This window comes from Crenothrix sp., assembly GCF_043729335.1.
GTDB lineage: Bacteria > Pseudomonadota > Gammaproteobacteria > Methylococcales > Methylomonadaceae > Crenothrix.
The window spans coordinates 1-57671 of sequence record NZ_JAYTLQ010000060.1 but is presented as its reverse complement, the minus strand read 5'-3'; the positions used below and the strand labels follow the sequence as shown (position 1 = coordinate 57671).

Genomic DNA, 57671 nt, shown 5'->3' with positions numbered 1-57671 from the left:
TATGCGTCTTTTGTAGACATAATCTTCCTCTAATTCTTATCTGTTATATCGAAAAATGTGTATAAGAGCGTAATTTTTTTATATTCTGGGGCTAAACTCGGCTTAACGACGAAACGTATAGGCATGATTTTAGTTTCTCCAGGTTTAAAAGTTTGCTCAATAAAACAAAAACATTGGGTTTTCTGAAAAAAATCGGTGACCGCAACCGGCGACAAACTAGGTTTGGCTTGTGCCAACAACGTTTTATCACCGGTGTTTTGTGCAATAAAATTCATAGTGTAGTATTGGCCAGGATGCACTTTGATCTGCTGGGTTTGCGCACGAAATGTCATCGGAATAGCACCATTCAGTATGGTTTCAAACTCAACCACAACTTCCCTGTCTTTATTGACTGTGTAGACCGTCTCTTTACCGACTGCACGTTTGTCAGCTTCAGATTGAACCACATCAGCACGATCTTTAAGGCCAAGTAAATCAACACACACCCAGTTGTATAGGGGCACTAAAGCATAACCAAAACCAAACATAGCAACGGCAACCAATACCAGAATGCGCAGCAGCTTAGTGTTCTTTTTAGTCAAATTTTCAGTCATAATCAGTGCAAATCCAGTAAGGCGTTTATCTATTGATTAATAGAGCCAGCACACGGACGGACTATTGTGTATTCACAATAATCCGTCCAATAGGTGCTAATGCGGCAAGCTTGATTTAATGACAGGTGGCTCAGTGAAAGTATGGTAAGGCGGGGGGGAGGGTAATGTCCATTCCAAGCCTTCCACGATACCGCCGCCATATTGAAGCGCACCTTCCCAAACTTCATTAGTGGCTTTTTCGCCAGTACCACCGCGCATGCAATCAATAACCACATACAAAAACAGCAATTGGCTAACACCAAAAATAAACGCACCGATACTTGAAATCATATTCCAATCAGCAAATTGCACGGCGTAATCTGGAATTCTGCGCGGCATACCGGCTAACCCCAAGAAATGTTGCGGGAAAAACAAGATATTGACCGATATAGCTGATAACCAAAAATGCAACCTGCCAATCTTCTCGTTGTACATATAGCCGGTCCACTTAGGCAACCAAAAGTACACTGCGGCAATAATCATAAAGATAGAGCCAGGCACTAATACATAATGAAAATGCGCCACGATAAAATAAGTGTCGTGATATTGAAAATCCAGTGGCGCTAACGCCATCATCACACCGGTAAAGCCGCCAATAGTAAACAACACCACAAAAGCTATGGAAAACAGCATGGGCGTTTCAAAGGTCATCGCACCTTCCCACATGGTGGCAATCCAGTTAAATACCTTCACAGCGGTCGGAATAGCAATGGCAATGGTCGCCCACATAAAGAACAGCTCACCCGCAAGCGGCATACCCACCGAAAACATGTGGTGCGCCCAGACTACAAACGACAAAATAGCGATAAAAATAGTCGCACCTACCATAGACAGGTAGCCAAACAAGGGTTTACGTGAGAATACCGGAATAATAGTGGATGCAATACCAAACGTAGGCAGAATCAAAATATACACTTCTGGGTGACCAAAAAACCAGAAAATATGTTGATACAGGACAGGATCACCACCACCGGCCGCACTAAAAAAGCTGGTACCAAAAAACTTATCAGTTAATAACATGGTGACCGCGCCGGCAAACACTGGCATAACGGCAATCAACAAAAAGGCGGTAATCAACCAAGTCCATACAAAAATGGGCATTTGCCACAATGACATGCCGGGAGCGCGCATGTTAGTAATGGTAGCAATAATATTAATGGCGCCCATAATTGAAGAAATACCCAGCAAATGGATAGAAAAAATACCAAAAGGCAGTGCGTCACCGGTTTGCAATATTAAAGGCGGATACATCGTCCAGCCACCACCGAGCCCGCCCATAAACAGAGTGCTAAATAATAAGCAAATCCCTGCAACCAGCATCCAGAAACTCATGTTATTCATGCGCGGCAACGCCATATCCGGCGCACCGATCATCATAGGAATCAACCAGTTGGCCAAGCCAACGAAAGCTGGCATCACCGCCCCGAAGATCATCACCAACGCATGCATGGTGGTCATCGTGTTAAAAAAGGCAGGCTCTACCAGCTGTAAACCCGGCTGAAATAATTCAGCGCGAATAATCATTGCCATACCACCGCCGACAAAAAACATCACCAGTGAAAACAGCAGATATAACGTACCGATATCTTTATGGTTGGTGGTAAATACCCACCTCATAATACCCTTGGCTGGACCATGATGATGGTCATCTTCATGATGAGGATCGTGATGATCGTTCTCATGAGGAGTAATATTATGGTCATCAACTTGATAACCTTTTGCTGAAAAAGCAGACATAATTTATACCTTTAGAATTTTGGATTGAGTCGCTAGCAAGGAGATCATCACTCTGCGCCTGCAGGCAGTGCTATTATCAGCGACTGTATTTCTGACGGCTGTTTAAAATCACCCATTGAATTACCTAAGTTATTACGCGTGTAGGCTAATACTGCCGCAAAATCAAGCGCATTTAAGGTTTTTCCAAAAGCCGGCATAGAGTTTTTGCCATTTAACATTAAATTAATTTGCGCATCAATATCACCATTAACTACAGAACTGCCCGCTAAAGCTGGGAACATAGGCGGCATGCCTTCGCCATGAGCTTGATGACAACCCAGGCAGTTGCTGGCATAAACACCTTCGCCTTTGGCTACTAATTCATCCAACGTTAATTTTGCACTCACATCTACGTTTTCTTTGATATTAGCTTTTTCTTCTGCGTTACTGTCCACACTTTTTTGCGTCGCTTCAGAACTTGGCGCTACAGTTAAAGTGTTTTTATGTTCGCCCACTAACATTTCTTTAATAGCACTCGGTTGAATTTCATCATCCTTTTTATTGCCAAAGCGATCTCTAACGTAGGTAATGACTTCAGCTAATTCATGCGCTGCTAAACGAGGTTGTTTAGCAAATGCCGGCATAATGGGGCCTTTGCCGTTTAAGACAATGTTTGCCAAATCATTAATATCACCCTTAACAATAGTACTCGTCATTAAGGAAGGGCCAACACCGCCGCCGCCATCACGGCCATGGCAACTTTCGCATTTAGCAGAATAAACTAAGCTTCCTTTATAGATTAATTCTTCATGGGTCATATCCGCTACTTCGGCATTACCAGATTTGCAGAATTTTTCTGGATTCAGCTTGGTTTCGCTCCATTTGTCGTAATCCGCTTGCTTCATAGCTATCACCACAACCGGCATAAAACCATGGCCTGCCCCACAAAGTTCGGTACATTGTCCGCGATAAACTGCTGCGACTTTGATTGAATCCCACACCTCATGACAAACGGAGTTTTTATTACTCGACCAAGATTTTTTATCGGTATTCCGCCATGCTTTTAATGTTGCACACATTTCTTTATCGGCTTCAGACCATCGTTCTTTAGGCACTGATTCACAGGTTTCGATGTCACCGGTCATCCATGATTCATTTTCTATATTGGCCCACGCTTCGTTAGTAAAACCTGGATTAGCATCTTTTTTCCAGCCTAAATCAGGCACCCACCAGGAGTGAATAACATCGGCGGCTGTCAGCACAAAACGTATTTTTTTATGGATAGGGATGACTAAAGGTTCGTTAACATTCAGCAAGTAATTGGGGACGGTTAAGGGGTCAATATCCTCATCATCCCGGGCATTTTTACTAGCAACGTCTAACTCGCTATCAAAATGTATATCTTTGGCAGCATCGCCATCTTTACCCAGAATTTTATATTCCCAGTAAAACTGATGCCCGGTCACAATGACCGTCATATCACTGTCTTCAACGTGATACATTTCGCGCATAAGACCGGTTGCAAGCCATCCCATAACAACAATAATTATTGCAGGAATGGTGACCCAAATAACCTCAACTTTGGTATTGTGATAAAACTGTGCGGGTTTATGTCCTTTCGATTTACGATGATGAAAAATCGAATAAAACATAACACCAAATACAGCCACGCCTACGGCGACACAGATCCATAGGATCTGCATGTGCAAGTCATAGACAGCTCGACTGAGCCATGTCACTCCTTTTGGCAAATTAGTGTCGTAATCGTATGCTTGCGCTGTTCCTAGACTTAAAAACGTCAAGATCAGACTTGCAAACAGTTGCTTGGTTTTGTTCACGGAGCAAACTCCTGGTTTAGTAGTTAGAAACTTTAGTGATGGCTATGATATGTTGTTGGGCTGCATAAAAGTACAGCGAAACAGGAGGAAGGGGGCAGGTCTCTCAACAATTATCGCAAATTAAATTTTATATTTTAACTCATTAAGACTGTCTATACCAGTTGGCATCCTCGCTAGTTTAACGCGCAAAAGGCGTATGGCAACTTTAAACAGATGTTTTACAAGGCGTGAGCGTACCTAAAATATTAAACTATCTGTGAGTAGCTTGTTGAAGGCCTTACAATTAATCCAATCAAAAGACAAGTTGCTTAGATAAGTGTTCAAAGTTTTTTTTACTAAAAATCAGGTCACTTTGATTTTTGAATGTTTATCTATCCTTAAATTACTTAAGAAGCTTATCTAACATCACACTTCCCGTATAACAAATGCCATTAGGACGACGTAAAAACTTCGCGTTAGATATGCGCGAACAACCGCAGACGCGAATGAATTCCGCATTATACGCACACGGTATAAATGCGGATAAATCCGCACCTACCCCATTCAGTCAATAATGATTTTTTGAGCAAGCTTAAAAACCGTTCATGGTTAGCATGTCGAACCATGAACTACTCACCCTCCAACAGACTTAGGGCAAACGGGTAATTTACTCTACCTAATCAGAACAAATCATACGACCCCCGTCCTAAAAACTATTTTTTATTTAACAATCAGACTGTTATTAACCATTTTAACGCCTCGCACACGCCTGGCTAACTCTACAGCTCTATTTGCCGCATCAGTCGTATCAACAAAGCCACTTAACTGTACAACACCCTTGTAAGTTTCAACGTCAATCTGCAAAACTTTAAGCCTAGAATCGCCTAAAATTGACGCTTTTACTTTAGTAGTCAATACGGCATCATCAAAAAACTCTCCGGTGCTTTCATGTTTTTTACCACTTGCACAGCCTGTAAGAGACACGCTGATGACTAATACGAAGCTTAATAAAAAAATTGTGATCAATCTTAGTTTATTCATAATATCCCTGCTCTAAAGTCGTCATGAAGACAATGCTGACCCAAAACGTTTTAAAATTTTTACTGCAATAAAATCAATGAAGTGTTTCTTATATTATTGTATTACAACTTCTCTAACACACACTCATCCATAAAAAATAAAGTCTACATCTAAAGTACATTCGCCGTTCGCTGGACGCAGGCGAACAAGCGCACCGCAAGCTTTGACTCCACTCAGTCCGCAACTATCTTGAGAGGATGCGGATATTGATTTTTTGCGAACTAGCTAATATGGCTGCTATCCGTTTTTATTGAACACTCAAAAAACAAAAACACGCGCCTACTATAAAAAATCTGTAGGTACTATATCAACATAGGACAAATGTAATCAACACTGCCGTAACGCAAAAGTTTGTTACATCTTGTAAAAAAATTGTTTGTTTACCCTGTATTTTTTTTGTCTTCATCTATACTTTAAACAAAATCAAATTCAGCAACCTACACTGATAAAAAATACCCGCACTACCTACCCGCAAGCATAAGCGTTGATAAGCTTAATGGGATAATTGATTTTTGTAAACGCTAACCGCTACTCTGTCGCCCTTTAAAAACTAAAAACGGAAAAGTCATGACTCAACTGACGACAAAAAAAGACAACTTGCCCTCTGCTATCGCTGAAAAAAGTTTGCAGAACAACCTCAACCCCTTCTTTTTTGAAAACCTGATTGATGATCTTATTCAAAATACCCAAGACGCAGCCAATTTAGCAGACTTTTACACGCTCAGTAGCCCACTGCCGCAAGCCGTATCAATTATTGATGAGCCGCTTATTTTAAAAATTAACGATGCCGTCGACACATCGGTTTTAAACACTAACCCAGACACGCTGCATTTTTCTTCTGGTTTCAAAGCCACTTACTGTACTAAACAGGTGCCGGAAAAAGATATTTTCCACAAACTCCCCGCGAGTACACCTGGCGAAGAACCTTCCGGCGCCGCTATAGGCGACAAAGGCTTACCCGAAGCGTCTAAAGCGATCATTTTTTTACCGGTTTCTGATACTATCCCCGCAGTCGAAAATGATTTATCGGCTTATACCCCCGACTCAGACAGCAACTACATTCCCGTGCAATACATCGGGTTACCTTCTCAACTTGCACAGATAAGCTAGCTTGCTTAAGACCTTCTGGGTAAAATAAAGCCTCAGCAAGCCCCGTTTCAGGGGCTTGCTTTTTTATCACTATAAGGCAACACCATCATGCGTTTACCCGCCTCAGAACTCGCTCAGGCCATTCGTCACTGCCGTCAATCATTCCAATCGGCAGCACTTTTCAGCTTTTTTATCAATGTATTAATGTTGATGCCCTCCCTGTACATGATGCAAGTGTATGATCGCGTACTGGGCAGCAACAGCATTCCTACGTTAATAATGCTGACATTATTAGCCGTGGTATTGTTTATCACGTTAGGTGCGCTGGAATGGATACGCTCACAAATACTCATCCGCGTCAGCGCGCGCTTTGATTTACTGCTTAACGAACGGCTTTATAGAGTACTGTTTCGACAAGCACTGGTTTCAGGCGGCAAATCCAGCGCCCAACCGTTAAGTGATTTATTGGCATTGCGGCAATTCTTAACCGGCCAAGGCTTGTTTGCCTTCTTTGATGCACCGTGGATACCTGTCTATATCGGCTTACTGTTTTTGTTCCATAACAGTTTTGGCATGGTGGCGATTGGATCGGCCATACTATTAATTTTATTAGCGATCTGGAATGAAAAAGCCACGCATGATGATTTGGAACAGGCCAACCGCGTTTCTGTAGAAAGCGCCAACATTACCTCGCGTAACCTGCGTAATGCAGAAATTGTTCATGCTTTGGGTATGTTACCTGCCCTGTTGTCGCGCTGGAAAGAAAAACAACAAAACCTGATTATTCTACAAGCGCAAGCCAGTAACAAAGCCGGATTAATTTCCGCACTGTCAAAAACCTACCGGCTCACCATACAATCGTTAATTTTGGGCTTGGGCGCTTGGTTAGCGATTGATCGGGAAATCACACCGGGCTTGATGATCGGCGGTTCAATTCTGTTGGGACGTGCGTTAGCGCCTATCGATTTAATGATCGGCAGCTGGAAACAGTTTTTAAGTGCCCGCACCGCTTACGAACGCTTAAATACCTTGCTGGCACAATTTCCACCCGAAACCGAACGTATGCCATTGCCACCGCCCAAAGGCGCATTACGTGCCGAACAAGCAGTTATCGTACCGCCCGGCTCCAGAACGGCTGTCGTTAAAGGCATTAGTTTTGCTATTGATCCGGGCGTATTTGTAGCTTTAATTGGCCCGAGTGCTTCTGGAAAATCCACACTGGCACGGGCACTGCTCGGAATATGGCCGACAGCAAATGGTGCAATACGCTTTGACGGTGCCGAAGTTGCACAGTGGGATCGCGCATTACTGGGGCCTTTTGTGGGTTATTTACCGCAAGATATCGAATTGTTTGATGGCACTATTGCCGACAACATTGCCCGCTTTGGCGATCTGGATTCCGAAAAAGTAGTTGCTGCCGCCAAAGCCACCGGCGTACATGACATGATTTTGCATCTCCCCCAAGGCTATGACACCGAAATTGGCAGCACAGGCGGCGTACTGTCCGCAGGCCAACGGCAACGTATTGGTTTGGCACGGGCACTTTATGGCGACCCCGTGCTGGTGGTTCTGGACGAACCCAATTCCAATTTGGATGAACAAGGCGAAATTGCACTGGGTCAGGCCTTAGCCGGTCTAAAAAAGCGCGGTTGCACCGTCATTGTTATCACCCATCGTATGGGTGTTTTAGGCTTAACCGATCGTATTATGATTTTAAACGACGGTTTATTAGTCATGGACGGCCCTCGCGATGAGGTGCTGGAAAAACTCCAACAACGAGCCCCGCAACAAGTCGCGCAAAGTTAATACAAATGAACCGCCAACCAAATACTGTCAACATCGGGTAATGTCCATTCAACACGGTGTTTGGTATGCGCGGGGATTAATACGTAATCCCCGCTATCCAAATTAATGCGTCTATCATCGGCGTGGTAATGCAGCCGCGCCTGCCCTTGCAATAAAATCACCCATTCATCCCACGCTTGGTCATACCACTGATCCACAGGCGTTATATGCCCTCTGGAAACAATGCGCTCGATACGAACATGCTCGCTACGCAACAGGGTTTCAAACCCTTCTTCAGTTAATTGTTGCGGTATGGCATTAAAAATATTGCTTGCGTTATCCATTATTTGAGCGCCTTCACTAGAATTTTTGTAATTATTCATACCCCTGCCACTATATACCCCTCATCCTAGCCTTCTCCCGAAGGAGAAGGAATTTTAAGGTGGGAGTCTGAATAATTACGAATTTTTTTATACGGTATTTCGGTATGATAAACTTTGCAAAACTTAATTGCATTTTCCATTATTTCTTGATAGATAGGTGATCAAAATGTCCCCATGGTTTAGACGATTTTTAGGGTTGATACTGTTAATTGCTACTGTAGGACTTGCTACATGTCAATCTATGGTTAAGGCCGATACACTGCCACCTCGTTCACCGCTGATAGCTTTTAGTCAGTAATAATATCTTGCAGCGCCATTATTTTACCGAGGTTTAACCGTGCCCGACTTAAATTCGCTACGCAGAAACCCTAAACGGTTTATCAAACAAAGCAAAACCTGGTTTAGCAGCAGCGGGTTACTGCTTTATGTGCTACCTTTCTTATTGATACCAGGAACCCTTAAAGCCTTTGCCAATGGCAATTTATTAGCGATTATTATCAATGTAGGGGGTTACGCTGCGTTTATATTAGCCGCAAAAATGTTGCGAAGAGGCCTGCAAGCTGAAGCGGTTTATCAGGAAAAGCGTGTCACTCGCGCACCTAAGTGGCCGTTAAAAACCTCGGCAGCCGGTATCGTTGCCTTAACCACATTTGTAGTAGCGTGGCTTGGCGCACACCATACGTTTGCGGTCTCGGTTGCGTTTGGCCTGGGGGCTTTATTAGGCATGTATCTACGTTATGGCTTTGATCCACGGACACAAAAAACAGTATTAGGTGATCATGGTTATACCATAGAAGAAATCAGCACGACGATTGAAGCGGCCGAAAATGCCATCTTAAGTATCGAAAATGCTAATAATAAAATCAATAACCGTGAGTTTAATAACCGCATAGATCGTATCTGCGCTACGGCAAGAAACATTATTAATGAACTGGAAGCCAATCCTGCGGCTATTCGGCGTACCCGGAAATTTTTACTGGTGTATTTGGAAGGCGCTAATAAAGTGACTAACGGTTATGCCAATACCCATTTGCAAGCGGATACCATTGAATTGGAGCAAAATTTTCGTAATGTGCTAGATAGCATAGAAACTGTGTTCAAAGAACAAAAAGACAAGTTGTTGCAAGAAGATTTATTTGATCTGGACGTTCAGATTGAAGTTCTTGCCAAACAACTCAAACATGAAGGCATTGTTTAATACATCCTCCCAAAGGCACTGATAATGAATGAAGAACAAGTAGAAACGCCTGCGGCTACAGCCGAAACAACTGCAAAAGTCGCAGAAGCTGTGCAAGCAAAAGTAATTAGCGGCAATCTTTTTGAAAAAATGACGCCACCTCTGCAAACTGACACAGCCAATCCTACGGCTGTGCCAAGCGCAGAAGTGGATAAGTTAATGAGCGAAATCGATATTGAAGACAGCCAAACTATTTTGCATTTTGGTAGCAAAGCACAGGAACAACTCACTTCCATTTCAGACAAGATGCTGGATGGCGTCAAAAACAAAGATTTAGGCAAGGCGGGTATAGATTTAAACGCCATGGTTGCAGTCATTAGAGGCTTTGATATTGATGAACTGGACCCTAATAAAAAACCGGGCTTTTTTGATCGTATGCTAGGCAAAGCCAAGCCGGTTGCCAAATTTATCCAGCGTTATGAAGAAGTCCGTAAACAGATAGACAGCATTACCGATAAGCTGGAAATCCATAAAACTACGTTACTTACCGACATTGCCAGCCTGGACAGGCTTTACAATGCCAACCTGGATTTTTTTCATTCGCTTGAAAACTATATTAAAGCAGGCGAGGAAAAGCTTACCGAACTGGATGAAAAAACTATTCCGGACAAAAACAAACAAGCCCAAGCCAGCGATCAAACCCTTTTATCTCAAGAATTACGGGATTTAAGGGCAGCGCGTGACGAGCTTGACCGACGCGTACATGATCTGCGCTTAACCCGACAAGTGGCCATGCAAAGTTTACCCGGCATTAGGTTGATTCAGGATAATGACAAAGGTTTAGTCAGTAAAATTAATTCTACCTTGGTGAATACCGTACCTTTATGGCGTCAACAACTGGCGACCGCCGTGACCATTTATCGTTCTGCCCAAGCAGCTGACACCGTAAAAGCCGCCACGGATTTAACCAATGATTTACTAAAAAGCAACGCCGAAAATCTTAAACAAGCCAACGCACAAACTCGCCAACAACTGGAACGCGGAGTATTTGATATTGAGACGATAAAACAGGCTAATACTTTACTGATTGAAACATTGGAAGAAAGTCTGCAAATTGCCGAAGCAGGCAAAAAAGCCCGTGCCGTGGCAGTAGTAGAATTGCAAGCCTGTGAAGCAGCGTTACGCAAAACCTTGGCTTCTGCCAAAGTTATCCGGCCTGCAACCACCGAAGAGCAACCACAACCAGGAAATTAACATGGGCTTGTTTGGTAAGATTTTAGGGGAATTTGTCGATGTTATCGAATGGACAGATAACTCTGCCGATACCATGGTGTACCGCTTTGAACGTTACGGCAATGAAATTAAATACGGTGCCATGTTAACGGTGCGTGAGTCGCAAACCGCCATATTGGTGAATGAAGGCCGTATTGCTGATGTGTACCCACCGGGTTTATATAAGCTGGAAACCAATAACATGCCGATTATGACCACGCTGCAAAGCTGGCCACATGGCTTCAAAAGTCCGTTTAAAGCCGAGGTGTATTTTTTTAATATGCGCCGATTTACCGACCTGAAATGGGGCACTAAAAATCCCATTATGTTACGTGATAAGGAATTTGGTGCGGTCAGGTTACGGGCTTTTGGCACCTATGCGGTTAGAATTAAAGATCCTGAAGTGTTCAGCAAAGAAATTGTCGGCACGAATGGCCATTTTATAACCGATGAAATCAGCGACCAATTGCGTAATCTTATTACCTCACGGTTCAGTTCGATATTGGGTGAGTCTAATATTCCTGTGTTGGATTTGGCGGGCAATTATGATGACTTAAGCAACTTCATTAGCACCCGTATTACCCCCGAATTTCTAGAATATGGCTTGGAAGTTAGTAATCTGCTGATTGAAAATATTTCTCTGCCGGAAGAGGTTGAAAAAGCCTTGGATAAGCGTACCAGTATGGGTATTGTTGGTAATTTAAATGACTATACGCGCTATCAGGCGGCAGAAGCTATGCAGACTGCGGCGGCTAATCCTGGTGGCGCGGCATCGGCTGGCGTGGGTATGGGCGTAGGGTTTGGTATGGCGAATGAGTTGAGCAGGGCTTATTCTGAAGCCGGTAAAAGTCAGGCGACACCGCCGCCGTTACCGAATGCTCCGATGGTCTATGTGGCTATTAATGGCGAACGGACTGGGCCTTTTGATGTGGCAACGATTAAGCAAAAAATCCAAAGTGGCGAGATTACGCGCAGTACTTTGGTTTGGCATGATCCACTGCCGGAATGGTTAGCCGCCGAAAAGATGGATAGTTTGGCTACGAGCTTTCCTAATTTGCCGCCGCCTATTCCTGGGTCTTAATTGATTTGCTAAGGTGTTATGTACCGGAAAATCAATATACATCTAAAACGGTATCAGTATGAAAACATTTAGGTGTCGGATATGTGAGGGATTATTTCGCGTAGACCCATGCGTTTATACTTTAATCCATCTCCTTATACAAAAGTCATTGACACTATAAATATCAATAACTTACAAACAAGGTGATTTTTCGAATACATTTTTTGAAAATATTAAAAATCAATCACTTAGATGATGTGCCATAAAAACACGATCAATCGTAAGTCATTGATTTATAAATATCGCCATACTTGTGTATAAGGAGATGACTTTAATCTGGTTCTAAATTATTTCAATCGCAGGGCACATACTGCTGCTGTTTCTGTTATAGTCATAAAATCAAGGCTGCTATCATCACCGGCAACACCCGATATACATATACACAAATCTGATGCAGTTAAATTTGGTTGGCTAAGTCGGTCAACCAAATGTTCACATATCTGTGCTTGGTTTGGGTATGATGCATTACGCCAAGCGCCAAGATTTTCTAAGGGAGATACCTGATTCTTCCCCCAGATTACGTGACCTTCGTCATCCCATACTGTCCACTCGCCCGACTCACCATTTTTGAATGTCATTTCATATAGTTTTTGCCCATTTTCCCACCATGCTGTTGTCAAACCAATTCCTTTACCTTCCTTAAAAATTTTTAGCTGCTTTATCTGTCCATTTGGATGAAATTCTTCTAATCTTCCTGTAAAAGGTTTATCACTCTTGGGTAAATAAGCAACTTCATTTCTTATTTCAATTGTGTTAGTAACTATTTCTTTAAATCTTATTTCTCCATTCTTATACTCCATTTCGCCGTTATAGACTTGAAGTCCAAGAATAATCCCAAAGAAAATTAAAAAAACATAGCCATATTTTTTCGCTATGTCTACTTTATTACGAGTTTCTAGTGGTTGCGCGTTATTGTCTATAACTTGTTGATCTCGAATTTCTTTAGCTAACCCAATATCTCTAACTAGTTTTGCTTCATATTTCGTATAAACAACATCACAGGCCGGGCAAGCGTAATCCGGTGACTTATCTGCTTGCCTCCTCTGATATCCACATTTTAAACAAGTTTTATTCATTACTAATACCTTAAAAAATATCGCATAGTGTTATTCACAGTATTGGGAATTTTAAATGCCAATTAGGTTTGGTTTGCATAGCGTTTGCGTAGTGATCAATTATTGCTTTTGCAGCTTGATGTGGTGCGGGGTAAATTAATACTGCCTTCCAAACTGTGTCCTGCTTAGACGATGAATAATTACGGTCTTCCGTCTTCATATGAATCAAGCGATCCCTGGTTGTTTTTAGTTTTTTGTAATTGCCCCAACAGTGGAAAGTCTTGGGTGATTTGCAATTTAGTATTTTTGGAAGTATTGTCGCGAGCTTTTCGTCAATTGGTATATAGCGTTCAATACTAGTTTTATCGAATTTTTTTTCTTTTTCACCTTTTACATCGCACACATAAATAAAGTCTTCTGGAATAGTTTCATTGACAAACGCTTCCAATGCTGTAAAAGCCAGTACGATTGCTCCAATCATGTTTTCGATAAAATCAAATGCGTCTTTGTCCGATGAAAAGAATATTAAATTTTTCTGATTCAATTTATCAATACCACTTGATTCTCTTATATCTCTAGCTGTTGAAAATGCCTTTGATGATGAGTTTAGTAACAGCGCTGTGGCATTTGGTATTGGAATAATTAGTTGCTTCTTTTTTTTAAGTTGGATTTTTGCTGAAACAACAACTCTGGAACCCTTGGGAACTAATTGACCTGATGCATCCGCCCAATCCTTCGTAAGCTGCGTACTAGTTTGAAGTCGCCAATCTTCATCGATAACGTTAGGTAGTGGTGTGGGTGGTTTCATATTTCATGATATAGTTCAATGAAGCGTATACGAATATTATGTGTCTAATAATTTTATTAATGAGCAACAAAATTCTGGTTAACACAAGGCAGTATAGTCCAAGTACTGGAAACATTTATTGTGGCAATAAAACGATAAGTTGCAATCAATAGGACAACATTAGCGATAGCTTAAAACGCTGAACGTTTTGCAATATTCAAATTAATCAGGGATTTACATCAGTCATCACGCAAAACATAAAACATACCGTTATTTCTTAGAATTTGTTCATAAAATGATTAAGTCTTAAACAGCACGCGAGGAATATTTCATGCAAATTACCATTAACGTTCCCGATACCTTACCGCAAGAACGTTTAAAACAACGCATTAAAGAATTAGAGCAAAGCTTGATAACCGAAGCAAAGTTTTTCGCGGTTTTTGCAAAACAGCAAATCACTGTAGATGACCCCTGGACCAATCCTAATGTCGGCTTACCTGCTACGGATACAGGAATTCAAGATTTTGCCATTAATCACGACCATTATCTTTATGGTACTGATAAACAATGAACAGCGTTTTTGTCGATACCGCAGCCCTCATTGCAATAGGAAACAAACAAGATTCTTTTCACCATGCCGCTTATCAAGAACAACACGCGCTGGTGAAAGCCCAAACTCATTTTATTAGCAGTGATTTTGTGATTGCTGAATTTTGTAACGCTTTTAGTCGAGTTAAATTGAGAGCGACTGCGGTGCAAATGGTAAACAGCATTTATCAATCAAAGGCGTGGACAGTTATTTCAATAAATGAAGGCCTGATGACAAAAAGTCTTGCCTTGTTTACCCAGATGCAAGACAAAGAATGGGGGTTAGTTGATTGCAGTAGCATTATTCTCGCTAGAGAAAACCAACTTGATAGAATTTTTACGACAGATAAGCACTTTGAACAAGCAGGTTTTGAAATCTTATTAAAACAACATTGAGAAAATAATGACTACTTCCGAAACGATAGCCAAAACCCATCATAACTCCTAAAACTCTATTAGCCCCATTACAACTTATAGCGTGGAAAAGGAACATTACTATTTGTTGCTGACAATAAAATTTAATTGCCTTGACGCTGGGATTGGCTATCAGTTAGTCTGAGACTTGATAGCGATGCGTATTATGCAAGGTTTCACAAACTTGAATACGCCGATTGTGCCTATTGTCACCCTACAGATTACGCCTTGCAGCGTTACCTGTCACTTTTGCCATACAAAACCATCCAGGAAATATCATGCACAATAAACACAACTCAGCGATAGGCATTTTCCCTACTCACCAGGATGCCGAAAGTGCAGTTAAGGAGTTGCAGCAAGCTGGCTACGACATGAAAAAACTGTCCGTTGTCGGCAAAGATTACCATACCGAAGAGCACGTTGTCGGCTATTACAATATTGGCGACCGTATGGCGACCTGGGGCAAGTACGGTGTATTTTGGGGTTGGATCTGGGGTTTATTGTTCGGTTCGGCATTTTTCTTTGTGCCGGGTATCGGGCCTATTGTCATGGGTGGTCCATTGGTAGGCATGGTCATCACTGCTCTGGAAGCCGCTGTGGTTACTGGAGGACTGACTGCTCTTGGCGGCGCACTGGCCAGCATCGGTATTCCTGAAGACAGCATCGTTCAGTACGAAACAGCGCTTAAGGCCGACAAGTTCCTACTCATTGTCCACGGCGACGACCAGGAAGTTGAAAAAGCCAAAACTATTTTGCTACAACACAATGCAGAAGAAGCGTTGGTGCATAACTAAGCCTAACTGAAAAAATACGTACCTTTAAATAGCTCGGTTTAATATTTCTTTCGTTCGACAAGAAAATAACTTTCTATTTTTCTTGTCGAACAATGCAACACCTAAGCGCGATAGAATGGGTAGAGGCGATAGCCGAACCCCACCATAATAAAATGATGGGGTTCGCGCTCCTCCCTTACTTTCAAAGTCTCGATAGCGTATTGCACCGCATGTGGCATTTAAAACTCTAATTAAGAAACGCGAGAACAATTAACTTTTAATGAGAGCGACTGCTGTGAAAATGGTAAACATATTTTATAAATCAAATACTTGAATGTTTATTTCAATAGATTTGTAATGCTTTGTTATTTTTTCATGATTACTCTGCCCCTGACTAACAACTCATAGGCTTATTCTTGATATATATCAATCTGACGTAAATAATAATTAGATAGACTTACCCATCGGAGCGTTACAGAAAAGGATATTCTAAACATAGTTAGCCGTTTTGTTAGTCCTTAAGGGAGAGATGGCATTTTTTAGGTAAGCAATGGCTAGTGCATTTTTCGAATCTGAATCCCACATTTTCGTTTTTTGTATCTGCCGAAAACAATTATATTTAGGGAAATTTATGAATTTTAAACATATCTTAGTAGTCCTGTTTTTATCTTTGGGTTCATCGAACTTGGTCTATGCAGCCGGTTCGCCAATCAATGAAGACTACACCTCACTCATAGCGCTTGGTGAAAAAATGTTGGCCGCAAGTAAAACATCCAACGCTTCCAGTTTTTCAACTCTCGCTTCTGAGGCATCTGACGTGGCAAAAGATCAAGGAAGCAAGGGAAATTCTCCGCGCTTGCAACGGATAAGCACCAAAATAAAACAAGCCAAAAAGGCGGCAAAGGCCGATAATTTTCTTCAAGCTACCACTCTGATTGAAGAGTCTATCGCGGAAATGAAGAAAACCAATTCCCCCCCACAATGGGGCGGCAATGCCCCCACACTGTAATAACCCGCTAATAATGCGCCGAATGCTTGGTTAACCATCATACCGTACAAGTAGCAAGAAGGTTTCGCCGATAGGCAAACCGTCATAAACGGAGCTGCAAAACAAAACCTTGCCCAGAACTTACTTGGCAAGGTTTTTTTTATTGCTTTGCGTGGTGTCGTTTGTAAATTCTCATAACATTACCTGCGGCGGGAATCGAGTAGCCTGGAGGACTAGTTTTTTGTAGCATCGATGTATTGTATTCCGTTACACTTCATAAGTGCTACCCTACTATCTACCCACATAATATCGTGTTAAAAGCTATAAAATCAAACCCTACCCCCTCAAAAACAGACCGCTTCCCATGCAGCAAATGCGGCGCATTACTAACCTTTACACCTGGAACACAGCATCTTACCTGCCAATACTGCGGCCAGGAAAACCAGATTGAACAACGCTTCGATGCCATCCAGGAATACGATTTTCATCAGGCATTAATTGAATTGGCACTAGCCAAACCCAGCGCAGAAGTTACACAAATACACTGCGACACCTGTGGCGCAGGTTTTAAATTTGCCAGCAGTGTGCACGCAGGAGAATGTCCTTTTTGCGGCACAACTATTGTTACCGGCACTGCCCAAAATAGACCGATCACGCCTAAATCACTCCTACCGTTTAAGATTACTGAACAACAAGCCAAGCAGCAATTTCAGCGCTGGCTTAAAGGTTTATGGTTTGCACCCAACAAAGTCAAAAAATACACCGATAACGATGCCAAATTAATGGGCGTTTACATACCGTACTGGACATTCGATAGCGCTACGGAAACCACTTATCTGGGTGCGCGAGGTGATGTGTATTATGTTACGCAGGAAGTGCAAGTTGAAAGAGAAGACGGCAGCATCGTCACGGAAGTCAGGCAAGTGCCGCAAATTCGTTGGACAGCGGTGCGCGGTAGGGTCAGTCGATTTTTTGATGATGTGTTGATTGGTGCCAGTAAATCATTACCTCGGCAAATTGTCGATCAACTGGAACCTTGGGATGTGGCTAATCTGGTATCGTATGATGAAAGCTATCTGAGCGGTTTTAGCAGCGAATATTATCAGGTCAATCTTGACCAGGGCTTTGACGAAGCCAAGCATAAAATGGACAATGTAATTTATCAAGACATTGCCTTTGACATTGGTGGTGACCAGCAACGGATTGACCAACAAAACACAAGCCACAGCCACACTACTTATAAACACTGCTTGTTACCGGTGTGGTCTGCCGCCTTTCGCTACCGCCAAAAAGCTTACCGGTTTGTTATCAACGGCAGAACCGGACGCGTACAAGGCGAACGGCCGTACAGCTATTGGAAAATTGCTTTTGCCGTTATTTTTGGGCTGCTTGCATTAGGCGGGGTATTGATAGCGATGGGACAATCAGGCATGATGAGCCAAGCGCAAAGTTATCATTATCAAAACTACTAACCTTTTTACCTGATATAAAACAGCGCAAGGAAAGCACATGTACGCACTTTCGTTTTACTTGCACATTAAGTTACAGAGGCTACCCATGAAAAACCTGCTTATACTATTCAACTCACTATTTTTAGCCAGCTGTAGTCTTTTTGGCATACAATCGGTAAAAGAGGCCGGTTATGTGGTATTAAAAGATGATGCACACATCCAAATCCGGCAATATCAAGCGCTCGTAGTCGCGCAAACTGAAGTGATTGCCGATTATAAATCAGCCAGTAACGTAGCTTTTAAGCGCCTGTTTGATTACATTAGCGGCAGCAACAAAAAACAGCAAAAAATTGCCATGACAGCGCCGGTTATTCAAGAATCCCAAGCGGAAGAAATTGCTATGACCGCACCGGTTATTCAGGAAAAATCCGGCCAAGCCTGGCAGATGTCGTTTGTATTACCCGCTGAATATACGCTGAGTAATGCACCTATCCCTTTAGATGCTGTCATTAAAATCAAGGAAATTCCCAGTAAAAAGACTGCTGTGCTGCGTTATTCCGGCTTTCTTTCCGAACAAGGCATTGAAGAAAAAACCAAAGAACTGAAAATCTGGCTAGAAGAACAACATTATATGCCTATCTCTCTTGCTCGCTCTGCGGGTTTTGATCCGCCCTGGACTTTACCGTTTTTTCGCCGCAACGAAGTCCATATTGACATCGAGTAATCTACAGCACTCCTAATCTGAAAAATCACTACAAATAATCTTCGCTTTTACCACATTACAACTAGACTTCTTACAACGATATTAGCTTAACGCTTTTATCGTAGGATTTCTTTACTCTGCCGGAATAATAACAATGATGATAAATTCCCTAGAAACGCTCGTCTCAACCTTATCAGGCTGGGTATGGGGAGCTCCCATGCTGACATTACTGGTCGGTACCGGCTTGTATTTGACTATCTTGTTAAAAGGACTGCAATTTCGTGCTTTACCGGCAGCTTTTCGTCTGGTTTTTCATAAAGATCATGGCAATGAAGGCGATATAACTCACTTTGCCGCTTTAATGACCGCACTGGCTGCCACGGTAGGTATCGGTAATATTGTCGGTGTGGCGACAGCGATTTCAGTCGGCGGCCCTGGCGCAGTATTCTGGATGTGGATGACCGGTTTAGTCGGTATGGTGACAAAATATTCCGAAGCGGTACTGGCAGTAAAATACCGCGAAAAAGGTGAGCATGGTATGCGCGGCGGCCCCATGTATTATATTAGCAAGGGCGCTGGTTTGCCGTGGCTAGGTTGGTTATTTGCTTTGTTTACTGCCATGGCGACTTTTGGTATTGGCAATATGACCCAAGCCAATGCCACCGCCAAAATCTTTGAAGCCACTTTTCACATCCAGCCCTGGATTACCGGCGTGGTATTGATGGTATTAACAGCTTTGGTTATTCTGGGCGGCATCCGTTCCATCGGAAAATTCACTTCTTTCTTAGTGCCTTTTATGATTTTTGGCTACGTGGGCGCAGCTTTAGTGGTGCTTGCTCTTAATGCCTCCGAAATTCCCGATGCCTTCGGCCTTATTTTTCATCATGCGTTTTCACCGATAGCGGCATCCGGCGGCTTTGCGGGTGCAACCATTGCTGCCGCCATGCGTTTTGGTATTGCACGCGGCGTGTTTTCCAATGAATCCGGTTTAGGTTCTGCACCGATTGCCGCCGCCGCAGCGCGTACTCAAGATCCGGTTAAGCAAGCACTGGTCAGCATGACACAAACCTTTATTGATACCTTAGTCGTGTGTACCATGACCGCGCTAGTTATCCTGACGGCTACACCATGGACACAAGGCATTAGCCCCGGTCAATTGACCAGTGCCAGCTTTGCCGAAACCTTGGGAGCTACCGGTGAAATCATTGTTGCCGTTTCTACGTCCTTATTTGCCTATTCGACATTAATCGGTTGGAATTATTATGGCGAAAAAGCCATTGAATATTTGATGGGTTCCCGTGCTATCCGTATTTATCGTATCTTTTTTATTGCGGCGGTGGTGGTTGGTGCCATGCTAAACCTGGAATTAGTCTGGAATATTTCCGACCTGATGAATGGTATGATGGCTTTGCCTAATCTTATCGGCCTGTTATTGCTGTCCAAAGTGGTTAAAGCGGAAACGGATCGTTACTTTAAGTCCTGATTTTTAGCAGCTCCGCAGATGTTATAAAATGAATCAGGATGATAATCACAGGCGTTAAATACAACCTACATTTTAAAACAAACCATGAGCACAAAAGACAGCAACGACACCGAACTGAATGACGGCGATTCAGTACCAGCTATTAAAGACTTAAAAGTAAAAGGCACTTTAAACTCATTATTGTCATGGATATAAAACAAGCTTTACCCCTGTTACTAAACCAGCAAAGCCTCAGCAGCGAAGAAATGCGCGATGTCATGCGGCAAATCATGACCGGCAATGCTAGCGATGCGCAAATTGCCGGCTTCCTGATTGCTTTACGCTGCAAAGGCGAAAGCGTCGATGAAATTGCCGCCGCTGCACAAGTGATGCGCGAACTGGCCAGTAAAGTCCCTATAACTGGCGATCATGTTATCGATACCTGCGGCACCGGTGGCGATGGCACCAATACCTTTAACATCTCCACAACCTGCGCTTTTGTAGTGGCCGCAGCCGGTGGACAAGTCGCCAAACACGGTAACCGCTCAGTATCCAGCAGTTGCGGTAGTGCCGATGTATTGGAAGCTGCTGGCATCAATCTCAATTTGTCCACCCAACAAGTCGTGCAATGCGTTAACGCCATTGGTGTAGGATTTTTATTTGCCCCCAAACATCATGGCGCCATGAAACACACTATTAATGTCCGCAAGGAAATGGGCGTAAGAACCCTGTTTAATCTGCTCGGGCCCTTATCTAACCCCGCGTCGGCGCCTAATCAACTGATTGGCGTATTTTCCAAACATTGGGTAGAACCCTTAGCACAAGTGTTGAAAAAACTCGGTAGCCAGCACGTATTAGTAGTCAGTGCCGAAGATGGCCTGGATGAAATCAGCATTGCTTCCCAAACTCACGTCGCTGAACTCAAAAACGGCGTTGTCTCAACTTATACCGTTACGCCTGAACAATTTGGTCTAACGCGAGCCAGCTTAGCTGAATTATCGGTTGATAACGCCACAGCCAGCCTGCAAATGGTAACATCTGTGTTAGACAATCAGCCAGGCGCCGCCAGAGACATCGTATTATTGAACGCAGGCGCAGCCATTTATGCGGCCAATCTGAGCGACTCTTTAACGAACGGCATAGAACACGCCAGACAAGTCATTGCCGATGGCTCTGCCTTGGCCAAGCTCAATGCCTTAATAACCTATTCGAAAACCTTATCACAAAAATAACCATGACCGATACCCCAGATATATTACAAAAAATCCTCGCTAAAAAAGCCGAAGAAGTTGTCAACCGTAAACAGCGTATAAGCATTAGTGATCTCGAAGAAATTGCTCAAGGTGTTGAAAGACCGCGTGGTTTTTATAAAGCCTTACAGGCTAAAGTCAGTGCTAAAAAGCCGGGCATTATTGCTGAAATCAAAAAAGCCTCACCGAGCAAAGGTATTATCCGGGAAAACTTTCAACCTATTACCATTGGCTTAGATTACGCAATGAATGGCGCCACCTGTTTATCAGTATTAACTGATAAGGAGTTTTTTCAAGGCGCAGAAGCCAATTTACAAATGGTCAGAGAACGCTGCCCGTTGCCGATTATCCGTAAAGATTTCATGATTGACCCGTACCAGATTTATGAATCGCGTGCCTTGGGTGCAGACTGCATTTTGTTGATTGTTGCCGCCTTAGGCGATGAACAAATGCACGAGTTATCCGATACCGCGACAAAATTAGGCATGGACGTTTTGGTTGAAGTGCATAACGCCGATGAATTACAAAGTGCATTAACGCTGGATACTAAACTCATCGGCATTAACAACCGTAATCTACGTAGCTTCGAAACATCTTTGCAAACCACCCTAGATTTAAAAGCCCATATTCCCGCTGATCGCATTGTCATTACTGAAAGTGGTATTCATACCCATGAAGACGTGCAATTAATGCTAGACAATGACATTTACGCATTTTTAGTTGGCGAAGCGTTTATGCGTGCCGAAAGTCCCGGGCAAAAAATGCGTGAATTATTCGCGCTTTAGTTTCATCATTAACATGAGCTCATCCGTTAACGATAACATCTTATAATCATGCATAAAAATCCCATAGGCGTTTTCGATTCCGGCGTGGGCGGTCTTTCAGTATTGCGTGAGATTCGAAAACTATTACCCGAAGAAGACTTGCTGTACGTCGCCGATTCTGCCCATGCGCCGTATGGCGATAAATCCAAAGAGTACATCTTGGAGCGGTCGGCGACCATCATGGATTTTTTCGTCAGCCGCAACGTTAAAGCTATTGTGGTGGCGTGTAATACCGCTACCGGCGCTGCTGTTAAAGAATTACGCCCAAAATACAACGTGCCCATGATTGCCATGGAACCCGCGGTTAAACCCGCGTCAGAGCGTAGTCAAACCGGTATTATTGGTGTATTGGCTACCCACCGCACTATAGACAGCAATAATTTTCAGATATTATTTGCCCGCTTTGCAGGTCAAGTGAAAATTATTACGCAAGCGTGTCCTGGGTTGGTTGAGCAAGTTGAGCTGGGGTATTTGGATAGCCACAAGATTCGTGCCTTACTGAGCCAGTATATTCAGCCGCTGGTTGCCAAAAATGTCGATTTTATTGTTTTAGGCTGTACGCATTACCCTTTTTTAGCACCGATAATTCAGGAAATAGCCGGGGCATCGGTAACGGTGATCGATTCCGGTGCAGCCATTGCCCGTGAGCTTAAATCCCGTTTGGAAAAAGCGAGCACAATATCAAACCGGCAAGACTTTGGTTGCGTGCAGTTTTGGAGTAGCGATAAAGACGGCAAAGCTACGCGGATCATTTCGCAGCTTTGGGCAACTGATGTTGAGGTAGCCTACTTACCCGAATACGTTCTTGCATAAAGCAACACCCACAAAAAAGTCCCTTTAAATCAACTTAAAATTAAAGTCTACATCAGGGGCTTGTTGGATGACTTAACGGCAAATATTACCCGTTAATCAAGCACAAAACTGATTTTCATATTAACGCGATACTCAATAATCTTGCCGTCACTGATAACCAGTTTCTGGTCTTGAATCCACGCGCCCTGAATACCTCTTATGGTTTTACTGGCGCGTTTTATGCCTTTTTCCATAGCATCATCAAAACTTTTAGTAGAACTGGACGTTATTTCACTTACTTTTGCGATTGTCATCATTAACTCCTGAAGTAAAAGAATACAACTTATGGACATTAAAAAGCTGGCTATTTCATAAACTGCATGTAAGTTTTATCGAACTCGGCGCGACTTTACCGCCTTCCAACAAGTTTAAAAATAATGTGCCGCTAACTAACTCCAAAAAACCGGCTACCGACTTAAGACGGGACATCCGTTCGCCCTGAGCTTGTCGAAGGGTTTGTGGTTCATGGTTCGACAAGCTCACCACGAACGGCTTTTTTTAATCTGTCCCGTCTTAAGTGAGTAGCCAAAAAACCCAAATTCACTCTTTGGGTAAAGATGTTATAACATTATTTGTTGAGCCGTAGCAAAATTCAACATCTAAAAAACCTAATAAAACACCCATTTTCTAAAGAAAGCATATAAAAATCTGACAATCTAAACCATATTCACTACACCTTTACTAAGATAAAGATTATTGTCCGATTTATTTACAACTATCATAGCATAAAAATAATTTTCCCAATTATATCTGTTTGATAAATAATATCATAAATTATTAGATGTAAAAAATATCACCTTTTTTTTATAAAAAAAACTTGCACTTTAGCGGTGAAATATTAAAATGTTTCACCACCAAGTCATGCAGCTATACCATTTGATATAGCTGCTAAAACACTTGGCCATGCAATGACTCGGAGAAATCTATGAAACCACTCAGTCAAGATAGCAATTACCGCTTACAGGACAAATCAGCGCCGGTTATTTCTCACAACTGCCCTCGTTGCGGACATGGCAAATCTTGGAGCTCAACACTGCGATCTTCCGATAACTTATTGCAAATACTTTTCTATACACCTTACCGGTGTAGAGCTTGTATGTCTCGATTTTGGAAATTGCATTCTTCCTTTCGTCTCAACGTTTTTATTGCCACTATTATTTTATTAGTCTCGGTTTTGGGTTTTTATGCTACCGCAGCGTTTCAAAAATCGCCTACTGAACAACTGGCCGATACCACTGAAGACCACAAAATAAAACAACGCGCCCAAGAAGGTGATGCCGATGCCGCCTTGCAAGTCGGCATGAGCTTTATTGGCAACAGTGCCCATAAAAACTATAAAGAAGCAGTAAAGTGGCTGGCGCAATCGGCCCGAAATAATAATACCGATGCCCAATATTATTATGGACTGTCTTTGCTAGGAGGCCGCGGGGTAATACAAGATTATAAAGCGGGCTTTTTTTGGATTGAAAAAGCTGCGCGTAAAGGCCATCCAGAAGCGCAATTCAGCTTGGGAAAAATGTACAGACGCGGTACAGGCGTGGAAATTGATCGTGCGCGCGCCTATTTGTGGTTCAACTTAGCCGCCGCACAAGGCATTGAAGATGCCGCTAGAAATAGAGACAGCATAGCCAACCACTTGGCTTTGCCAGAAGTTATTGCTATGCAGGAAGAAGCGTACCGAATTGACATCTACGATAACGCCAACCTTACAGAGAATTCTATTACCGTATCTCCGGCTAGCATGGCACTACAGCAATAATCTTTAAATTCAGGGCTACTCACTTAAGACGGGGCAGTTTAAAAAAAGCCGTTCGTGGTGAGCTTGTCGAACCATGAACCACAAACCCTTCGACAAGCTCAGGAGGAACGGATGTCCCGTCTTAAGTCGGTAGCCAAATTCAGTAATGGGGAAAATATCCCCCATTACTGCACACCAAAATGCCAATACAAGTCCTATTTATCAGCAACTTTAACCAACCAACCCACGGTTTCATCGCACTTCACATTTACCTTTACGTGTGCGTTAATTCTCACAATGCTCCCTGTTAAGCTAGCTGGCAGCGTGAAAGTAACTTGATGAAAACTACTTTTACTTTCTATTTGCGTCGCCAACTCTTCTTTTTTAGCAGTCACTACCAAAGTTTTTGGATCAGCATCAACGGATATCCGAAATGATAATTGAGCTCCCGCTGGCACTTCCGCCTTTTCAGGCTCTATATAAGGCTTAAAACTTAAATCAGTAAACTTAGGTTTTTTGCAATATTCTTCTGCTTTATCATCACTGTAGGCACTTGCCGCCCCATTAAAAATAATTGCAGCAATAAAAGCTGCTAACTGACACTTTGTTATTCTTTTCATAGCCACTCCTCTTGTTTAAAACGCTAATATATTAAAATTGGTTTTATTTCCTTAATGAAGGAAATAACGCGTTCATCCCACTCTTAAATGCACAACCCCGATGACACGTTGTTATTGTAATTATTTCTTATTGTATTGCCGATGTCTTGTACAATATCAGCAGTTTGAATTTTAGCAAGAGATCATCACTTTGAGCGAACAAAATCGAGAAGCCTTAACCTATAAGAGCGCTGGCGTTGACATTGCCGCAGGCAACGCCCTGGTAGAACGCATTAAACCTATCGCCGCAAAAACACGCATAGCAGGCGTTATGGCAGGATTAGGCGGCTTTGGCTCAATGTTTGAATTGCCCCTGCATCGCTTTAAAAATCCTGTCTTGGTATCAGGTACTGATGGCGTGGGCACTAAATTAAAATTAGCCCAGCAATTGGCTATTCACCATACTATAGGCATTGATCTGGTTGCCATGTGTGTTAATGACATTATTGTGCAAGGGGCAGAGCCGTTATTCTTTCTGGATTACTTTGCAACAGGAAAGCTGGACGTTGAGATTGCTGCATCGGTTATTGAAGGCATTGGTGAAGGTTGCAGCCTTGCAGGTGCTGCACTGGTCGGCGGTGAAACCGCAGAAATGCCCGGTATGTATGCTAATGGCGAATATGATTTGGCCGGTTTTTGCGTGGGCATTGTCGAAAAAAGCCAAGTTTTAGATGGCAGCAAGGTTAAAGCCGGTGACAAACTGATTGGTATTGCATCTTCCGGCCCGCACTCCAATGGCTACTCGCTAATACGCAAAATTATTGAACACAGCACGGCAACACTTCAGGATAATTTTGATGATTCATCTGAAAAAACATTAGCTGAAGCGTTATTGCAACCGACACGAATTTACGTCAAATCGCTGTTAGCCTTATTAAAGACTGTACCCATACATGCTTTGGCTCATATTACCGGCGGCGGCCTGACTGAGAACCTGCCTAGAGTTTTACCAGAAGGGATTGATGCGCAGATTAAACTCGCATCCTGGGATTTTCCGGCTATCTTCCTATGGCTACAACAGCAAGGCAATGTCAGCTTGGCAGGTATGCTAACCACCTTCAACTGCGGCATTGGAATGATTGTCTGCGTGGCTGCTGAGGATGAAAAAACCACCTTAGAAATCTTGCAGACCCAAGGTGAAACAGCCTTTGTAATAGGCGAATTAATTAGCTCTGACGGCAAACCAAGCGTACGCTACATTTAATGCAAAATCTACAGAATAACGGATAACTTCATGTATCTTTTCAATATTAGCATCCGCATTCACTCTTGACACTATGCCCTATATCCCCTATCCTTAGCTTGGCTAGAACCTAAATATTTTCGGATTATGTGTTGTGGAAATCGCTCGCTGAGTAATCCAGAATTAATTTAGGAAATTGGGTGACTTTAGAATTGCAGCAGTACATCATTTTTAATAGGTCTGGCAATAATAATCAAAAAAACACCCCGCTTTTGCCGCCGTGTTTTTAATGTGGTATGGAACCAAATTTAACAGAGGGCTCACTACGCCCCGTATTTTTTGAGTTGCCGTTTTTTTACACTACCTTAGGAAATTTTATGATCAAAAAACACATATTTGCACTTGCTTCATTAGCAAGCCTTAGCGGCATGTTGCCTGTAGCACACGCTGAAGAATTCTTGGATAACCGCTGGTATATCGCGCCTTTTGGCAGCTACGTAAAACCCGGCGGCGATAGAAATTCCGATATTGATGGCTACGGCGCAGGCATGGGTATTGGCAAAATCCTTAATGAACATTTTAATGCTGAACTAAGAGGATTCTACAACAGCTTTGATGATAACAACCGTCGTCCTGATGGCAGTACCGGTCGCTGGGATCTTGCTGGTGGCACCGCCGATTTGCAATACTATTTCTTCCGCGACACTTTTTCACCTTATGCTGTTATAGCCGCAGGTGGAATGAACAGCTACGTCAATGGCAAAAGCGGTGTTGGCATCATCGGCGAAGCCGGTTTAGGCTTTACTTACGAACTGCATGATAACTTCTTAATTCGCAGTGACGTACGTTATCGCTACAACAATAACCTCAATGCACATTTAAACCCAGGCACTGATGAGTTTCACGACATGACCGTTAACGTGGGTTTTGTTGTGCCTTTAGGACCAAAACCTGTCGCAGCTGCGCCTGTTGAGCCAGCACCAGCAGAACCTGATTGCTCCACACTTGATTCTGATGGCGATGGCGTTAATGACTGCCTGGACAAATGCCCAGGTACCATCAGTGGTAGCCAAGTTGATGATCAAGGCTGTCCTATCAGACTGGAAATCAAAGGCGTAAACTTCCAATATAATTCAGCAGAATTAACACAAAATGCCATGGTTATTCTGGATGGCGTTGCTGAAAGCCTGATCAATTACCCACAAAAAAATGACATTGAAGTACAAGGCCATACCAGCAGCGAAGGCACAAACAGATACAACCTACGTTTGTCACAACGCCGCTCACAATCTGTTGCTGACTATCTAAGCCAAAAAGGTGTCACTAACAAGCTAACAGCACGCGGCTACGGCGAAGATCAACCGATTGCTGATAACGGCACTGAAGAAGGTAGAGAAAGAAACCGTCGCGTTGAGTTGGTTTGGAGTGGCAACTAACGCACTTAGTCCAATGCGCTAAGCTAATGAATTCACATTAGCACCAAGGTTTACTTAGACCTATATTCGAAACCCAGTTTTTACTGGGTTTCGTTTTTTAGCACCGGGATAAATTATCAATTTAATTTCCCAAAATCCCCTGCGATACTTTAAAGCTGCCTTTCACATCTGTCATCACGTTATAATTACATCACAAATAAACGTAAATCTTGCATTGCTAAAGACAATACCGTATTAACTTCATCCCTCCCTTTGACTTATCGATACGCTAAACAAGCTCCCTTTATGGGTTTGATAGTATTTTTAACTTAATGGTAGTGGCTCTTAACATTTCCCTGATATTTAAAACCCATGTCTGTATCTCTTGTAGTACTTGAACAAATTGTACGTGAAGCTGGCGCTCTTGCTTTAGCACAATTTAAAAATTTAAAAAACTTACAAATCACCCAAAAAAGTCCGCGTGATTTTGTCACCGAAGCCGATATTGCTGTCGAACAATTTTTAAAAGATCAACTCAGCACACACTATCCCCAATTTGGTTTTTGGGGTGAAGAAAGCGGCCAAACGGAAAATCAATTGTCGCGCTGGGTGGTTGACCCTATTGACGGCACGCATTCCTTTACCAAAGGCCAGTATTTTTGGGCTATCAGTGTCGCTTTAGAAATTAATGGGGAATTAATTGTGGGTGCAGTTTATGCCCCTGCCCTAGATGATTATTATTGTGCAGAAAAAGGTAAAGGAGCCTGGAAGAATGGCGAGCTTATTAGCGTATCGGCTGAAACTAATCTGGGCAATGCCATGATTGCCACTGGATTTGCATGTTTGCGTGCTTATAAAGAAGATAACAATTTGCAGCGTTTTTGTAGAATCGCGGAAAAAACCACCGGTCAACGCCGCTTTGGCTCAGCCGCTTTGGATTTATGCTTGGTCGCTGATGGACAAGTTGATGCCTTTTGGGAGCAATCACTTAATTTGTACGACATAGCCGCTGGGGCACTCATTGCAAAAGAAGCCGGGGCAACTATTACAGACTTTCAAGGAAATTCGGGGGTTTTCCCGGATCATATTTTAGCGACCAATGGAAAGATATTTGATCAATTATTGCCATTGATGGATTAAAACTGGGGCAATAAATTTAGCCCTGCTTAATGAGCTTTTTAAGCAAAACAACTTAATAGAAACTGCCCCTTCATAATTGAAGAATGAAGGGGCATGGCTTAAAACTTACGAACGCCAAACAAAAATCAGGAAGAGCTTATAAGCTAACCTCATTACTGAATCCTGATTTGCCGAGCGTATTGACCGCACTTACTTTATAGCGCACCGCGCTGGTGGATACCGTGCCGGAATAAGAATTTGTAGTCACTGATGTTAAACGTTTGGTTCCATAATTGCAGGTTGTACCCACTACTGTACAGCGCCAAATATCATAACTGGTCGCATTGCTCACCTTATCCCAGGTTAAACTTGCTGTTGTTGTGGTTGGACGAACACCAGATAAGTTTGTTGGGGTAATCGGGATCGCATTTTTTGTAGTTGCCGAAGCACTCAGAGAAACAGCGGTTTCGTTGTTTGACATATCTTTGGCCTTAACCTGGAAAGTATAGGCTGTCGCCACAGCCAAACCGGTTGCAGTATATTTATTAGACGCTTGCCAGCTGCTATTAACACAGCCTACGCCGCCAGAGGCACATAAGAACATATACTGCACAGCGGTAGCGGAATTATCAGTCGCCACAGTTGCTGTCATGCTAATGCTGGAACTAGTAACTGCTGCGGGCTTAATAGACCAGGTCATAGGATTTGGCGTAGGTGCTATCGTGTCTGATGATACGGCTGTAGTTGCCGCAGCAGTAGCCGAATAAGCTGTTTCATTGCCACTGGCATCTTTTGCTTTCACCTGGTAATTGTAGGTTTTGCTGGCGATAAGGCCTGTTGCGGTATATTGGTTAGAAGCTTGCCAGTTGCTGCTCACACAACCTGCGCCACCTGAAACACAAGCAAACTGATATTGAACCGGACTGCCGGACTCATCAATTGCCGGTGTGGCCGTCATGCTGATACTGTTACTGCTAGTGCCGGCATTGGGAGACACATCCCAAGCCATAGGACTAGGCGTGGGTGCTGTTGTATCGGGTAATGCAGTTGAAGGCGTTACCGAACCAGAAATATAATACTGCCCTAAACTGCCGTAATCTGAGTAAGAGGTAACGCTGTTGCCTACACCAGTAATGGCCAGATAATATTGGCCATCCGCAGAGATGGAAGCAGAAATTATGGCATTAGTATCATCAACCGGATCAACTTGGGCAATTTGTGTACCCGCTTGATCATACAATGTTGCCTGAATATCTAAATTAGCCCCTCTTTTATCAGCTCTTGTAAACGCAGCCCAAGCAGGGTTAATAGTAATTTGTAGCGGTCCAACACCTGCCTTAAAAGCAAAATAATCGACATCGGTACTTTTTTCAATAATACCTTTATTATTGGTTAAGGTGTTTAAAGGGTCATTTTCCGGATTGGTTACCGTGATTGCTCCACTGGTATCTATTAACAGAGGTGTAGCGCCCGCCAGAGCATTACTATGGTCATCTGTACGCGCAGTCAATCGCGCAGTAATTAGACTGATATCATCTTCAAGATTATTAGCGCCAGTGTATTCACCTTTGCTCCATTCGGTAACATTCTGATAATACCCAACTCCCATAATAGGAGCCCACGACGCAAAGCCAGTACCATGCCCCGTGTAATAACCCACAGTTGCAGTACCATCGTGCGACAAACTTAGATTGTGCCCCATCTCATGCGAAGCTGCTTCTGAAATATAATAAGCAGCTGATGCCAAATTATTGTAATACACCAATGCCGGTGAATAGGTGCTGGCATAATTACTGCCGCCCCAAACGCCCACATAGGCCACCCCACCCGCAGTAGAGGACGGCATTGCCACTCCCGTGCTGTCTATATTATGGGTAATTAAAACTCTGCCGACCGTAGGACCAAAACTGGCTGGCAACTCAGTGGTAACATCTACATTAAAAGGCGCGTAATCTTCAGCAACGCGATGCCAAATCTGCTGGATGGCACTTAGCTCTGTGCTGCTAAAACTGGCAACTGTACCATCAGTATCAAAAGGTTTGGCATTATATGAAGTAGGTCCGCCAGTATTCCAAGCCGTGCCGGTAATCACATGTCCATCAAAATCCAGATAAATAATATTAGTAGCACCGGGTTTACTGTGCAACTTAAATGCATCAATAGCGCTAATAGGTTGTGGCGCGGCTTGTACAGAGCTGGTAGATGCTGGCGCTGTAGTTCCTTTGGATATTGAGAATGTATCACTGTAAAAAATACCGCCTTCATCATCTACTTTCAAATAATTAAGGTCATCTTCATTAAAAGTAATGGTATTGAGCCATTTTAACGCCTTATCCTTATTAACCGAGGATATTGTCAGCAACTTTGATTTGAGCGTACCTGCCGGCAAATCATCAACAATAAACGGCGCATTTTTCCCAAAATTTTTGGAATGCGCGAGTAATGGCGTTGTAGTTAATACGATGGCTAGAAGCTGAGTTGTTGCTCTATACTTTCTCATAATTTTATTGCCTGAATGGTTATATTTTCAACCTACCCATTAAATGAAACCAACAGCCGTTTAAGTCTTGTTGCTGGTTACAGCTTATATAGATAGAAGCTCAATTTAATAATGCTGATCTATAAAATAATAATTTATCTCCCTAAGCATATTTTGGCGTATTTAGGCCTTTGCCAAAAGTTTAGTCAACAGAAGGCATTCAGGAGAATTAAAATAGAAAACTGTGGATAGTGTCACAAAAAACAGCAGGCTCTTATAAAGCTCAATACACTGACGACTTAAGTTTGAGTGTGTTAACCTACCTAGCTTGATATATAATTACTTCAATAACCTTCCTATGCTTCACGATGATTTACAGCTCTTCCACACACATAAAATAGCCACTGAAAACTGGTTAAAATCCATTGTGATTGCCCACAACTTCTGCCCTTTTGCCAAGCAATCATTAACCCGCAACAGCATCCGTTTTAGTATTATTGATGACACTGCAATTGACAATTGCTTGCAACTGCTAATGGATGAATGTGAACACTTGGATACGGACGACACAATTGAAACAACGCTGCTGATTTATACGTCTGCGTTTGCAGATTTTGAAGCTTACCTGGATTTGCTTAATTACGCAGAAGAATTGTTAATTCAACAAGGTTATGAAGGAGTTTACCAACTGGCCAGCTTTCATCCAGATTATTGTTTTGACGGCGCAAAGCCAAATGATCCTGCTAATTACACAAATCGTTCACCGTACCCCATGTTGCACTTGTTACGTGAAAGCAGCATTGAAAAAGCCTTGGCCAATTTTCCTAATCCACAAAATATCCCTAAGCAAAATGTCACCTTAACCCGAAAACTGGGATTGGCTAAAATGGTTGAGTTATTGGCCGCGTGCTATTGATTTTGGGCATTTTCAAAATAGCTACACGCCAAAACGTGATGAAACAGTCATGGCGGCTTTAAAATCGGTGCGTAAAGAAGACAAATTGGCTATAAAAAGTAGTTGCAATGGCTAATTTCGATAGCATTGACTACCTACGCCTTAAGGTGTCGGTCGTGCTTATGCTAGGCTTAGAACCCATACATTGCTTTCTGCACTACATCTCTAAAATTCGCCTAATTTACCAAATCTTGTCTGTCAAGTGTCAACATAACGCGCTCGTTCTGTGTGAAAAGAAATAATTACTTGCAAGACTGAGTAAATATCACTATAATGGGCGGTTCTTGTCGGGTCGCTAGCTCAGCCGGTAGAGCACCGCACTTTTAATGCGATGGTCATGCGTTCGAATCGCATGCGACCCACCAATTAACTTATTGAATTAAATAGCTTTTTAAGGATAAGAAGCTTTAGTAACTGTGTACTAAAACCATCGACTACAGTGATTTTACTAGTAGTCTTGTTTTTACCCTCAAAATTGAGGATACACAGATGCTTAATTTCCACATTATCAAAGTTTGTAGTTTTTGTAATTTTTACATTCATTCTTCGAACTTTTTACCTTTATTCTTCGAAAAATATTTCGCCAAAAACCATCAAAATCCACCCAATTTAACCCTCTAAAAACACTCACCCACCTGTTATTTTTGCATCTCAATAACACAAAATCATCTCGCTTCACCCATCACAATAACACTCCAATTTTTGCCCAAAAAACCACACTAAAAAAACACCCAAAACCATCAAAAAAACCCATTATTGTATTTTACTGCTTGTCGGATTAATTTACGCGGAATGTAAAAAACCACATGGCAATAACCATGTGGTTTTGTAGTCAACTATTGATGATACTCAGCCTAGTTTTCGATGAACATATCCGCCTGACCATACCCTCCAATACTACAGGATGACTTCGCAATTAAAGCGGAAAAAAACGGCTGGGATCCGAGAATTGAAAGGGAAAAACAAAGTCTCCAAAAGACCTTGGATTACGAATTAGCGTCCAGCTTTGGCCTAGAACGAAGTCTTAGCCAGAGTATGGGTAGGTAGTTTTCCCCAGCATTTATCTGATGTCTGACCGGAAAAGCCGAAAGCCAAGTCTACTATGGCTTTCGGCTAATAAATCCGATCGAAGATTTTTGAAAACACATGGCATTAGCAGATTTTGAAAGTCTATTGATACTTTAGCCTTGATTATAATCGTTTTGGTTAATTAGTCGCATTACGGTTTCGTTCCATGGGACTTCAAGCACCTATATCCCTATCCCAAACAAAACAACGAATGTTTCTCTAATACCCGACGAAAATCTTTCTGTTTACGCAGATTTTTCAAATCGGAATCTTTACGTAATACATCGCAATCTTTAAAGCCTAGATCAAGCGCTTTATCTAGGGGTTCCAAGGCTAAGTCGGTTTTGTTAATTGCCGCGTAGTAGGATGCCAAATTATAAAAAACAATCGGACTTTTGGGATCGCATTCACTGGCCTTAAGCAAATCTTTTTCAGCTAGATTGAGTTTTTTATCTTGCCAATAAGCCACGCCTCTATTCATATAAGCTATAGCGAAACAACGCCCTTGAGCCTCTTCCTTTTTAATGGCATTATCAAACTCAACTAAAGCATTCTGAATATTCTCACTTCGGGTTTTTGGATTCTGTTTTGCCAGTGATACAAATACCATTCCCTGTTTTATATCTTGTTGAGTTTCCAGTGATGGTGCAGTGGATACTGGTTCTAATGCTACAGGTGGCAACGGCGGAGGCGATTCACCGGCAGGTGGTTCAAGCTGCTTAATGTTAGACGCTTCCATACTGGCTATATCCATGCCGGTTACCTCTGGTGCTGGTGCATCAGTTCCTTGCAAGCCCCATACCAGTAAACCTGCTAGACATAGACTCACTGCCCCACCACTTAATACAATCAAGCGTATGCGTTTGCGCCGTGCCTCATCGGTTGCGCTGCCACTGCTGTTTGCCTCAGTTTGTAGTGGTTGCCGACATTCAGGACATCTGCCGTCTTGGGGAATTTCAATTAACTCAGCCCTGAGTGCCAAGTCGCAATTGACTCTATTTCTACATCTGGCTGTTGCTGCTTGTGCCATCTTAAACTCCAAAAATTATAAATATCAGACTGCGTTGTCAATTAACACGATGGTATTTTTGGTACTCTCGCGTAATTTTCCATAAAAAATATCTTCGACATTATTGCCGCGATGCGTTAACACGGTTCCCAATTGTTCACGTAATTTAACCTTTAATGGATCGCGATTGGTGGCTGCCTTGTAATGCTCAGATTTAATAACGGGATTAACGGCTTTTTCAAGGTAAAACACTTGCTCTTCAGTCGCGCTATTGAGTGCTTCTTGTAATGCACTAGCCGTTAACACAATGCTATCAAACGTCGCTATCAACAAAGAAAGCACGTCGTTTGGATAAAAGTGGTATTCAGGTAAACCATCGGCATCCAGTGTTTTCAGCCGCCAACGTTGCTTGTTGGTGACCGGATCGTGTTGGGCTTGTAACAACTCCAGTGCCATTGCCAATTGATATAACGGCAAAATACGGATGCCCATCTGGTCAGGACGTGGACGGAATAATTCCGGTAACCGGTTAGCAGGATGATCTTCGATATGTACTTCAAGACGCGCCCGGGCCGGATTTTGTTGCGTCCGCAAATCATATTTTTCTTTCAGAAATTGTACTGGCTGTAAAAACCTTAGCGGAAAACCAAACTTAAAGCTCACCAATGAAATCTGGTTAAGATTACGAGCGCTATCCACTATACACATAGTGATACCCGGTGTTTGGTTGCTCATAAACAAATTCGCCAGCTCATCGCGAAAAGCTTTTACCTCATCACAACGCGGCAGAATAACTGCCATCACTGCACTGGGAGAGGTGGTAATTTCGCTTTGATTAAAGCGCATAAAGGTTTGAGTACTTGCTACTATATCGCGGATATAGCTACGTAATTTTTCCCGATCCTGAAATTGGCCTGCCAAGCGTGACACAATATTGGCACCAATTAAACGGTTATTCAGGCCAGTCTCATCATCATGTGCTTCTTCTGAATTCTTGCGGGCAACCTGCTCAAGTGTGTTTTTTAAGTCGCCATGACAGAGCAGAGCGCCGAAATATTTTTCTTTGCTGCGCGTATCAATTTTATTTGCTTCAGCGGCAGTAACAAATTCCGAGCGTGACCGCTGTGCCCATTGTTTTTGCTTGCTTTCCGAGGTTAACAGGCTACGACAGAACTCCTGTACTTTGTCGGGTTCGTAAAATTTAATTAGATTTTGTTTAATATCAGTACTTTCTTGAGAACGGCAAGTAGCAACACGGCGTTTATCAAAAAATTGTTGTGTATCTTCGATGCTACGTTTAAATTCTATAAATGTAATTTGTGTCTTATCCCGCAATTCAATCAGGCAACGTTGTAGAAGTTGTTCGGCAAAGCGCCAAGCAATATTCCAGGTTTGCAGCTCGTAATATTCTCTCAAGCATTCAGTTTGGGTATCGAACAGCGCTTCACGCTTACCTGCCATTCTGCCAAAAATACCCACGTTCCCCCACACATCCTTGTTTCTTGAAATAAGGTCTAATAACTCGCTACGACGACTTTCCGTCACTTTTAAACGTTCGGCTATTTTCCCACCCCTGTCTTTTATATCTTCAATCAACTCGCTTAATAAGGTTTGCACATCAATAAAGCCGTACTCGCCTTCCTGCCATTTTTGATACATCCAAGCTTGTACTGCGTTACAGACTTCTGCGATGTGCGTGTTTTCCCGTCCTAAATCATCCTGCTTGGATTTGTAAAATGCCTCGACGCCGATATTTCTAAAATGCTTGTCATAGTGATCCTGAAAGGCTTTTTGCAATAAATCCAGACGGTCATCGCGGCCATCCTGTATCGGTATTTTCCAGGCTTTGTTTTTGACCTCATTAGCCGTTTGTGTCCATTCACTGTTAATATCATTCCAACGGGCAGTGCTCTCGGTTTCTAGCAAACCTTCCGATAAGGTAATCTGGGTATTGGTTAATTTCCAGGGCCGACGGTTGGCATCTTTTTGAACAAAGTCAGCAAAAGATTGATTTTTAGGTTCGGAACGATAACGGGTATCCCCGGACATCCAATTGTTGTAGAGCATTTGCAAAATTGATTGTTCAGCAAAGCAGGCGGCCAGATGTTCACGAATTTCCTCGTCTGGAATAACAATTTTTTTAACGCCAAAGGTCTGCAAACGCACAGTACGCAATTTAAAATTACTGTCACTGGCTTTTGCTTCATCAGGAATATTAAAATTTTCCAGAGAAATAGCCGATTTTACGTTTTGAGGAATAGAGGCGGCTGGATCATCCAGCAGAAATACCCGTTGGTACAGCAATTGTGCAAACAGTTGCGTAACTTCTTGCACAGGTATTTTAATGCTGGCTTCATTGACGTTATCAAGGATGAAACAACCCTGCAAACGATCCTTTAATTTAGACGCGTTGCCCAAACTGGTATTTTCAAAGCGTTGCGTTTGCCCGGTTAAATCAATCGGGGCAAACAGCGGACCACCTTTATTGGGAGTTTCGCTGGCATCCGATACCAGATAAGCATTTAACTCCTGTAACGCGGCATAACCATTGGCATAATAATTGGTTTTTTCGCCATTACTTGCCCAAGGCGAGTTTTCTTCGGGTAACAATAGATATAAATAGATAGGGTAGTGTGCAGAATCAGGAAATTTAGCCCGCAGCTGTGCAACCACATGCAAAAAAGAACCACTGCCAGTACCACCGGCCAGACCGCTACAAACATGGAATTGCACACCTTGTTGGGTGCTGGCGCTTTCCAGTTGGTGTGTAAGTGTCAGTACATGGGTAGCAAAATTAGTACACTCCGGTTCAAATAAAGCTACTCCTAAGCGACGGATTTGTCCCCCCGCTGTTTCATTAATATTCATGGACGAAAAAATTTCCGACCAGTCTTCTTTTTTACCAATGTAACGATGGGTAATCGGATAATGCTGCGCATCATTTAGACGCACACTCAGATTATTTTGAGAAATAGAAAACAGGCTTTCCTTATTTAAGCCGATATCACTGCCAATATCGTCTTGCGTGCGCCATTTTTCACTGGCAGCTAAATCCGGTTTACTGGAATCGACGTACAGATATTTAAGATAAACGGGCGATTCCGGTTTAAAACGTGATTGGTTAGGCTCGTTGCAGCGAAACTCTTCATTAATTGCTTTGCGTAAATTTTTAATGGTTTTACCGCCAGTACCGCCCAAACCAATAATCAGATGATTGTTAGACATAGTATTTCCGTATGGTTATGAAGAAAGTAAAGCGTGCGCCGAATGTATGCGTATTTGCTTTAAGGCTGAATAGGCTATCCAGCCAAGGCAAATTGCATAACCCATAAAGGTAAGTAAACCTAATGCTAAGCGGATAATAAAAATGATGCGTGGAATCTGGGGCTCTAATTCACTGTAAATCTGCTCTACGGCCAATTGAACACCGCGTTCATGGGGATAAATGGTACCCTGATGCGTCTTGAAATAATTATTCATGTCTTGGCTAACTGTATTGGCAGATACCGCCGTTTTAGCACCGATCAGTTTTGAAATAAGCGGGAAATTAAAGTCGAAATTTTCAATAGAAGATTCCGCTTCCATTTGCCCCAATTTAATACGAGATTTCTCCTGTTTTAACGGGATAGTTGTACCTCCTTTTTCCGGCGCAGGTGAAGATGAAAAATCCTCTAATCCCATTTTTTTAATTTCATAATACTCGCGCTTGAATTGTTGATGATTCCAAGCTTGGTTGCTAACTAATGTGTCACGCCAGTTGGCAATCATCCCTGCTAAGCTGGGCTGTAAATACACGGCGGACGCATAGGTTGGCACGGTTAAAATCACCAGAATGGCCAGTTGACTACAGAGGACATGCTGCCCTACGCTTAACCGGTAAGGCTTGTAAAAAAGGCGGCCAAAAAAAGCGCACAATAGCCATAAGATTGCTGCGAGCGCCAGCCCTGAGAACAATAACAGCACATAGGACATCCGATCGTGGCCTATGAGTAGCTGGGTAGTGCCGGAAAATATGGCAAATAAGTTTATGATGGAATTCATATTATTTTTTGATAAGAATGCGGGTTAGTTTGACAAGTCGAAGTTAACGCAGGCGTTAGGAGTACTCACCATTTCTGGAGTTTGAGTTCTACAGCTTTCAGTGTCATTAACCAATTTTTGAGTTCTGACTTTTGCATAATCAAAAGCTGGAAATATTTGTCCATGAGAATCTTCCAAACCCTTTACTAGATAATAAGTAAAATAAGAGTTTGATAATTTTGATGGGTCGAATAAAGATTTTTCATGGCCACTGGTGGCGGTGAGAATAATTTTTCCTTGCTGATACTGTGTATTGGCGTTACCAAAAGCCGCGCGAAAGCTCTCCAGCTTACTATATTCATAATCAGCGCCATCATTGATCACGTTAGTAGACACTGCTATTTCATCAGTTAACGCTAAGCCTTTACTTCCACCTTTTTGCTGACATTGATTTTCTTTTGAAAACCCTTTCGAGCCATTGCTACCATTAAACGCAGCTTGTTGTAACACAGCGGGGAATGCTGCATTGCTGTAACCACTCACTTCGCAAAGTTTACCGCTACCCAGCAATTCTTCTTTGTTATTAGCGCTTTGGCTTTGCGAGTAATTTTGTTCACGTTGAGCATATTGAGCACCACCAACTGGACGAGTTAGCGCACCTAATGCTGCACCGCTGTAACAGGTATCCAAAATGGCAACAAATTTATTTGTGTCAATACTGGTTATAAAATCCTGTAAATCATCAAATGAAATAGCTGTTTTAAGAGATGCGTGGCGCTGTTTTGCTATGGTGATAATTGCATTATCACCACTTTCATCCTTGCTTACTTTGTCTGCGACAGCTTGCATATCTTCCTGATCTAGATCAGATTTAAGATCATATGGAATAATGCCCATTTTCCCAAAAGTGTTGGGCGGAGTACCGTGCGTACTTATATAAACCACTACTGAATCGTCAGGTGTCACTTTGTCCTCAAGTTCTTTTATGGCATTGATAATATTTGCTTTGGTAGCCTGCTTATCAGTCAGTAATGTGATATTTTTTTCATTGAACCCACTATTAATTAGGGCCGTGTTTATAGATTCAACATCTTTAACGGCGGTTTCAATGGAACTTATCTTATTTTGAAACTTTGATATACCCACTAACAGTGCGAATTTATTACCATTTTTTCCAGACAGTTGACTAGCTGTATAAGGCTTAATCATCTTGATTTCTTGTAAATCTCTGGGCGTAACTGGTGAAATGTCCAGAGAACTGGCGCCAACTACCGTTAACGCGACCATGTACGCTAAATCAACTTCTTCTTCATTCCGGTAGCTACCTTTAAGCTTAATGCGACCTGACTTATCATAGCCAACAAAACCATCCGTTAAACCAGCCTTTTTAATGAGCCTGGAAATTCGTTCGCAGTCTTCTAGTTCTACTTTTTTAAACTCTCCAGGATCAGAGGCTTCACAGCCTTTTGCCTCTTCTTCTTTAGCCAAATTAAGTGCTAAATTGGCTCCTAACGTTGCACAGCCTGTTAATAAAAGCAGGCTACCCAATAAAAAAATGCGGGTAAGTTGCGGCGTAACTGCTTTTCTCAACATAGCGTGTGGCGTGAGCTGCATCAGGTTTCTCCATAAGCATTAAATAGTTAATTCTGGACGCATCGGATTGTGTGCGATACACCCAGAAGATTTCCGTTTCTTATCTTCTACGTCTGTGTTTGCTTTTTTTGCTGGGTTGGGTGAATTTTTCAGGTTCAGCAGAGGCAGAAATCATGCCGCCGCACTTGTTGTCTACGCCATTGCTGGAAACTGTATAGCAATACTTTAAGCTTCCTCCTTCAATTTCATTGCCATTAGAAGCGTTAATCAACGTGAGTATTCCGTTATGGACACCTTCTTTATCGGTTGGAAATGTGACGGGTAATAAATAATCTCCGCCGCATCCTTTGGTTAAGGCGTTAAAGTTTCCATCTGTGGCTTGCATTTTGAAAGCAACTTCCTCCTCTTTGCCTTCTGATCCAGGAGATGCCAAGTCCATTTTGACCGGGATTTTCAGTTTTTGGCCAGGTTTAACCACTAGAGAAGACGGTGATGCAAGGCTCAGTACCGCCTTAGGGGTGTTTGCCGTTGATGGGTAATTCATACGTCGTTTTACCGTTGCACAATCCATTCCAGCTACGGATTTTTCGCGTTCCTTATCCAGAGAAGCCGCCCAAGTACCCGCCGCCGCACCCACTGCCATACCGGCAGCAACACAGGCACCCGTGTTTTTACCACCTGTCAATTTGTCACAGAGAATACCCGTACCCGCACCGGTTAATACGCCTGCTAGTACACCCGTGCCAGTAGAACCCATAGCAGTAGATGCTTTCTGCATAGATTCGCACCCATTCAGTAATAAGATGCTGGCAATACTTAAAGCGATGATTTTGTAATTCATTTTTACTTCCTTTTAATAATTAACGGTGGGTCAAGTTGAAATCGATAAACATCATATTGCCGGTATCCAGTGCTGCGGCAGGTAAAACGGTATAACTGGCGGGTTCAAGAGAACCTGAATCTTCCTCGGCAAACATGCCCTTGGAGCCAGCGCTGTAATTGCTGCGCATGCAGTCAATGCCAGTGCTGCTGTCTTCTGCAAACATACCCTTACTGCCTGCATTGCTGTCGTTACAGGCCACATACATAGATTGCCCGTTGTAAGCGACAGGCGTTCCTTGCGCAGAATTATCTGAACCTGAACCTGAGCTAGGCATTGGGAATTTACTAAGGGCAATAGTGACTTTTTCATTACCGGGTACGTTGTCAAAACGAATCGTACCTTGTGTTGGAATAGAGTAAGTGGCATTAGCCTGGATCAAACCAGATGGCTGGCCTTTAGTAGGGTAAAGCGGTGTTTTTCTTCCTGACGCATCTTCATTTAATACATACAAATAGCCATCAGTCTTACTTTTGATTTGCAATTTGATACGATCGCCACTACGGAAAGTATGCTTTGTAGTTACTCGTTGGCTTCGTCCACTGGCATCCTGCAAATCAATCCAATATTGCAGCCCTGCATAACTTACCGGGAGTGTTTCAGCCTGGGCATTATCGTTATTAGCGTAGCTGTTATGTTTACTTACGTGTGTAACCGTTGATTTTCCAGCATGGGCATAAACGTGGCGTACAGGCGATATTTGTTTAGAAATAACAGTTGCTTTAGGTCTAAATGCTGCGGGTCTTGTCGAAGGGGTTACCTCCACATCATCACCCATCATCACCGATGTCCCTTCACTGGCAAACATAGACTTAGCTCCAGCTTCAGCTAACGCAAAGGTTGGGTGTATTAAAGTTCCGAATATCGCCAAAAAAAAGGCGCTATTGAGATTGTTACAGCGCTTTATTATTGTTTTCATAGTTAAAACCTCTATAAACATAGGTAATTGTTAAAATCAATACAGTTAAACGCACAAAGACGCCCCTTGCCCGACAAGTTTTTGGCCTAAAAAATACCTGAAAGTGATGGAATCACTGAAACTGAAAGCAGTAAAGAACAGGACTACGATGGACAGCGTAGCTGAAAAGAATTTTCTATTGAGAAATGGAAGTTATGCTGTTTTCACACAACCCAGAACCGAATCAATCTAATCTCTTATTTACTAGTGACACAATTGAGTCTAGTTGACGTTTGCTTATTATTCCAGTTGTAGCCTTGTCATTTTTGTAAATAAATGCAACAGGATTATTAAGACGCAAGTTATTAAGCAACTTGGTAGATATTCTTGAAAAAACATAGACTTTTGCTTTATAGCTTTATAAGATCGCAAGAGTTAACTTTTGATAGGTTTACAGTTTGGTTGCTATTTGCTGATGTCGACTTGGCGAAATGACAGCTAGCAGTTAGACTAAAGACGATAGAAATTTACAATATGTTATTATTTAAAATCTTGTAAAACAATTTTGTTATTTATTTAATTCCACTCTAATCAAATGAATTGAAATTGACCTCTTATCGCTCATTTGGTTAAGATGAATTAACACAAGTACTCAATCACCGCAGATGGGTTTGTTAAGGCGCAGGGGCAAATTGGTATAAAAGGCCGGTAGAGTTTGATTTTTTTAGAGGTACATGACGACCTATGTACAAGCCCTAAAAGGGCTGTGAAATCGCTTGTTAGAACTGTTCGTCCGCAGCAAGAATATTAAACATTTCCTGCTACGCTGTATTCGTATTTAACCGTAAAACCAAAAACTGACAGGGTACAAAAACTGCCGAGTTGATCCTCAGTAAACCCTTCAAAACCCACCAAAGCCATTGCCCAAATAAGCACCGGCGGCGGCACCAAGACCAGAAGTCAGGGCGCTGCCATTACCCAATTCGTAACCCAGCACATCCCCTATCACACTGCCTGCCAGGCCACGGGTAGATCGTTGGTTGTTGTTACCGTTGTTGTAATAAGGTTGTTGCTGCTGTGGATAATAATTGGGTGGTGGGTAATAGCCTTGTGGTGGGCCGTCATTGTAACCGTTGTTATCCCAGTCATTATTAGACCATAACACCTTACTTGATCAGCTGGTCAAGTCCTTCCGAACGACTTTACCGGCAAAATTTTGGTTTAATAAGGTATCCAGACTATTGTCCATATCGGCAGTGTTTACATTGTCATTCATCATCCATCCTAAAAATCATTACTGAAGGCCAGATCAACCTTCACTGGCGCACGCAGCACTTCTACCCTGGTCACTGCGTCACGGGCAACCAGATAATAGTCTTTGTTACGGTCATAAGAACCCGATAACACCGTTAGCAATAACGAGCGTTTTCGTTCATCGAGCAGTTGCGAGGTACTATCGAAGGTGATGGTCTGTTCATTACTGATAGGCTGGTCACCATCGCGTAAAGAGATCACTAATGCGCGAGGTAATACACGCTCAGAAACGGCTTCGTTTTGGATAAACTCAAAACGTTGGTTATTAGTGACGACCTTGTTGGATGCACCCAGCAAACTGATACTGACTGTCTTGGTTTTGGCTAGCTCCGATTCTGTTGAACGGATAGCAATGACCGGAATAACTATTTCCTGCGGCATAGCACTGCCATGAACAAATCGCGCACCACCGGTAAAATGAAACCGGTTTGCGCCTTTAGGTATCCAGAAATCGAGACTGCCTTCCGGCTCAGTACCAGCCGTCAATGCGGTGTTTCCAGACCAGGCTTTAGTATTGCAACCGATATCTTTCCCTAACAAATAACGTTTTTTCGCCAGTAACGACCCTTCCGGTTTTTCAGAAAGCGTTGATTTATCGGCTTCTTCCAACGCCGATTCCTGGTACATAAAACCGTGATCGGCAGTTATTAAGACATTACAGCCATTTAGACTATTGACGATAAAACCGACCAATTGGGCAAGCTCAATGACGGTATCGGCGGCGGCCTCAAAAGTCTTGGTCTCGGAAGACTGTTTATCGCCAATCAAATCAATACGGTCATGGTAAATATAAATCAATCGGCGTTCACGAACGAATTCCCGGCCTTTATCTTTACCCATTGCCAACAAATCTTCTGCTTTAATGGCAGTCCCAGAATACGCTGCTAAATAAGCGCCGCGTTGTTCCATTGAAGATACCGGCTTGCCATCAGCCATCAATTCCAGGCTGCTGTTAATTTTATACGCTAAGGTTTGATGAGGTAACAACGCTGCCATGCCCAAACCCGTATAACTGGGCAATACCCCTAATAGACTGGATAGTGACGCTTTAATCCGGCTCTTACTATTAATGGCTTGGACTAGCTCTTCTGCCACCTCGAAACGAAACGCATCGGAAATGATGACAAATACCCGTTTAGTGCCGCCGTCAGACAAAGGCAATACGACTTTTTCAAAAAAGTTCTGCTGGTTAATGCTGCCGGGTATCCGCCAGGATGACAGCAATCCTGCCTCCCCTTCTAGAATCTTACCCCAAGCTGAACTTAACTGGGGGATAAACCAACCTGAATAAGCCGCTTCAATACGTTGCTTTAATTCATGCAAAACCGCCCAACCCATAGGCTCGACAAATTCGGTGGCGCGGTTAAAGTGTCGATAGAGTTGATCAAAACGATATAACTCCGCTTGATAAATAGAAAACCCTGCCTCACTTGAAGTAAAACTAAAGCCCGACCTGTACTGATCCTTTAATGTTAAAAAGTGTGTTGCGGCTTCCAACGCATCATAACTGGCAGCTAAAGCACGGTTCACATCATTGGCATTAGCCAGAATTTGATTAGCCCAATGACCATCCCTACGCCGCGCAATCAGCGTCAGTACAGAATCCATTGCTGCTCCAGAACCACCTAGAACCCTATCCTTCAAATCACTGATGATACGGCGTTCAACTTCTTCAAACGTCATCACCTCAGACAAGTCATTAGCCGAGAGTCCACCTAATAAATGAACCAAGTCTAAATCCTGTCCAACCACCGCTGTAATCAGGTTGTAACTGGTATAGTGCGCTAAATCAGATCGCCAGCGTGATGCAAACACCGAAGCATTGGCGGCAAGGTTACGTTCAGGCAGTATAAAATGCTTCAATGCTTCAGCGGGCTCACCCATGAATGAACGAGAAAAATCAGTCACCAGAATACGAAACAATAAATCACGCAGACTCGGTTCAGTCTCGGCATAACCCAGGTGTGTTTTTGCCAATAGCCAAAAGGCATCCTCCAGGTCATTAGCGATGATGTCTTGCCAGGTTTTCGGCTGAGCATTAAGATTAACTTCACCATCAACTACTAAGGTTGCAAACAAGCGTTGCAAAATAGAGAATAATTCAGGTTGATCGGCACGGGTTAAAACCGCCAACATTTTCCGGTCAAGATCGTCCGCATTATCGCTGGCGGTCACCAGACGTTTTAAGCGTTCAACCCGCTCTTTAGCACGTAAAAACTTGGCTCTATCCTTTAAATGCCCGCGTAATGTTTGCGAAACCAGCCCTAAATCATCCAGCAGGATTGAGGTCGAATCGGCTTTAAAAGATTTGCTACGTAACCGAATATCCAATAACCAATCCTTATTAGGGTCGGGTTCTGGTTGAGTGCTATAGAACAACCAATGCTGGTCTGGCTGGCGTTCAACATCGATTTTGATTTGTAGCGCGGGCGTTTCGTCCAAACGAACAATATGGATGTCATCCAAAACTAAATTATCCACTGTGGATAAAAACTCGCCTTCAGAATCATGCCAAAACACAATAGGATGGGAGATGAACAAGATTGCTAGCGAATCGGTAATGCGTTGTAGACTCATGCGTAGATGTGCGCTAGCCAAGCAGTCAATTGGCTATAAAGCGGTTTATTTGAATCTAGTAACTGATCGGTTACAGCTTGATAAAGCCCATGCCCTGGTTGTTTCTGCCACGCCAACCATGTTGCGACTTCCGCTTTACTGCGATGGAGAGGTTTGAATTTTGGAGGGTTAGGTAGCTCGTCGATCACGGACTGCGCATGTGCAAAGAGTGTCTGCTCATTGGCGTGAATACACTGTTTCAACCAATCTTCAAGCATGCCTTCGTTAGTGTTGTCAGGCATGATCCATAAGCCGAAATCAGCCAAGCCATCATCATGTTTATAAGTTATTCCAGCAGTTTGAATGGGTGATAGGTTGTAACGATATGTTGAAACAATACTTGTTACACGAGAGAGCGTAGTTTGATAGCTCCCATTCGGTACTGAATCAGCATCGACCACAACAGCCAATTTAACAAGGTTCCCATCCGCCAGTTGGTCGAGCAACTTCGGCAAAAAATTGAATACACCTTCTTTAGTGTTATGAGAACCACCTAAAACTTTAGGGGGTGCAACCTTAACCATCACTTGCAGGTTTGATTGTTTTAGCACCTCAATGAAAAAATCTTGGTCGGCTCCACCTTCAACCAATAGGACACGGTCTTGATTAGCCACTACCGCACCTCCACATCACTTTGGGTGATGCTATAGAGCGCTTCTTCGTCGAATACCGTGGCAATGACCCGGCCACGATCACTATCCCGAACGCTCTTGCCAACGCGAAACAAAACACCATCGATGTCCTTACGATCAATAGCAATTTTAGAAAAACTCTCGATGCAATCCCAGCTGTGCGTGGTGGCAAATACCTGAATATCCAACTTTTGCGCCATTTCAAACAGCAAAGCCCAAACTTTTTCTTGAACGCTGTAATGCAAGCCGTTTTCAAATTCGTCGATGAGAAGGAAGCCTCCTTTGGCGGGATAAATCTTTAGCGCCAATTGCAGCACTCGTAACATGCCGTCCCCTAGACTGTTTAGGGGCACGGGTCTCGATAAGTCAGACAGCTTAACCTTGGCACTGCGCCGTATTGTTGACCGATACCCCGGTCGCTCGTCTTCATTGCGAACAAAAGTCAGATTTTCAAACTCTGGCGCAATAATGCGCATGGCTTGCCTCACCACTTCCTCGTGCTCGGTGAAGACGATCTTATCCCATTCGTCGGCCAGTTCATCCAGCGAAACGAACTGCGTCGGGATCATGCTGCATGGTATCGCATTGATAGCATCGAACATAGGGGGTCTGAAACGTTGGGAGGATGAATCCAGAATAAATGGTGGGTATGGTTTCTCTCCTTTTGTGATCTGAAGAGCTTGTTTGACCTCACCCTGCAAATCAGGTATCTCTGATGTCAACACAGGTTTACGGCGAACACGAGTGCTGCTTTCTCCCGTTTCACTGGTAACAGTCTCTACGGTTTCGGTCAGAAACACATATTGGATGTGCAAAACATCTTTTCCGACAGTTACGCTTCCAATCTGAATCACAGTTGAATCATCAACAGGAAATTTCCTCCCTGTGAAAAAATCCTGAAAAGGCAAAGGTGCGTCAAATTCGCCACGTTCATTTTCTTTAATGCGATACCTCTCATCGTGTTCTGCAGAAATCGTTTCCAGCAGCGCCCGTTGGCCATTACCCGCATAAATTCTTAAGGCTTCCAGCACCGAGCTTTTTCCGGAATTATTCTTACCCACGATCAAATTAACACGACCCAGTTTGGCAACCTCGAAATCAGCCAAAGACCTGAAGTTCTTGATAACTAGCGACTTTAGCATGTTAACTGTCCTATTCTTCGATCAATATTATTCATCTTTACCACCCGTCACCGCCTTCACCTCGGCCAACAAATCACCAAACTTGCCGTAGTTTATTTTTACGCCGTCATCCAGATCAAGTTGGATGCGCAGGTCTGCGTAGTGGCGGAGTTTTTCCTCGTAGGTGAGCAGTTCGATGTGTTTTTTCTTGAGTTTTTCGATGTCTTTATTCAGTTTGTTGCGGGACGCGTTAGAGTCGGCCGCGACTGCGTCTTGTTCCAACAGCTCAATTCGGTTTTGAAGTTTGCCCATTAATGGCACAACGTAGTTATTTCGCAGTCTTGCCAAGGTGCTTTCGTTATAACGATGCAGATACACCAACGCTTGAAACGCGCCTTGTTTGCCGCTGGAAAACAGCCAATAAATAGGGCGTTTTTTGTAGGTTTGCAAATGGTCTTTAAAGAAGTTGCTGGCAATGTAGCGGCGTATAGTTGCTTCCGGTGTTTCATCGTTTCTTTGACCTAAGCTTTGCGCCAGCCAAGCCATGTTGGCATCTACTCCCTCTCCCTGGGGAGAGGGGTTGTCCCACACTGTCTGCAAGAATTCTCGGATGCGGTTGGCAGCATCATCTTCAAACCAGAGTTCATCAGTGATGGACACGATACCGTCGGCATCGGCGGGGAACGTGTTGTAGCGGTTTGGATCAAAATCGATGTTACCTGCGTGAGCGTAGATTAAACCCAGTTCATCCAAACTGTAACGCCCCATCATGCAGCCAATGGCGTAGGAAACTAACCGCTGGCTGTCTTTTTCGCGATCAGCACGACCCAAGGTGATTTGTGCTTCTGGCACGTCGGGCGACAATTCATCTTGCAAGCCGTAAGCTTCTATAAACAGGCGGTTGTTTTCTTCTTCCAAGCGTTTCATTTCGGTTATAGCAGCGCGGTTTTGCGTTTGCCACAGTGAGTAGCAAGTGGCAAGTGTTAAGTGGTTAGTTTTTTTCTCGCCACTCGCCACTAATAACTCACCACTCAACTGGCGAATTAGCGGGTTTTCGGTGAAATCCCATGAGGTTTCGTAAGTGTTCCAGTCGGTTTTTGAAATTTTGACTAAATCACAAACCAAATTAGAAACTTTCGGTACAAGAAAATCAGTTGCTGATTCTAAAAGAGGTAAAGATGCTACATTGACTATCTGAAAGTTAAGCGTTGGATTCATAAATTTCAATGCTTCAAACGCCACACATGAGCATAAATATCCTGTAATAAAATCTAAATTTTCACTTTTTGGAAAGGCGCATGAACCACCAACATCAAATAAAAATCCTTGTTCTGATTGTCGCGCACCAAAATATGAAGAGCTTACAAATGACCAAGTTACACAAGGTTTAAAATAATAACTTTCATTGGAAATTTTCCAACCAAGATTTTCTGCTGTTAGTTGAGGATAATTTGCCAGAGTTTCAGTTTTTATTTCCTCACCATTATTTTTCCAATTTACTAAATACTCGTTATTTCCATACCAACGCCTAAATTCACCGCCTTTGTTATACGGGAACCATTTTTTATCAGAAATTGATGCGTCAATTGCATTTGAAAATCCTAATCCTGTTGACGATAAAGAAACTTCATACCATTTTCTTAGAAATCTTTTGTTATCCCCTGTTCTCATACCAATTTTTGTAGGGGCTAATTTGCTAAGAATTACACTTTTTTCAAATAGATTTTTAAATTTCGGCTTGACCCAATAAGCCACAGGGCTACCTGAAATTTTCTTGAAATCATCTTGGCAGACATCATGAATCAAATCTTGGGTTCGATTTAAAAAAATTTGGTTCTTATCCGCAGATTGAGGAGCTGAATTTAAATTTATGTAGCTACCTGAAAAGGTTGGAATATATTTGTTGATATAGCTAAAAGCACAGGCTTGAGCAATTTTTGAGTTAATTTCAGGAAAACTGTTGTAACCAATTTGCACGAGGCTTGAAATTGTCTTGTCGTGTAATAATTTTTCACGCATGGCTTCATAAGACGATAAAAACATCCAGCTTTGCATGGTGACTTGCGCATTAAAACCAGACGCTTTGCACCAACCAAAACCGCGCTCGATAAACATGGCAAACATATCGGATTTGCTATCGGGAAAGTGTTTTTTTGCAAATTCTTTTAACGCGGGATTCATGCCTTTGCCGCCCATATACGGCGGATTGGCAACAACGGCATCAAACTTCATCGCTAAAATATTGGCTTGTGCTAAAAATGGCATTAACGTTTTCGCGGCGTTTTTTTGAAAACTATCGCCACTTTCTGCTAACTGCTGACAGTGTTCGAGTAATTCCGCTAAAGGCTGGGCGTATTCATGCGGTATTTGAATCAATGCACCAAACGTTTTCGCGGGTTCAAACAAGGTAACAATCGCTTGCACCATATTGTATTGGTTCGCTTCAATGGCGTTAGTTAAATCCAGTTGCGGCTCTTCAAACAGAGAACTGGTCGTGCCTATTTTGCTTTTATTGTACAAATCGAGTTTGTGCCAAAGTAACGGCAAATTTAAGTTTTGGCTGGATTGCAGTGACAAAATATTCAGTTTAGGCGGATTGTCTAAAATCCGTCTGTCATCGGCACGGGCTTTCATCAATAACGCAAAACCTGCGAGTTGCGCGGCGCGGTCGTCAATATCCAGGCCAAACAAATTCTTTTCCAAAATCAGTCGTGGAATATCCCGCATCCGGTAACCGCGTTCCAGGTAAATTGCTTTCAGCACATCATAAGCCTCCACCAGAATATGCCCCGAACCGCAAGCGGGATCCAGGACGGTGATGGTTTCTGGGTTTAGCATGGTGAGGAAATCCAGTCAGACAATAAAAACAACTCGATACCCGGTACGCGTTTAAATCCTGGATCATTGGTGAGCATAGCTGTGCATTGTTGTGTTAAGGCAGTTGCGGCGTGAATGGCGTCTGGGAGTTTTAAATTTGTTTGGGCGCGAATGTTTGCGGCTGAGATTAAAACCCTGTCATCAATAGGGGCAGTCGTTAAATAATGACTGGGTAAAAGTGCTTCATGGAAAATTGCCACTAGATCACTTTTATTCTGCTTAAATGGCAGTACCAAACATTCAGATAAACTTAAACTACTAGTTACTGCTGAAAATTCATTTGCTGTTAAACCTGTAAAAACGTCTGTTAATAAATGGACCCAAGGTTCAACACCTTCGAGGGTATAAATAAAAATGTTAGCGTCCAAATAGACTTTTTGCCCTTGCAAGGCTTGCCTTAATCCTCCCACGCATCACGCTCCGCACGGATAAACGCGTCAATTTCAGCTGCATTTTTAAAGCAGCCTTTACCTTTTCCAATTAGCTCCAATAACGACCTTGGCTTTTCGGGTACTGTTTTTTCTAAAGAGGCAAAAAACTCATCAGACAATAAGGCGCTTTTGTTTTCAGCCAACTCAGGTTTACACAGCTCTACTGTGGTTTGTGACGTAGTTGATGATTCTGATGCCAGTCCATCATCCAACGGCAAAAAAGTAATTTCTGTTTTGCGATGTTGCATTTCTTTGGGCACGGGAATAAAAGCGGGGGTATCTTCATAAATTAACCGGGCGTGATTCATGTTTATGTCCTAATATATTAAATTTTCTACCGTTTTCAAGTCTTCCAGTACGCATTCATCGGCAATTAGATAGCCCTGACCAAAATGCTCTTCCAAGCGGTATCGAAACGCATCAAAGCTTAATCCTGCAATGTGCGCGGCACTGGCATAACTGATTTTTCGAGCATGATATAAGCTCGCGGCTAAGAAAAACTCGACCGCGTGATTGCCAAAGGGCTGTAACACTTCTTCAAATTCTGGTTGTAATTCTACTAACATAATTTTCCCTTTTATTGCGGTTTAGCTAAGTTAGAGTTTATCTGGATTCCCAAGCAGTAGCCTTGGGAATCAGCGCAATATATTGCATTAGTAGCGATCCCCATCACGTATCGCACGGCAAAACTCCCCCGCACTGACTTCTTGCATCGGTAAAGTCTTATGAAATTCTGTAAGGCCTGGAAATGCTTGCCGGCAAGTTTGTGCTTGAACGAATTGGGCAATGACTTCTTTTAACCATTGTTCTGACGTTTTACCCTGCTGTTGCGCCAACTCTTGCAAGGCAAACTCGGTTTCGTTGTCTAGTTCTATTGTCAGCATAGGTTTTTCCTCATGTACTTAGATTTTTACTTTCGTTTTGATCTTGCAAGGCTTGTCTTAGTCTTCCCACGCATCACGCTCCGCACGGATAAAGCCATCGACTTCTGCCGCACTTTTGAAACAAGACGGAACTTTTCCGATGAGTTCCAACAGTGATCTTGGGTTTTCAGTATCTATTTCCTGCAAAGATGCAAAAAAAGCATCAGGTGCAAATGGGCATGACTTTATAGCGGCTTCGTAAGCTTCAGTCTGCCCCTCTGCGGTTGGCTGTGCAGCGAAGGATTCGGGTGCCAGTTCATCATCCAGCGGCAAAAAAGTAATTTTTGCTTTGTGATGTTGCATTTCTTTGGGCACAGGAATAAAAGCGGGGGTATCTTCATAAATTAAACGGGCGTAGCTCATATTTATGTCGTCTTAACCTTGTGTTTCACACCAAGCCACTCTGTTCCCTGTGGCTCGTTCATAGAGCGTTTCAGGAGCAACATCAAACCCGCATGACCAGGCAAGTGTCGGCCATTCATCAAGGTAAAACTGTTGAAATTCGATCACATTTTTTAAAGGCGCAGCAACGTCGTAACGTTCGATAAGATCCGACAAATCGACCACACCTTCTTCGCCTGTATTGAATTTCAATTTAATTCGATAACCGCTTTGGTAATTCGCTTCTGCAACCGCTATCATTGTTTTTTCCTAAACTAAAGGGTTAAGTTTATGAAATTCTTTGGTATCCCACATTGCCATCAATTCAAGCTGATGTAATTCAGCCCATTCCTCAACCAAACCACGCACTTTTGCGGGTAGATGTCCATCCATGACGTTAAGCGTTTTAATGTTCATGACTGCCCTGTATTCGTTATAACGAATATGAAAATGGGGAGGGTTGTGTTCATCAAAGTACATGCTAATCACAATTCCAAGAAAACGGCATATTTCAGGCATTTGTTAATTACCTCATTTCAAATTTGTTTTTCGTCTTCCGCGATTCGTGCGGCAATCAGCGCGTCTAACTGCGCTTTAACTTCGGGCGTTTGCTCAGCGGGTTCAATATAGTATTCCCATTGACTTTTCAAATCAGAAGTTGGGTTTGCCATTAACCAAAGCCGCCCAATACTGTTTTGCACCAAGTATTTTACAATCCAATTGGGTGTAAATAATTGCGTAGCGGCGGGAATATCTTCGCTTTTGACGACTTTGCCAATCACCGCGTCTTTTTTATCGCTGATGTAAAACTGATACAGCCAGCCGATGATTTCAATGGCTTGCCAATCTTCCTCAGGAATCGCGGCGACCATTTTGGCCACTACGGAATCGGTCAACAGCAAATTGTCAGGCAATAACAACTCAGTTTCATCGTCGATTTTTTCAAACAAAAATGGCATCACTCTGCACAGGGCATTACATTGGGCAATCAGAACTAACCGATACAGTTCACCGTCCTTGTCACCCGCTAATTTCATATCAATGACTTCGGCAGCGTTTAAATCAGCTAAATCACCATTGTTAGCAATGTCGGCGGCATGAATCAGAATGTCGGGCAAAATACCTTCTGTGCTCGAAAGCACGCGATAACCGTGCGATAAATACTCGTGAATCTCCAAATAACGCAATGCGGCAAACCGATTAAACCAGGTATAAGCCACCGCTTCCATGGTCTGGCTAAAGCCTTCTTTTTTAATCAAGGCAACGAGATTATCGCGTTGGGCACTCATTTTGGCAGGCCAGGATTGCCCGGCTATCAACACGACATCACCATTTTTTTCGGCGGGGGCAATGGTGAATTGGCCGTTGTGTTCTGACAAACCCAGTCGATGTGCGCGGGCAGTGACGGCGGCAATGAAATCTTTACGGGCTTGCGGGGCGTAGGCTTTGAGTTTGGCTTTGTTCATTCTTTAAGACTCCAGTCCTTGGCGGAAAGTGTGTTAATGACATTGCCCAATTCTGTGACTTGTCCGGCAAACTGGGGCGGAGGCGTGAGTTTGCGAACTTCTTTTTCTATAGCTTCCTTTATTAGTTCGGTCATAACAGCGCTTTTATTTTGTCCGTGATAAGCCTTATCAAACGCTTTTTTTACGTCATCAGGAACAATAAAACTCATGCTAGCCATTTAACACCCCAATTTACTGAGTAAATACAAAAAAATCATTCTATACGCACTTTTTTACCTTCCTTCAATACCTCTAATAATACCAGCTTTAACTTGGCAAGATAGGCTTCGACTTCGGCTTCCGTTTCCAGATAGGTTTTAGATGTGAGCGCTTGGGCACGAATCACTTTAACGGGTTTTTGAGGTATCTTAACCGTAATTCCAACGCTCGGTTCTTTGATACCTGGATTAGGCTGCTTTTGCGCGGCAGCAATACTATCCATTGCTGTATCTAAATGAGTTCCTGCCCGCTCAGCCAAGTAGCGGATTTGGGGAATACTGCTCAGCACGGCAATACTGGTTTTGAGTTGTTGCATAGGGCGCAAGGCTTTATTGCGTAAGTCAGCATTGCCTTGAACGTGATCCAATGCTGTTTCAATTTCGGCCAGTTTCTGCTCTATGGCCAGTAACGCGATTTCTCTTTCAGTGGCGGCCAGCTGTCCATTGACGGTTTCAACGGTATTTAACAAAGGCTCAATACGGTTGATTTGACTATAGGGCGCAGGATTATCACGAATGGCTGTCAATTGCTTGAAGGCATTGGCGGCGTTAATATCCTGTTGCAGGGCTTCGTGGTTATCGGCAAAGGCCGTCATGGCATCTAACATACGTTGCCAAGTGGTTCTCTGGGTTTTATAAAAGCTCAGTACATCATGAATTTCATCAGCAAGATCCAGCCAGTCGTTTTTTCCTGTCAGCAAGGCATCAATGAATTCGTAACTGTCACGAATGGCGAGCTGTTTGCCTATCTGGGTAACGGCATGTTCAATTGCCGTTTTGCCTGGGTAGTACTTGCTCGCAGCACTGTGGCCGTAGCTTTTAAGTTCGGTTTGCCAGAAGGTTAAACTGTCGCGCGTATCAGACACCACGCCGTCTTCATCTTCCCTGGGTAATTTAGAAAACAACTCGCGGTGTAATTCACGCACACGCTTGAGAGAGGCACTATCCGCTGATTTACGTTTAAGGACGGAAACCTGTTTAAAACGGACAGATTTGGTTAACGGGTCGATGGCTGTTTTAGGTTCAATATCAGCGCCTTCAAGCATCAATTTAATCTCACCGGCCATATAAAGCCTGGCAACCAGCAGGACAATTTCCCATTCTGGTTTCCAACCCCAGGGAATACCGGTAAAACGGTCAATTATATCGGACAATAACACGCGCTTTTCTGAGGCTGCCAATAACAGGTATTGACGCAGTTCGTTGGCTGCCAGCGGGTTAAGTTCTTCGTTTTTAGTATTCTGCAAGAGCGGCTTAATGTCATTACCGGAAAGAACGGCTTTGATTTCTGCAATGGGGTCTGCCGTGCGGTATTTAAGGTAAGGCAATTTACTGTAGGTGTTGGCAATTAAATAATTGATTGCTTCATCCAACAGGCCGGTCGGAGACAATCCTGCTTTAATGTCAGGCTTTTGCCCCAAAATATAAAAATCGCCAAGGGTCATCAGAGTGCTAAGTTGTTCGACCAAACGCAGTTTTCGTTCACGATTTTCTTCTTTACGGTCAGCCAGAATACGCTTTAATGACGGCATTGCCTGCCCTGCTTTAGGACTGCTGATATATTTTTCAATTTGCAGATAAAGTGTGAGTTCTTCGTAGAGCCGTTGACCTTCTGCCATGCGGATGATCGCTCGACCCGTTGACTCGCTACTACGCAGGATACAAGTGGTCTCGTGCATCCGTTCATAGTCATCACCCAAGGGGCTGAGGATTTCCAGCGTTAAGGGATGACTAGCTGTTTTCCAGGGCGCACCATCGAGTAAGCGGTTAAAGTCATAGTCTCCTTTGGTGTCACGATGACGGACTTTGGTTTGACCTCTGAGAATGTCCTCAAAAACCAGTTCGGACAGCAAACGTGTTCTTTCCGATGATGAAACATCCACATGACCCAACTCTCTAGCCACATCGCGTTCTTCATTGGTCAGAAAAAACCAGTGATCACCGTTACGGCTAACTAATTGTTGTTGTTCCAGTCTGGCTAAAGATTCCTGAATTCGACCCTTAAGACTGAGCTTATCGGCATCCACTTCATCGATACACAAGGTTGCCAGATTGTCGATGTTGGGCTTGATGGTTTCCGAGATGTACCGGATCAGGAACAATGCCTTGAGCAATAAGGTGTCGTAGGGTTCAAGTGCAGAATTATCAGGGGCCTGATCAATCGATTTCTTAGCGATGCTATCAATAAAACTGTCAATGGACGGATAAAAATCATAGAGCGGTATTAAGGCATTAATCGGCTTGTGGGCATTTTGTACAGCAGCTGACTGAAAGGCATCCAGTAAAGAACGCTCGCCCCGCGATAGATGCTTACCCGTTGCCCCCACTTTGCGTATCGACTCGAATATTTTTTGCAGTAATTGGAATTGATAAGGGGTAAACGGATAGTAGGCCACAAATTCAGCCGCATCTTTAAACCCTCGCAGATTGACGGCACACCCCTGAAAAGACAATTGGTTGTTGATGATATCGCCTTTTTGAGCATAAATATCCCGTAGGGCAACATGGGCTTGTTCGGTTTTGGATAGCAAACGCTCACCAATGACTTCATCAGTATTGGAACTCGCCAAAGAGAGGCGGGTATGAAAACGGGCTTGAATTTTGGAGAAATCCTGAGACTTGGCTTTATTAGCTCCACCGATAGCGGCATCAATATCTTCCTGGCTGGTGACTATAACCCAGGCGCGTCCCTGGCACAGTGTACCCAACTGCTCAACAATGGTTTGCAAGCTCAACATGAGTTGAGTGTTATCACCGATAAACTGTCCCACTTCATCAGCCAAAAAAATAAGTCGATGACCGGCAGGTTTGGTGTCCAGATAATCACGCACCAGTTTTGCCAAACCTTCGATGTTGATACGGTAACTATCACGGGCGTTATCAAACCAACGTCCAGCCGATTCTTCAGTCATGTTGAGTGCTTGTGCCAAGGCGGCAATCACCTCATCACGCAGGAAGTCCACGGCATCGCGTTCTTCATGCCAGGTATTGCCGTTTCGAGCCTGAAAGATTGTTTTGAAAGTATCGTAAGCACCTTTGGCAATCAGATAACGCTCCATTTCGGCAATATGGGGCGCATCACCACAAAGCCCCTGCTTTTCATTAAACACCCGCAGAAAAACCTGGACGATGGCATCGCGATCGGATTTGGCATCGGCCTTGGCATCGATATTAAACAGGATGACATCAGCAGTACCTTTAATGGCTTTGTGGATGTCAGCCAATAGCAGCGGGTCTTTGATTTTGTGTTCATCAAAAAAATCAGCCGCTTTTTTAGGGTTGCCGGTTTTGGGGTCAATGGCCTCAATGTTTTCCAGCAAGTAGGATAGTATTTTGATGTAATGTGATTTTCCTGAGCCGAAAAATCCGGATACCCAAACGCCCATACGTGCCGTAATAGTCGAGTCTTTGGGCTGTTC

54 protein-coding genes and 1 tRNA gene (1 of these 55 running past the window's edge) are annotated in these 57671 nt (G+C 43.1%); 23 read left to right on the top strand and 32 right to left on the bottom strand.

From position 1 onward, the window contains the following. From ACHZC4_RS14770 to ACHZC4_RS14750, 5 genes are all read right to left on the bottom strand, one after another. Positions 1–20: the start of a cytochrome c oxidase subunit 3 gene (locus ACHZC4_RS14770; RefSeq protein WP_394754634.1), read on the bottom strand. The gene continues 859 nt to the left of window position 1, outside the view; only the first 20 of its 879 coding nucleotides appear in the window; its start codon is at positions 18–20; the stop codon falls past the left edge of the window. 9 nt (positions 21–29) lie between these two features. Further along, positions 30–593, bottom strand: coding sequence for a cytochrome c oxidase assembly protein (locus ACHZC4_RS14765; RefSeq protein ID WP_394754633.1), 564 nt, complete (start codon positions 591–593; stop codon positions 30–32). Between the two features lie 96 nt (positions 594–689). Next, positions 690–2369 carry a cytochrome c oxidase subunit I gene (gene ctaD / locus ACHZC4_RS14760; RefSeq protein WP_394754632.1) on the bottom strand — a complete coding sequence of 560 codons (1680 nt, stop codon included), beginning with the start codon at positions 2367–2369 and terminating at the stop codon, positions 690–692. A gap of 47 nt (positions 2370–2416) precedes the next feature. Beyond that, positions 2417–4186 carry a cytochrome c oxidase subunit II gene (locus tag ACHZC4_RS14755; RefSeq protein WP_394754631.1) on the bottom strand — a complete coding sequence of 590 codons (1770 nt, stop codon included), beginning with the start codon at positions 4184–4186 and terminating at the stop codon, positions 2417–2419. 699 nt (positions 4187–4885) lie between these two features. Further along, complete coding sequence (locus ACHZC4_RS14750) at positions 4886–5206, bottom strand: BON domain-containing protein (protein ID WP_394754630.1); 321 nt, start codon at positions 5204–5206, stop codon at positions 4886–4888. A 606-nt stretch (positions 5207–5812) separates the two neighbouring features. On the opposite strand from ACHZC4_RS14750, the gene ACHZC4_RS14745 reads away from it, so the two are divergent. Then, positions 5813–6355 (top strand): hypothetical protein, encoded by a 543-nt coding sequence (locus tag ACHZC4_RS14745; protein ID WP_394754629.1) that lies wholly within the window; start codon positions 5813–5815, stop codon positions 6353–6355. Positions 6356–6442: 87 nt separating this feature from the next. Further along, positions 6443–8140, top strand: a complete 1698-nt coding sequence (locus ACHZC4_RS14740) for a type I secretion system permease/ATPase (RefSeq protein WP_394754628.1) — start codon at positions 6443–6445, stop codon at positions 8138–8140. Here the strand turns inward: ACHZC4_RS14740 and ACHZC4_RS14735 are convergent. Continuing rightward, positions 8137–8502 carry a cupin domain-containing protein gene (locus ACHZC4_RS14735; RefSeq protein ID WP_394754627.1) on the bottom strand — a complete coding sequence of 122 codons (366 nt, stop codon included), beginning with the start codon at positions 8500–8502 and terminating at the stop codon, positions 8137–8139. The two genes, ACHZC4_RS14740 and ACHZC4_RS14735, sit on opposite strands and share 4 nt — an antisense overlap. Before the next feature lie 337 nt (positions 8503–8839). Between ACHZC4_RS14735 and ACHZC4_RS14730 the strand changes: the two genes are divergently transcribed. Genes ACHZC4_RS14730 through ACHZC4_RS14720 form a run of 3 tightly spaced genes read left to right on the top strand, consistent with a single transcriptional unit; the run spans position 8840 to position 12032 of the window. Then, complete coding sequence (locus ACHZC4_RS14730) at positions 8840–9700, top strand: 5-bromo-4-chloroindolyl phosphate hydrolysis family protein (RefSeq protein WP_394754626.1); 861 nt, start codon at positions 8840–8842, stop codon at positions 9698–9700. 24 nt (positions 9701–9724) lie between these two features. Continuing rightward, positions 9725–10933, top strand: a complete 1209-nt coding sequence (locus ACHZC4_RS14725) for a toxic anion resistance protein (RefSeq protein WP_394754625.1) — start codon at positions 9725–9727, stop codon at positions 10931–10933. Position 10934: 1 nt separating this feature from the next. Beyond that, positions 10935–12032 (top strand): SPFH domain-containing protein, encoded by a 1098-nt coding sequence (locus ACHZC4_RS14720; RefSeq protein ID WP_394754624.1) that lies wholly within the window; start codon positions 10935–10937, stop codon positions 12030–12032. Between the two features lie 326 nt (positions 12033–12358). Here ACHZC4_RS14720 and ACHZC4_RS14715 read toward each other — a convergent pair whose 3' ends face one another. Together ACHZC4_RS14715 and ACHZC4_RS14710 are read right to left on the bottom strand one after the other, a co-directional pair. Beyond that, positions 12359–13147, bottom strand: a complete 789-nt coding sequence (locus tag ACHZC4_RS14715) for a toxin-antitoxin system YwqK family antitoxin (protein ID WP_394754623.1) — start codon at positions 13145–13147, stop codon at positions 12359–12361. 34 nt (positions 13148–13181) lie between these two features. Further along, a complete protein-coding gene (locus ACHZC4_RS14710) occupies positions 13182–13934 on the bottom strand; it encodes a hypothetical protein (protein ID WP_394754622.1) in 753 nt (250 codons plus the stop codon). Positions 13935–14244: 310 nt separating this feature from the next. Here ACHZC4_RS14710 and ACHZC4_RS14705 point away from each other — a divergent pair, with 310 nt between their 5' ends. The 11 genes from ACHZC4_RS14705 to murI all read left to right on the top strand — a co-directional run bounded on the left by ACHZC4_RS14705 (position 14245) and on the right by murI (position 23179). Further along, complete coding sequence (locus ACHZC4_RS14705) at positions 14245–14484, top strand: hypothetical protein (protein ID WP_394754621.1); 240 nt, start codon at positions 14245–14247, stop codon at positions 14482–14484. Next, positions 14481–14897 carry a type II toxin-antitoxin system VapC family toxin gene (locus ACHZC4_RS14700; RefSeq protein WP_394754620.1) on the top strand — a complete coding sequence of 139 codons (417 nt, stop codon included), beginning with the start codon at positions 14481–14483 and terminating at the stop codon, positions 14895–14897. The genes ACHZC4_RS14705 and ACHZC4_RS14700 overlap by 4 nt, the downstream gene beginning before the upstream one ends. A 296-nt stretch (positions 14898–15193) precedes the next feature. Further along, positions 15194–15709: a general stress protein gene (locus ACHZC4_RS14695; RefSeq protein WP_394754619.1), complete on the top strand. Its 516-nt coding sequence runs from the start codon at positions 15194–15196 to the stop codon at positions 15707–15709. Between the two features lie 610 nt (positions 15710–16319). Then, on the top strand, positions 16320–16697 hold the full coding sequence (locus ACHZC4_RS14690) for a hypothetical protein (protein WP_394754618.1): 378 nt from the start codon (positions 16320–16322) through the stop codon (positions 16695–16697). A 290-nt stretch (positions 16698–16987) separates the two neighbouring features. Next, positions 16988–18148, top strand: a complete 1161-nt coding sequence (locus ACHZC4_RS14685) for a primosomal protein N' (replication factor Y) - superfamily II helicase (protein WP_394754617.1) — start codon at positions 16988–16990, stop codon at positions 18146–18148. A gap of 85 nt (positions 18149–18233) precedes the next feature. Continuing rightward, entirely contained in the window at positions 18234–18851 is a 618-nt protein-coding gene (locus ACHZC4_RS14680) for an SOUL family heme-binding protein (protein ID WP_394754616.1), read from the top strand. 133 nt (positions 18852–18984) lie between these two features. Further along, on the top strand, positions 18985–20313 hold the full coding sequence (locus ACHZC4_RS14675; RefSeq protein WP_394754615.1) for an alanine/glycine:cation symporter family protein: 1329 nt from the start codon (positions 18985–18987) through the stop codon (positions 20311–20313). Between the two features lie 84 nt (positions 20314–20397). Next, positions 20398–20508 carry a PhnA domain-containing protein gene (locus tag ACHZC4_RS14670; RefSeq protein WP_394754614.1) on the top strand — a complete coding sequence of 37 codons (111 nt, stop codon included), beginning with the start codon at positions 20398–20400 and terminating at the stop codon, positions 20506–20508. After that, positions 20499–21524: an anthranilate phosphoribosyltransferase gene (trpD, locus tag ACHZC4_RS14665; RefSeq protein ID WP_394754613.1), complete on the top strand. Its 1026-nt coding sequence runs from the start codon at positions 20499–20501 to the stop codon at positions 21522–21524. Before ACHZC4_RS14670 ends, trpD begins: the two co-directional genes overlap by 10 nt. 2 nt (positions 21525–21526) lie before the next feature. After that, positions 21527–22327 (top strand): indole-3-glycerol phosphate synthase TrpC, encoded by an 801-nt coding sequence (gene trpC, locus ACHZC4_RS14660; protein ID WP_394754612.1) that lies wholly within the window; start codon positions 21527–21529, stop codon positions 22325–22327. 48 nt (positions 22328–22375) lie between these two features. Continuing rightward, entirely contained in the window at positions 22376–23179 is an 804-nt protein-coding gene (gene murI / locus ACHZC4_RS14655; protein ID WP_394754611.1) for a glutamate racemase, read from the top strand. A gap of 92 nt (positions 23180–23271) precedes the next feature. Here the strand turns inward: murI and ACHZC4_RS14650 are convergent, their stop codons facing one another. Then, complete coding sequence (locus ACHZC4_RS14650) at positions 23272–23475, bottom strand: dodecin family protein (protein WP_394754610.1); 204 nt, start codon at positions 23473–23475, stop codon at positions 23272–23274. On the opposite strand from ACHZC4_RS14650, the gene ACHZC4_RS14645 reads away from it, so the two are divergent. Together ACHZC4_RS14645 and ACHZC4_RS14640 are read left to right on the top strand one after the other, a co-directional pair. Then, positions 23466–23660 (top strand): hypothetical protein, encoded by a 195-nt coding sequence (locus ACHZC4_RS14645; RefSeq protein WP_394754609.1) that lies wholly within the window; start codon positions 23466–23468, stop codon positions 23658–23660. The genes ACHZC4_RS14650 and ACHZC4_RS14645 overlap by 10 nt on opposite strands. A 483-nt stretch (positions 23661–24143) precedes the next feature. After that, the gene (locus ACHZC4_RS14640; protein ID WP_394754608.1) at positions 24144–24977 is read left to right on the top strand and encodes a hypothetical protein; all 834 of its coding nucleotides are present in this window, start codon (positions 24144–24146) and stop codon (positions 24975–24977) included. A gap of 194 nt (positions 24978–25171) precedes the next feature. Here ACHZC4_RS14640 and ACHZC4_RS14635 read toward each other — a convergent pair whose 3' ends face one another. Next, positions 25172–25576 carry a hypothetical protein gene (locus ACHZC4_RS14635; RefSeq protein WP_394754607.1) on the bottom strand — a complete coding sequence of 135 codons (405 nt, stop codon included), beginning with the start codon at positions 25574–25576 and terminating at the stop codon, positions 25172–25174. 190 nt (positions 25577–25766) lie between these two features. On the opposite strand from ACHZC4_RS14635, the gene purM reads away from it, so the two are divergent. From purM to ACHZC4_RS14620, 3 genes are all read left to right on the top strand, one after another. Then, entirely contained in the window at positions 25767–26819 is a 1053-nt protein-coding gene (purM, locus tag ACHZC4_RS14630) for a phosphoribosylformylglycinamidine cyclo-ligase (protein WP_394754606.1), read from the top strand. Between the two features lie 356 nt (positions 26820–27175). After that, positions 27176–28234 carry an OmpA family protein gene (locus tag ACHZC4_RS14625; RefSeq protein ID WP_394754605.1) on the top strand — a complete coding sequence of 353 codons (1059 nt, stop codon included), beginning with the start codon at positions 27176–27178 and terminating at the stop codon, positions 28232–28234. Positions 28235–28585: 351 nt separating this feature from the next. Beyond that, positions 28586–29353: an inositol monophosphatase family protein gene (locus ACHZC4_RS14620; protein ID WP_394754604.1), complete on the top strand. Its 768-nt coding sequence runs from the start codon at positions 28586–28588 to the stop codon at positions 29351–29353. 136 nt (positions 29354–29489) lie between these two features. Here the strand turns inward: ACHZC4_RS14620 and ACHZC4_RS14615 are convergent, their stop codons facing one another. Beyond that, complete coding sequence (locus tag ACHZC4_RS14615) at positions 29490–31832, bottom strand: zinc-dependent metalloprotease family protein (protein ID WP_394754603.1); 2343 nt, start codon at positions 31830–31832, stop codon at positions 29490–29492. A gap of 337 nt (positions 31833–32169) precedes the next feature. Here ACHZC4_RS14615 and ACHZC4_RS14610 point away from each other — a divergent pair, with 337 nt between their 5' ends. After that, complete coding sequence (locus ACHZC4_RS14610; RefSeq protein WP_394754602.1) at positions 32170–32727, top strand: DUF1415 domain-containing protein; 558 nt, start codon at positions 32170–32172, stop codon at positions 32725–32727. A gap of 328 nt (positions 32728–33055) precedes the next feature. Continuing rightward, positions 33056–33131, top strand: a tRNA-Lys gene (locus ACHZC4_RS14605). Between the two features lie 893 nt (positions 33132–34024). On the opposite strand, the gene ACHZC4_RS14600 is transcribed toward ACHZC4_RS14605, so the two are convergent. From ACHZC4_RS14600 to brxC, 21 genes are all read right to left on the bottom strand, one after another. Next, positions 34025–34864: a TPR end-of-group domain-containing protein gene (locus tag ACHZC4_RS14600; protein ID WP_394754601.1), complete on the bottom strand. Its 840-nt coding sequence runs from the start codon at positions 34862–34864 to the stop codon at positions 34025–34027. 24 nt (positions 34865–34888) lie between these two features. Beyond that, the gene (locus tag ACHZC4_RS14595) at positions 34889–38068 is read right to left on the bottom strand and encodes a tubulin-like doman-containing protein (protein WP_394754600.1); all 3180 of its coding nucleotides are present in this window, start codon (positions 38066–38068) and stop codon (positions 34889–34891) included. 15 nt (positions 38069–38083) lie between these two features. Beyond that, complete coding sequence (locus ACHZC4_RS14590; protein ID WP_394754599.1) at positions 38084–38884, bottom strand: hypothetical protein; 801 nt, start codon at positions 38882–38884, stop codon at positions 38084–38086. Between the two features lie 24 nt (positions 38885–38908). Then, complete coding sequence (locus tag ACHZC4_RS14585) at positions 38909–40477, bottom strand: caspase domain-containing protein (protein ID WP_394754598.1); 1569 nt, start codon at positions 40475–40477, stop codon at positions 38909–38911. 79 nt (positions 40478–40556) lie between these two features. Then, on the bottom strand, positions 40557–41297 hold the full coding sequence (locus ACHZC4_RS14580; RefSeq protein WP_394754597.1) for a hypothetical protein: 741 nt from the start codon (positions 41295–41297) through the stop codon (positions 40557–40559). Positions 41298–41316: 19 nt separating this feature from the next. After that, positions 41317–42255 carry a DUF4384 domain-containing protein gene (locus ACHZC4_RS14575; RefSeq protein WP_394754596.1) on the bottom strand — a complete coding sequence of 313 codons (939 nt, stop codon included), beginning with the start codon at positions 42253–42255 and terminating at the stop codon, positions 41317–41319. Between the two features lie 880 nt (positions 42256–43135). Then, positions 43136–43399 (bottom strand): hypothetical protein, encoded by a 264-nt coding sequence (locus tag ACHZC4_RS14570; protein ID WP_394754595.1) that lies wholly within the window; start codon positions 43397–43399, stop codon positions 43136–43138. A 119-nt stretch (positions 43400–43518) separates the two neighbouring features. Beyond that, a complete protein-coding gene (gene pglZ, locus ACHZC4_RS14565) occupies positions 43519–46125 on the bottom strand; it encodes a BREX-1 system phosphatase PglZ type A (protein WP_394754594.1) in 2607 nt (868 codons plus the stop codon). Then, on the bottom strand, positions 46122–46778 hold the full coding sequence (locus tag ACHZC4_RS14560) for a DUF3226 domain-containing protein (RefSeq protein ID WP_394754593.1): 657 nt from the start codon (positions 46776–46778) through the stop codon (positions 46122–46124). The genes pglZ and ACHZC4_RS14560 overlap by 4 nt, the downstream gene beginning before the upstream one ends. Then, positions 46778–47938, bottom strand: a complete 1161-nt coding sequence (locus tag ACHZC4_RS14555) for an ATP/GTP-binding protein (RefSeq protein WP_394754592.1) — start codon at positions 47936–47938, stop codon at positions 46778–46780. Before ACHZC4_RS14555 ends, ACHZC4_RS14560 begins: the two co-directional genes overlap by 1 nt. 27 nt (positions 47939–47965) lie before the next feature. Next, positions 47966–50755, bottom strand: coding sequence for a BREX-1 system adenine-specific DNA-methyltransferase PglX (pglX, locus tag ACHZC4_RS14550; protein ID WP_394754591.1), 2790 nt, complete (start codon positions 50753–50755; stop codon positions 47966–47968). After that, complete coding sequence (locus tag ACHZC4_RS14545; RefSeq protein ID WP_394754590.1) at positions 50749–51183, bottom strand: type II toxin-antitoxin system VapC family toxin; 435 nt, start codon at positions 51181–51183, stop codon at positions 50749–50751. The genes pglX and ACHZC4_RS14545 overlap by 7 nt, the downstream gene beginning before the upstream one ends. Before the next feature lie 8 nt (positions 51184–51191). Then, a complete protein-coding gene (locus tag ACHZC4_RS14540; protein ID WP_394754589.1) occupies positions 51192–51533 on the bottom strand; it encodes a hypothetical protein in 342 nt (113 codons plus the stop codon). Positions 51534–51542: 9 nt separating this feature from the next. After that, positions 51543–51791: a hypothetical protein gene (locus ACHZC4_RS14535; RefSeq protein WP_394754588.1), complete on the bottom strand. Its 249-nt coding sequence runs from the start codon at positions 51789–51791 to the stop codon at positions 51543–51545. Between the two features lie 87 nt (positions 51792–51878). Next, complete coding sequence (locus ACHZC4_RS14530; RefSeq protein WP_394754587.1) at positions 51879–52109, bottom strand: hypothetical protein; 231 nt, start codon at positions 52107–52109, stop codon at positions 51879–51881. Between the two features lie 57 nt (positions 52110–52166). Beyond that, positions 52167–52511: a hypothetical protein gene (locus tag ACHZC4_RS14525; RefSeq protein ID WP_394754586.1), complete on the bottom strand. Its 345-nt coding sequence runs from the start codon at positions 52509–52511 to the stop codon at positions 52167–52169. 12 nt (positions 52512–52523) lie between these two features. Then, positions 52524–52790, bottom strand: coding sequence for a DUF2442 domain-containing protein (locus ACHZC4_RS14520; protein WP_394754585.1), 267 nt, complete (start codon positions 52788–52790; stop codon positions 52524–52526). 9 nt (positions 52791–52799) lie between these two features. Next, positions 52800–53048, bottom strand: coding sequence for a DUF4160 domain-containing protein (locus tag ACHZC4_RS14515; protein ID WP_394754584.1), 249 nt, complete (start codon positions 53046–53048; stop codon positions 52800–52802). Positions 53049–53065: 17 nt separating this feature from the next. Further along, positions 53066–53995: a hypothetical protein gene (locus tag ACHZC4_RS14510; protein WP_394754583.1), complete on the bottom strand. Its 930-nt coding sequence runs from the start codon at positions 53993–53995 to the stop codon at positions 53066–53068. Then, positions 53992–54213 (bottom strand): hypothetical protein, encoded by a 222-nt coding sequence (locus ACHZC4_RS14505; RefSeq protein WP_394754582.1) that lies wholly within the window; start codon positions 54211–54213, stop codon positions 53992–53994. Before ACHZC4_RS14505 ends, ACHZC4_RS14510 begins: the two co-directional genes overlap by 4 nt. Positions 54214–54248: 35 nt before the next feature. Further along, positions 54249–57671, bottom strand: a 3423-nt coding sequence (brxC, locus tag ACHZC4_RS14500; protein ID WP_394754581.1) for a BREX system P-loop protein BrxC, incomplete at its 5' end; no start/stop codon positions are given.

Coding starts and splice junctions, on each gene's coding strand:
- ACHZC4_RS14705 (WP_394754621.1), top strand. CDS start 14,245: ATGCAAATTACCATTAACGTTCCCGATACCTTACCGCAAGAACGTTTA.
- ACHZC4_RS14715 (WP_394754623.1), bottom strand. CDS start 13,147: ATGAATAAAACTTGTTTAAAATGTGGATATCAGAGGAGGCAAGCAGAT.
- ACHZC4_RS14525 (WP_394754586.1), bottom strand. CDS start 52,511: ATGAGCTACGCCCGTTTAATTTATGAAGATACCCCCGCTTTTATTCCT.
- trpD (WP_394754613.1), top strand. CDS start 20,499: ATGGATATAAAACAAGCTTTACCCCTGTTACTAAACCAGCAAAGCCTC.
- ACHZC4_RS14540 (WP_394754589.1), bottom strand. CDS start 51,533: ATGAATCACGCCCGGTTAATTTATGAAGATACCCCCGCTTTTATTCCC.
- ACHZC4_RS14710 (WP_394754622.1), bottom strand. CDS start 13,934: ATGAAACCACCCACACCACTACCTAACGTTATCGATGAAGATTGGCGA.
- murI (WP_394754611.1), top strand. CDS start 22,376: ATGCATAAAAATCCCATAGGCGTTTTCGATTCCGGCGTGGGCGGTCTT.
- ACHZC4_RS14735 (WP_394754627.1), bottom strand. CDS start 8,502: ATGAATAATTACAAAAATTCTAGTGAAGGCGCTCAAATAATGGATAAC.
- ACHZC4_RS14720 (WP_394754624.1), top strand. CDS start 10,935: ATGGGCTTGTTTGGTAAGATTTTAGGGGAATTTGTCGATGTTATCGAA.
- ACHZC4_RS14740 (WP_394754628.1), top strand. CDS start 6,443: ATGCGTTTACCCGCCTCAGAACTCGCTCAGGCCATTCGTCACTGCCGT.
- pglZ (WP_394754594.1), bottom strand. CDS start 46,125: ATGAGTCTACAACGCATTACCGATTCGCTAGCAATCTTGTTCATCTCC.
- ACHZC4_RS14700 (WP_394754620.1), top strand. CDS start 14,481: ATGAACAGCGTTTTTGTCGATACCGCAGCCCTCATTGCAATAGGAAAC.
- ctaD (WP_394754632.1), bottom strand. CDS start 2,369: ATGTCTGCTTTTTCAGCAAAAGGTTATCAAGTTGATGACCATAATATT.
- ACHZC4_RS14650 (WP_394754610.1), bottom strand. CDS start 23,475: ATGATGACAATCGCAAAAGTAAGTGAAATAACGTCCAGTTCTACTAAA.
- ACHZC4_RS14520 (WP_394754585.1), bottom strand. CDS start 52,790: ATGATAGCGGTTGCAGAAGCGAATTACCAAAGCGGTTATCGAATTAAA.
- trpC (WP_394754612.1), top strand. CDS start 21,527: ATGACCGATACCCCAGATATATTACAAAAAATCCTCGCTAAAAAAGCC.
- ACHZC4_RS14590 (WP_394754599.1), bottom strand. CDS start 38,884: ATGAATTCCATCATAAACTTATTTGCCATATTTTCCGGCACTACCCAG.
- ACHZC4_RS14690 (WP_394754618.1), top strand. CDS start 16,320: ATGAATTTTAAACATATCTTAGTAGTCCTGTTTTTATCTTTGGGTTCA.
- ACHZC4_RS14615 (WP_394754603.1), bottom strand. CDS start 31,832: ATGAGAAAGTATAGAGCAACAACTCAGCTTCTAGCCATCGTATTAACT.
- pglX (WP_394754591.1), bottom strand. CDS start 50,755: ATGCTAAACCCAGAAACCATCACCGTCCTGGATCCCGCTTGCGGTTCG.
- ACHZC4_RS14585 (WP_394754598.1), bottom strand. CDS start 40,477: ATGCAGCTCACGCCACACGCTATGTTGAGAAAAGCAGTTACGCCGCAA.
- ACHZC4_RS14535 (WP_394754588.1), bottom strand. CDS start 51,791: ATGTTAGTAGAATTACAACCAGAATTTGAAGAAGTGTTACAGCCCTTT.
- ACHZC4_RS14695 (WP_394754619.1), top strand. CDS start 15,194: ATGCACAATAAACACAACTCAGCGATAGGCATTTTCCCTACTCACCAG.
- ACHZC4_RS14515 (WP_394754584.1), bottom strand. CDS start 53,048: ATGCCTGAAATATGCCGTTTTCTTGGAATTGTGATTAGCATGTACTTT.
- ACHZC4_RS14745 (WP_394754629.1), top strand. CDS start 5,813: ATGACTCAACTGACGACAAAAAAAGACAACTTGCCCTCTGCTATCGCT.
- ACHZC4_RS14625 (WP_394754605.1), top strand. CDS start 27,176: ATGATCAAAAAACACATATTTGCACTTGCTTCATTAGCAAGCCTTAGC.
- ACHZC4_RS14765 (WP_394754633.1), bottom strand. CDS start 593: ATGACTGAAAATTTGACTAAAAAGAACACTAAGCTGCTGCGCATTCTG.
- ACHZC4_RS14595 (WP_394754600.1), bottom strand. CDS start 38,068: ATGTCTAACAATCATCTGATTATTGGTTTGGGCGGTACTGGCGGTAAA.
- ACHZC4_RS14620 (WP_394754604.1), top strand. CDS start 28,586: ATGTCTGTATCTCTTGTAGTACTTGAACAAATTGTACGTGAAGCTGGC.
- ACHZC4_RS14555 (WP_394754592.1), bottom strand. CDS start 47,938: ATGCTAAAGTCGCTAGTTATCAAGAACTTCAGGTCTTTGGCTGATTTC.
- ACHZC4_RS14510 (WP_394754583.1), bottom strand. CDS start 53,995: ATGAACAAAGCCAAACTCAAAGCCTACGCCCCGCAAGCCCGTAAAGAT.
- ACHZC4_RS14675 (WP_394754615.1), top strand. CDS start 18,985: ATGATGATAAATTCCCTAGAAACGCTCGTCTCAACCTTATCAGGCTGG.
- ACHZC4_RS14640 (WP_394754608.1), top strand. CDS start 24,144: ATGAAACCACTCAGTCAAGATAGCAATTACCGCTTACAGGACAAATCA.
- ACHZC4_RS14670 (WP_394754614.1), top strand. CDS start 20,398: ATGAGCACAAAAGACAGCAACGACACCGAACTGAATGACGGCGATTCA.
- ACHZC4_RS14635 (WP_394754607.1), bottom strand. CDS start 25,576: ATGAAAAGAATAACAAAGTGTCAGTTAGCAGCTTTTATTGCTGCAATT.
- ACHZC4_RS14750 (WP_394754630.1), bottom strand. CDS start 5,206: ATGAATAAACTAAGATTGATCACAATTTTTTTATTAAGCTTCGTATTA.
- ACHZC4_RS14575 (WP_394754596.1), bottom strand. CDS start 42,255: ATGAAAACAATAATAAAGCGCTGTAACAATCTCAATAGCGCCTTTTTT.
- ACHZC4_RS14725 (WP_394754625.1), top strand. CDS start 9,725: ATGAATGAAGAACAAGTAGAAACGCCTGCGGCTACAGCCGAAACAACT.
- ACHZC4_RS14610 (WP_394754602.1), top strand. CDS start 32,170: ATGCTTCACGATGATTTACAGCTCTTCCACACACATAAAATAGCCACT.
- ACHZC4_RS14530 (WP_394754587.1), bottom strand. CDS start 52,109: ATGCTGACAATAGAACTAGACAACGAAACCGAGTTTGCCTTGCAAGAG.
- ACHZC4_RS14505 (WP_394754582.1), bottom strand. CDS start 54,213: ATGGCTAGCATGAGTTTTATTGTTCCTGATGACGTAAAAAAAGCGTTT.
- ACHZC4_RS14580 (WP_394754597.1), bottom strand. CDS start 41,297: ATGAATTACAAAATCATCGCTTTAAGTATTGCCAGCATCTTATTACTG.
- ACHZC4_RS14680 (WP_394754616.1), top strand. CDS start 18,234: ATGAAAAACCTGCTTATACTATTCAACTCACTATTTTTAGCCAGCTGT.
- ACHZC4_RS14600 (WP_394754601.1), bottom strand. CDS start 34,864: ATGGCACAAGCAGCAACAGCCAGATGTAGAAATAGAGTCAATTGCGAC.